The organism is Nocardioides sp. YR527 (genome assembly GCF_900101045.1).
Classification (GTDB): Bacteria; Actinomycetota; Actinomycetes; order Propionibacteriales; family Nocardioidaceae; genus Nocardioides.
Map to the genome: position 1 here is coordinate 227,248 of NZ_FNFN01000008.1, position 57,246 is coordinate 284,493.

Annotated in this window: 50 protein-coding genes and 3 tRNA genes (1 of these 53 only partly in view); 24 read left to right on the forward strand and 29 right to left on the reverse strand. The window is 69.9% G+C overall.

The window, feature by feature from the left end; translation table 11 throughout:
• From kdpB to BLT25_RS30030, 4 genes are all read right to left on the reverse strand, one after another.
• Positions 1–430, reverse strand: the 5' end (the start) of a protein-coding gene (kdpB, locus tag BLT25_RS23615) for a potassium-transporting ATPase subunit KdpB (protein WP_091051282.1). It extends 1,658 nt beyond the left edge of the window; 430 of the gene's 2,088 nt are visible here — the first part of the coding sequence; the start codon lies at positions 428–430; the stop codon falls past the left edge of the window.
• Positions 427–2,109, reverse strand: coding sequence for a potassium-transporting ATPase subunit KdpA (kdpA, locus tag BLT25_RS23620; RefSeq protein WP_091051285.1), 1,683 nt, complete (start codon positions 2,107–2,109; stop codon positions 427–429). Before kdpA ends, kdpB begins: the two co-directional genes overlap by 4 nt.
• Complete coding sequence (locus BLT25_RS30025; protein WP_176884199.1) at positions 2,106–2,264, reverse strand: hypothetical protein; 159 nt, start codon at positions 2,262–2,264, stop codon at positions 2,106–2,108. Before BLT25_RS30025 ends, kdpA begins: the two co-directional genes overlap by 4 nt.
• Before the next feature lie 155 nt (positions 2,265–2,419).
• Positions 2,420–2,584: a hypothetical protein gene (locus tag BLT25_RS30030; protein ID WP_176884201.1), complete on the reverse strand. Its 165-nt coding sequence runs from the start codon at positions 2,582–2,584 to the stop codon at positions 2,420–2,422.
• A 178-nt stretch (positions 2,585–2,762) separates the two neighbouring features.
• Between BLT25_RS30030 and BLT25_RS23625 the strand changes: the two genes are divergently transcribed.
• Together BLT25_RS23625 and BLT25_RS23630 are read left to right on the forward strand one after the other, a co-directional pair.
• Positions 2,763–3,677 (forward strand): DUF389 domain-containing protein, encoded by a 915-nt coding sequence (locus BLT25_RS23625; protein WP_091051287.1) that lies wholly within the window; start codon positions 2,763–2,765, stop codon positions 3,675–3,677.
• A 94-nt stretch (positions 3,678–3,771) separates the two neighbouring features.
• A complete protein-coding gene (locus BLT25_RS23630; RefSeq protein WP_143033836.1) occupies positions 3,772–4,335 on the forward strand; it encodes a hypothetical protein in 564 nt (187 codons plus the stop codon).
• 6 nt (positions 4,336–4,341) lie between these two features.
• On the opposite strand, the gene BLT25_RS23635 is transcribed toward BLT25_RS23630, so the two are convergent.
• A complete protein-coding gene (locus BLT25_RS23635) occupies positions 4,342–5,184 on the reverse strand; it encodes an acyl-CoA thioesterase (protein ID WP_091051292.1) in 843 nt (280 codons plus the stop codon).
• A 136-nt stretch (positions 5,185–5,320) separates the two neighbouring features.
• Between BLT25_RS23635 and BLT25_RS23640 the strand changes: the two genes are divergently transcribed.
• Complete coding sequence (locus tag BLT25_RS23640; RefSeq protein WP_091051295.1) at positions 5,321–6,535, forward strand: acetyl-CoA C-acetyltransferase; 1,215 nt, start codon at positions 5,321–5,323, stop codon at positions 6,533–6,535.
• 44 nt (positions 6,536–6,579) lie between these two features.
• Here the strand turns inward: BLT25_RS23640 and BLT25_RS23645 are convergent, their stop codons facing one another.
• On the reverse strand, positions 6,580–7,059 hold the full coding sequence (locus BLT25_RS23645) for a MarR family winged helix-turn-helix transcriptional regulator (RefSeq protein WP_091051298.1): 480 nt from the start codon (positions 7,057–7,059) through the stop codon (positions 6,580–6,582).
• A gap of 228 nt (positions 7,060–7,287) precedes the next feature.
• On the opposite strand from BLT25_RS23645, the gene BLT25_RS23650 reads away from it, so the two are divergent.
• Positions 7,288–8,583 (forward strand): MFS transporter, encoded by a 1,296-nt coding sequence (locus BLT25_RS23650; RefSeq protein WP_091051300.1) that lies wholly within the window; start codon positions 7,288–7,290, stop codon positions 8,581–8,583.
• A gap of 79 nt (positions 8,584–8,662) precedes the next feature.
• Here BLT25_RS23650 and ettA read toward each other — a convergent pair whose 3' ends face one another.
• The 5 genes from ettA to BLT25_RS23675 form a co-directional block, all read right to left on the reverse strand.
• Entirely contained in the window at positions 8,663–10,345 is a 1,683-nt protein-coding gene (gene ettA, locus BLT25_RS23655) for an energy-dependent translational throttle protein EttA (RefSeq protein ID WP_091051302.1), read from the reverse strand.
• Between the two features lie 59 nt (positions 10,346–10,404).
• Complete coding sequence (gene ssb, locus BLT25_RS23660; protein WP_091051304.1) at positions 10,405–10,920, reverse strand: single-stranded DNA-binding protein; 516 nt, start codon at positions 10,918–10,920, stop codon at positions 10,405–10,407.
• A gap of 148 nt (positions 10,921–11,068) precedes the next feature.
• Positions 11,069–12,721, reverse strand: coding sequence for a YfjP family GTPase (locus BLT25_RS23665; RefSeq protein WP_091051306.1), 1,653 nt, complete (start codon positions 12,719–12,721; stop codon positions 11,069–11,071).
• A gap of 42 nt (positions 12,722–12,763) precedes the next feature.
• Positions 12,764–14,629, reverse strand: a complete 1,866-nt coding sequence (locus BLT25_RS23670; protein WP_091051308.1) for a GTPase domain-containing protein — start codon at positions 14,627–14,629, stop codon at positions 12,764–12,766.
• Positions 14,626–15,792, reverse strand: coding sequence for a PrsW family intramembrane metalloprotease (locus tag BLT25_RS23675; RefSeq protein ID WP_091051310.1), 1,167 nt, complete (start codon positions 15,790–15,792; stop codon positions 14,626–14,628). Before BLT25_RS23675 ends, BLT25_RS23670 begins: the two co-directional genes overlap by 4 nt.
• A 124-nt stretch (positions 15,793–15,916) precedes the next feature.
• Between BLT25_RS23675 and BLT25_RS23680 the strand changes: the two genes are divergently transcribed.
• Positions 15,917–17,341, forward strand: a complete 1,425-nt coding sequence (locus tag BLT25_RS23680; RefSeq protein ID WP_091051313.1) for an aminopeptidase P family protein — start codon at positions 15,917–15,919, stop codon at positions 17,339–17,341.
• Positions 17,342–17,420: 79 nt separating this feature from the next.
• On the forward strand, positions 17,421–18,239 hold the full coding sequence (locus tag BLT25_RS23685; protein WP_218131462.1) for an N-acetylmuramoyl-L-alanine amidase: 819 nt from the start codon (positions 17,421–17,423) through the stop codon (positions 18,237–18,239).
• A gap of 7 nt (positions 18,240–18,246) precedes the next feature.
• On the opposite strand, the gene BLT25_RS23690 is transcribed toward BLT25_RS23685, so the two are convergent.
• Positions 18,247–19,995, reverse strand: coding sequence for a hypothetical protein (locus BLT25_RS23690; protein WP_143033837.1), 1,749 nt, complete (start codon positions 19,993–19,995; stop codon positions 18,247–18,249).
• Between the two features lie 468 nt (positions 19,996–20,463).
• On the opposite strand from BLT25_RS23690, the gene BLT25_RS23695 reads away from it, so the two are divergent.
• Positions 20,464–20,540: transfer RNA gene (locus tag BLT25_RS23695), tRNA-Arg, on the forward strand.
• Positions 20,541–20,562: 22 nt separating this feature from the next.
• Here the strand turns inward: BLT25_RS23695 and BLT25_RS23700 are convergent.
• Complete coding sequence (locus BLT25_RS23700) at positions 20,563–21,186, reverse strand: membrane protein YczE (RefSeq protein ID WP_091051317.1); 624 nt, start codon at positions 21,184–21,186, stop codon at positions 20,563–20,565.
• Positions 21,187–21,264: 78 nt separating this feature from the next.
• Here BLT25_RS23700 and BLT25_RS23705 point away from each other — a divergent pair, with 78 nt between their 5' ends.
• Entirely contained in the window at positions 21,265–22,695 is a 1,431-nt protein-coding gene (locus BLT25_RS23705) for a MocR-like transcription factor YczR (protein ID WP_091051318.1), read from the forward strand.
• Positions 22,696–22,714: 19 nt separating this feature from the next.
• On the opposite strand, the gene BLT25_RS23710 is transcribed toward BLT25_RS23705, so the two are convergent.
• Positions 22,715–23,779 carry a DUF1152 domain-containing protein gene (locus BLT25_RS23710; RefSeq protein WP_176884203.1) on the reverse strand — a complete coding sequence of 355 codons (1,065 nt, stop codon included), beginning with the start codon at positions 23,777–23,779 and terminating at the stop codon, positions 22,715–22,717.
• A 115-nt stretch (positions 23,780–23,894) separates the two neighbouring features.
• Between BLT25_RS23710 and BLT25_RS23715 the strand changes: the two genes are divergently transcribed.
• Positions 23,895–25,520, forward strand: coding sequence for a long-chain fatty acid--CoA ligase (locus tag BLT25_RS23715; RefSeq protein WP_091051323.1), 1,626 nt, complete (start codon positions 23,895–23,897; stop codon positions 25,518–25,520).
• 9 nt (positions 25,521–25,529) lie between these two features.
• Here BLT25_RS23715 and BLT25_RS23720 read toward each other — a convergent pair whose 3' ends face one another.
• The 3 genes from BLT25_RS23720 to BLT25_RS23730 form a co-directional block, all read right to left on the reverse strand.
• Entirely contained in the window at positions 25,530–28,262 is a 2,733-nt protein-coding gene (locus BLT25_RS23720) for an AfsR/SARP family transcriptional regulator (protein WP_176884205.1), read from the reverse strand.
• A 133-nt stretch (positions 28,263–28,395) separates the two neighbouring features.
• Positions 28,396–28,980: a hypothetical protein gene (locus BLT25_RS23725; RefSeq protein ID WP_143033838.1), complete on the reverse strand. Its 585-nt coding sequence runs from the start codon at positions 28,978–28,980 to the stop codon at positions 28,396–28,398.
• A 328-nt stretch (positions 28,981–29,308) separates the two neighbouring features.
• Positions 29,309–29,689 carry an MmcQ/YjbR family DNA-binding protein gene (locus tag BLT25_RS23730; RefSeq protein ID WP_091051331.1) on the reverse strand — a complete coding sequence of 127 codons (381 nt, stop codon included), beginning with the start codon at positions 29,687–29,689 and terminating at the stop codon, positions 29,309–29,311.
• Between the two features lie 77 nt (positions 29,690–29,766).
• Here BLT25_RS23730 and BLT25_RS23735 point away from each other — a divergent pair, with 77 nt between their 5' ends.
• The 4 genes from BLT25_RS23735 (at position 29,767) to BLT25_RS23750 (ending at position 32,392) form a co-directional block, all read left to right on the forward strand.
• Complete coding sequence (locus BLT25_RS23735; RefSeq protein ID WP_091051334.1) at positions 29,767–30,231, forward strand: MarR family winged helix-turn-helix transcriptional regulator; 465 nt, start codon at positions 29,767–29,769, stop codon at positions 30,229–30,231.
• A complete protein-coding gene (locus BLT25_RS23740) occupies positions 30,228–30,650 on the forward strand; it encodes a hypothetical protein (RefSeq protein WP_091051336.1) in 423 nt (140 codons plus the stop codon). Before BLT25_RS23735 ends, BLT25_RS23740 begins: the two co-directional genes overlap by 4 nt.
• Positions 30,651–30,660: 10 nt before the next feature.
• Positions 30,661–32,238: a phytoene desaturase family protein gene (locus BLT25_RS23745; protein ID WP_091051452.1), complete on the forward strand. Its 1,578-nt coding sequence runs from the start codon at positions 30,661–30,663 to the stop codon at positions 32,236–32,238.
• A gap of 81 nt (positions 32,239–32,319) precedes the next feature.
• Positions 32,320–32,392 (forward strand) — tRNA-Lys (locus BLT25_RS23750).
• A 99-nt stretch (positions 32,393–32,491) separates the two neighbouring features.
• Here BLT25_RS23750 and ilvD read toward each other — a convergent pair.
• Entirely contained in the window at positions 32,492–34,174 is a 1,683-nt protein-coding gene (gene ilvD, locus BLT25_RS23755) for a dihydroxy-acid dehydratase (protein ID WP_091051338.1), read from the reverse strand.
• A gap of 210 nt (positions 34,175–34,384) precedes the next feature.
• On the opposite strand from ilvD, the gene BLT25_RS23760 reads away from it, so the two are divergent.
• The gene (locus BLT25_RS23760) at positions 34,385–36,154 is read left to right on the forward strand and encodes an ABC transporter ATP-binding protein (protein ID WP_091051341.1); all 1,770 of its coding nucleotides are present in this window, start codon (positions 34,385–34,387) and stop codon (positions 36,152–36,154) included.
• Positions 36,151–37,899, forward strand: coding sequence for an ABC transporter ATP-binding protein (locus BLT25_RS23765; protein WP_091051344.1), 1,749 nt, complete (start codon positions 36,151–36,153; stop codon positions 37,897–37,899). Before BLT25_RS23760 ends, BLT25_RS23765 begins: the two co-directional genes overlap by 4 nt.
• A gap of 1 nt (position 37,900) precedes the next feature.
• On the opposite strand, the gene BLT25_RS23770 is transcribed toward BLT25_RS23765, so the two are convergent.
• From BLT25_RS23770 to BLT25_RS23795, 6 genes are all read right to left on the reverse strand, one after another.
• Positions 37,901–39,277 (reverse strand): ATP-binding protein, encoded by a 1,377-nt coding sequence (locus tag BLT25_RS23770; RefSeq protein WP_218131463.1) that lies wholly within the window; start codon positions 39,275–39,277, stop codon positions 37,901–37,903.
• A gap of 14 nt (positions 39,278–39,291) precedes the next feature.
• Positions 39,292–40,554: a cation:proton antiporter gene (locus BLT25_RS23775; protein WP_091051345.1), complete on the reverse strand. Its 1,263-nt coding sequence runs from the start codon at positions 40,552–40,554 to the stop codon at positions 39,292–39,294.
• A 30-nt stretch (positions 40,555–40,584) separates the two neighbouring features.
• Positions 40,585–41,154 carry a TetR/AcrR family transcriptional regulator gene (locus tag BLT25_RS23780; RefSeq protein WP_091051348.1) on the reverse strand — a complete coding sequence of 190 codons (570 nt, stop codon included), beginning with the start codon at positions 41,152–41,154 and terminating at the stop codon, positions 40,585–40,587.
• A gap of 72 nt (positions 41,155–41,226) precedes the next feature.
• Positions 41,227–43,176: an Ig-like domain-containing protein gene (locus BLT25_RS23785; RefSeq protein WP_091051349.1), complete on the reverse strand. Its 1,950-nt coding sequence runs from the start codon at positions 43,174–43,176 to the stop codon at positions 41,227–41,229.
• Between the two features lie 148 nt (positions 43,177–43,324).
• Positions 43,325–45,373, reverse strand: a complete 2,049-nt coding sequence (locus BLT25_RS23790) for a hypothetical protein (RefSeq protein ID WP_091051352.1) — start codon at positions 45,371–45,373, stop codon at positions 43,325–43,327.
• Positions 45,374–45,388: 15 nt separating this feature from the next.
• Positions 45,389–46,054 (reverse strand): biliverdin-producing heme oxygenase, encoded by a 666-nt coding sequence (locus BLT25_RS23795; protein WP_091051355.1) that lies wholly within the window; start codon positions 46,052–46,054, stop codon positions 45,389–45,391.
• A gap of 150 nt (positions 46,055–46,204) precedes the next feature.
• Here BLT25_RS23795 and BLT25_RS23800 point away from each other — a divergent pair, with 150 nt between their 5' ends.
• The 8 genes from BLT25_RS23800 (at position 46,205) to BLT25_RS23835 (ending at position 54,850) form a co-directional block, all read left to right on the forward strand.
• Complete coding sequence (locus BLT25_RS23800; RefSeq protein ID WP_256328750.1) at positions 46,205–47,344, forward strand: heme/hemin ABC transporter substrate-binding protein; 1,140 nt, start codon at positions 46,205–46,207, stop codon at positions 47,342–47,344.
• Positions 47,341–48,375, forward strand: a complete 1,035-nt coding sequence (locus BLT25_RS23805; RefSeq protein WP_091051358.1) for a FecCD family ABC transporter permease — start codon at positions 47,341–47,343, stop codon at positions 48,373–48,375. The genes BLT25_RS23800 and BLT25_RS23805 overlap by 4 nt, the downstream gene beginning before the upstream one ends.
• Positions 48,375–49,139, forward strand: a complete 765-nt coding sequence (locus BLT25_RS23810) for a heme ABC transporter ATP-binding protein (RefSeq protein ID WP_091051361.1) — start codon at positions 48,375–48,377, stop codon at positions 49,137–49,139. Before BLT25_RS23805 ends, BLT25_RS23810 begins: the two co-directional genes overlap by 1 nt.
• Before the next feature lie 19 nt (positions 49,140–49,158).
• Complete coding sequence (locus BLT25_RS23815; protein WP_091051364.1) at positions 49,159–50,247, forward strand: hypothetical protein; 1,089 nt, start codon at positions 49,159–49,161, stop codon at positions 50,245–50,247.
• A 368-nt stretch (positions 50,248–50,615) separates the two neighbouring features.
• Positions 50,616–51,872, forward strand: coding sequence for a hypothetical protein (locus BLT25_RS23820; RefSeq protein WP_091051366.1), 1,257 nt, complete (start codon positions 50,616–50,618; stop codon positions 51,870–51,872).
• Positions 51,873–52,049: 177 nt separating this feature from the next.
• On the forward strand, positions 52,050–52,922 hold the full coding sequence (locus BLT25_RS23825; RefSeq protein WP_091051369.1) for a GmrSD restriction endonuclease domain-containing protein: 873 nt from the start codon (positions 52,050–52,052) through the stop codon (positions 52,920–52,922).
• A 103-nt stretch (positions 52,923–53,025) separates the two neighbouring features.
• Positions 53,026–54,267, forward strand: coding sequence for a hypothetical protein (locus BLT25_RS23830; RefSeq protein ID WP_143033839.1), 1,242 nt, complete (start codon positions 53,026–53,028; stop codon positions 54,265–54,267).
• On the forward strand, positions 54,260–54,850 hold the full coding sequence (locus tag BLT25_RS23835; protein ID WP_143033840.1) for a class F sortase: 591 nt from the start codon (positions 54,260–54,262) through the stop codon (positions 54,848–54,850). The genes BLT25_RS23830 and BLT25_RS23835 overlap by 8 nt, the downstream gene beginning before the upstream one ends.
• Positions 54,851–54,930: 80 nt before the next feature.
• On the opposite strand, the gene BLT25_RS23840 is transcribed toward BLT25_RS23835, so the two are convergent.
• Together BLT25_RS23840 and BLT25_RS23845 are read right to left on the reverse strand one after the other, a co-directional pair.
• Positions 54,931–55,233 carry a GroES family chaperonin gene (locus tag BLT25_RS23840; RefSeq protein WP_045549525.1) on the reverse strand — a complete coding sequence of 101 codons (303 nt, stop codon included), beginning with the start codon at positions 55,231–55,233 and terminating at the stop codon, positions 54,931–54,933.
• Positions 55,234–55,287: 54 nt separating this feature from the next.
• A complete protein-coding gene (locus BLT25_RS23845) occupies positions 55,288–55,545 on the reverse strand; it encodes a DUF3618 domain-containing protein (protein WP_091051376.1) in 258 nt (85 codons plus the stop codon).
• A gap of 81 nt (positions 55,546–55,626) precedes the next feature.
• Here BLT25_RS23845 and bcp point away from each other — a divergent pair, with 81 nt between their 5' ends.
• Positions 55,627–56,097, forward strand: coding sequence for a thioredoxin-dependent thiol peroxidase (gene bcp / locus BLT25_RS23850; RefSeq protein ID WP_141806014.1), 471 nt, complete (start codon positions 55,627–55,629; stop codon positions 56,095–56,097).
• Positions 56,098–56,099: 2 nt separating this feature from the next.
• Here the strand turns inward: bcp and BLT25_RS23855 are convergent, their stop codons facing one another.
• The 3 genes from BLT25_RS23855 to BLT25_RS23865 form a co-directional block, all read right to left on the reverse strand.
• Positions 56,100–56,504 (reverse strand): hypothetical protein, encoded by a 405-nt coding sequence (locus tag BLT25_RS23855; protein ID WP_091051381.1) that lies wholly within the window; start codon positions 56,502–56,504, stop codon positions 56,100–56,102.
• Between the two features lie 110 nt (positions 56,505–56,614).
• Positions 56,615–56,696 (reverse strand) — tRNA-Leu (locus BLT25_RS23860).
• A gap of 61 nt (positions 56,697–56,757) precedes the next feature.
• Positions 56,758–57,240 (reverse strand): HNH endonuclease signature motif containing protein, encoded by a 483-nt coding sequence (locus BLT25_RS23865; protein ID WP_091051384.1) that lies wholly within the window; start codon positions 57,238–57,240, stop codon positions 56,758–56,760.
• Between the last annotated feature and the right edge of the window lie 6 nt (positions 57,241–57,246).

The window sequence follows — 57,246 nt, forward strand, 5'->3', positions numbered from 1 at the left end:
CGCCCTTGCGCAGGGCGGTGGAGGCCACCGCCTCCTCGGTGCCGTCGCCTCGCAGCCGACGCGCCGAGGTCTCGGTCTGCAGCGCCCGCAGCGAGGCCGCCTGAGCCTTGCCGCGGCCCTCGGCGACCGACTCGGCGAGGTTGCCGAAGACGACGGTCAGCCAGAGCCAGGCCGTGACCAGCCAGCCCATCACGCTCGGGTCGAGGATCGAGAGCACGGTGGTGGCCACCGCGCCGATCTCGACGACCAGCATGACCGGGGTCTGCACGAGCAGGCGCGGGTCGAGCTTGCGCAGCGCACCCGGCAGGGCAGCCCTGATCTGGGCAGCCGAGAGCGCACCCTTCGCGGGCGGCACGGTGTGCCGGTCGTGGTGGTGCTCCTGGGGTTCCTCGGTGTCGGAGGCAGGAGGAAGGACGTTGAACTGGGTCATGACAGCGACTCCACGATCGGACCGAGAGCAAGGGCAGGGACGTACGTCAGGCCGACCACGACCAGCGTGACGCCGGTGAGCAGCGCGACGAAGAGCGGGCGGTGGGTGGGCAGGGTGCCGGCACCGACCGGCAACGGCCGCGTGGAGGCGAACCTGCCTGCCAGCGCGAGCACGACCACCAGCGGCACGAACCGGCCGAAGAGCATCAGCACGCCGAGCAGCGTGTTCCAGAACGGGGTGCCCGAGGTCAGTCCGCCGAAGGCGGAGCCGTTGTTGTTGGCAGCGCTGGTGACGGCATACAGCATCTCGGAGAAGCCGTGCGCACCGGAGTTGAGAATGCCCTCGGGGCCGGCCGGGAAGGAGACCGCGACGGCGGCACCGACCAGCACCAGGATCGGGGTCACCAGGATGTAGACCGCGACCAGGGAGATCTCGTGCCGGCCGATCTTCTTGCCGAGATACTCCGGTGTACGCCCCACCATCAGGCCGCACAGGAAGACGGTCACGATGGCGAGCATGAGCATGCCGTAGAGGCCCGAGCCGACGCCGCCGGGCGCGACCTCGCCGAGCATCATCATGAAGAGCGTGATGCCGCCGCCGGGGGCGGTGAGGCTGTCGTGCATCGCGTTGACCGCTCCGGTGGATGTGCCGGTGGTCGCGGCCGCGAAGAGCGCCGAGGCGGCCTCGCCGAAGCGGGTCTCCTTGCCCTCCATCGCGCCCCCGGCCAGCTGCGGCGCGGTGCCGGGCCCGGCCAGCTCGGCCCAGGTCAGCAGCGCGGTTCCACCGAGCAGGAGGACTGCCATCGTCGCCAGGATCGCGCCGCCCTGGCGGCGGTCGCGCACGATCAGGCCGAAGGCCCACGCCATCGCGAACGGGATGATCAGGATCAGGAAGATCTCGAGCATGTTGGTGAACGGGGTCGGGTTCTCCCAGGGGTGGGCGGAGTTCACGTTGAAGATGCCGCCACCGTTGGTGCCGAGCTCCTTGATCACCTCTTGGCTGGCGGCCGCGGCCGACGTCACGGTCTGCTCACCGCCGCCCAGGGTGGATATCGTCTGGTGGCTACGCAGGGTCTGCATGGTCCCGCTGGCGATCAGGACCAGTGCGCTGACGACCGAGATCGGCAGCTGCACGCGCACCACGCCGCGTACCAGGTCGGCCCAGAAGTTGCCGACCCGGCCACGGCCCTGTCTGTCGCCCTGTCCGCGGCCACGGGCAAGGCCCCGGGCGAAGGCGGCGGCGACCGCCATCCCGACCGCCGCGGAGACGAAGTTCTGCACCGTCAACCCGGCCATCTGGAGCAGGTTGCCCGCGGCGACCTCGCCGGAGTACCACTGCCAGTTCGTGTTGGCCACGAACGAGACCGCGGTGTTCCAGGCGCCGTCGCTGGGGAACGGGTCGAAGCCGAGACTCAGCGGCAGCCACTGCTGGGTCCGCGCGAGGAGGTAGAGGAACAGGAGCCCGACCAGGGAGAACCCGAGCACGGCGAGCGCGTACGAGCGCCAGTGCTGGTCGGCGTCGGGGTCGACGCGCAGCACCCGGTAGGCCACCTTCTCGGCGCGCAGGTGCTTCTCGGAGGTGTAGATGTGGGCGAGGTAGCGGCCCAGCAGCGGGACCGTGAGAGCCAGCGCGGCGATCAGGACGACGATCTGCAGCACGGCGGCGACGACGGCGTTCATCGGCTCACCGCCTGCGGCTCGGTCTCAGGCTCGTTCTGTGTGGGGGCGACGTCGGTGTCGGCGGGTTCGCCCAGGCGCCGGTCGATGACTCCGACCAACGCGGCGAGCCCGGCGAAGGACACCAGCGTGATGAGGATGTAGACGAGATCTAGCACGGCTCCATTGCATCCCCGCGCGAGGGCGGCCAGCCCCCACCTTGACGGTTCCCTGACGACGTACGCAGCGGGCTTGACGCTTCCTTGACCCGGATGTCACCCGAAAGGCGCGAGCGCCGGACGTACTCGAGTACCTCCGGCGCTCGTGGTGCGCTCTAGTGGGTGAGGACCCTCATCAGCACGCTCATGGTGGTGGCGACGAGAGCCGCGGCGGCGACCAGCACGACCCCGCAGTCCCGAGATGACGACGGGAAGCTGCGTAAGCCCCGTCGCTGTTCGGGAAGGTCGCGATCATCGTGGGAGGGGACTCGTAGAGACACACCTGCGACGCTAGGCGCTGCCGGCTCGGGTCCCGGCCCGCTTGACGCATCGCTGACGCGGGCGTCGCCCGCCTTGACGGATCCCTGACTCCCTGGCGGTACGGACAAGACCTGTTCCCGCGGAGAGCTACCGGCTGTGGCCCGCCCCGCGGTGTCGGCGTAGGCAACAATGTCGCCCATGCTGCAGCTGCGGATCACCTCGCCGGCGCACCTGACGCCCGCGGTCATCGACGTTCTGACTGCCGACCCAGCGGTCAGCGAGCTCTCTTCGCTCCCCGGTGCGTCACTGCGTCCCGAGGGTGACGTGGTGATGGCCGGAGTGGCCCGGGAGGCCGCCAACGACATCATCGACCGGCTCCGGGAGCTGGACGTGCACAAGGTGGGCAGCATCCAGATCGACTCGGCGAAGGCCTGGATGTCGGACAGCGTGGTGTGGGCCGACGTCACCCAGCAGGCGTACGACGACACCGAGGCCAACTGGACCTTCATGAGCCTGATGACCCTCGCGACGCTGCTGGCCGGCATCGCGATCGTCCTCGACTCCCAGATCCTGGTGATCGGGGCGATGGTGATCGGTCCCGAGTTCGGCGCCATCGCGGCACTGGGGGTCGCCCTGGTGCGGCACCGCTACCACCTGCTCGGCCGCTCGCTGGGCACCCTCGCCCTCGGGTTCCTCGTCGGCATCGCCCTCACCACGGTGGCTGCGCTCATCGCCCGCGCGCTCGGCTGGATCACCCTCGAGGACGTGCTCGCCGACCGACCGGGAACGGGCTTCATCTACACCCCGGACAAGTGGTCGTTCATCGTGGCGCTGATCGCGGCGGCGGCCGGCGTGCTCGCGCTCACCTCGGCCCGGGTCGGAGGCCTCTCCGGAGTCTTCATCTCGGTCACCACCATCCCGGCGGCGGCCAACATCGCCCTCGGCCTCGCCTTCGGAGTCGGGCACGAGATCCGGGGAAGCGTACTGCAGCTGCTCCTCAACATCACCGGCATGGCGCTCGCGGGCTGGGCGACGCTCGCGGTCCAGAAGGTGGTGTGGAGCCGGGTCTCCGAGCGCCGTGCGCTGTTGGTGGCCCGACTCAGGAAACGCTGACAAAGGTCCCGCTTCTCGACATCTGCCGCAAGCACTGGGAGGCTACTGGACTCAAGCAGAACATTTGGTTGACCAGAGCGCTCTCGGAGGACGCATGCGGGCAATTCAGCGGGCTATCGTCGGAGTCGGGCTTGCAGTCGTCGCCCTCGTCGCGATGGCACTGCTCATCGGGGGGATACGGTCCATCGGACCGGACCGGCCGAGCCGGCCCGCGACGCAGGCGACCGGTCAGCAGACTCCGCTCGCCGATGACCCGAGCGGTCCGCCCGAGCCCATCGACGCCGCCGAGGACACCTCGGTCGGCACGCTGCCCCCTCCTCCCGACGCCTCGCTCACCACCCAGCTCGCCTCGCGTGATCTGCTCGCGCCGCCCGAGTCGGCGCCGAACGCGCAGCGCCCGGCCGAGGGAACCACGCTGAGCGCCCGGAAGTCGCGCTCCGGGGAGAGGTCCGGGGAGACCTCAGGTCGGGCCCCGACCATGCCCGAGCGGGACCTCACCGCGACCCAGGACGACTGGGACTGGAGTGCGTGGGCCGACATGGACGGCTGGTACGGCGACCACGACGACGACAACGGTGACGACTGCCGGCGGGAGCACCGCTATGAGCAGCGAGATGACCGTCGCACCGACTGCGCCGATGACGACCGGCGCGACTGAGGCTGTCTAGAGCACGCCCTCGACGGCAGCACGCACCTGCGGGCTGGGCTCGACGGCCTTCCCGGACTCGAGGTCGTAGAAGACCAGCGTGACCTGCCCGCGCGCGAGTCGCAGGTCTCCGTCGGCGATCTCGGACTCGATCGTCATCGACTTGGTGCCCAGCCGGGAGACGTAGCTCCACACGTCGTACGGCTCCGAGCGAGCCAGGACCGGCGCGTGGTAGGTGACGTCGGTCTGCGCGACCACGACGGAGGGCCAAGACTTGATGTCGTTGTGGGAGCTGAGCCGCTTCATCAGCGCCAGTCGCGACTCCTGGAAGTACTCGAAGTACTTCACGTTGTTCACGTGCCCGTAGGCGTCGACGTCGGAGAAGCGGACGTAGAGCGGGAAGCGCCCGTCCTCGAGCCGCTTCGGCTCGCCCAGCGCGAGCGGCTTCGGCGACCACTCCTCCGGATAGGCCTCCAGGTACGGCTGGAGGTTGGCCTTCTCCTCCGGCCTGAGCCGGCGCGGCGACTCGGTGGCGAAGACGTACGGCGCCAGGACCGTGCTCGCCCGCACGTAGACCTTGCGGGTGCCGTCGGGCTGGTCGCGGAAGATCTCGTAGGCCATCGTGAAGCTGGCCGCCCGGATGTCGGTCACCCAGGACTCGACGTGGACCGGCGTGAAGTCGAAGAGCAGCGGGGCGACGTACGTGACCTGGTGACTGGCCACCACGACCCCCTCGGCCAGGCCCTGGGTCTGCGGGCTACGGGCGTGCGTGCGCAGCATGTCCACACGCGCCTCTTGGAGGTAGTCGACGTAGACGACGTTGTTGACGTGGCCGAGCATGTCGAGGTCGGCCCAACGCATGGGGCATTCGTAGAGGTGGCGCACGTGGCCGATCCTTCCAGATGATCTTGGGCACTGGGCCTGGCGACCAGACGCTGTCCGGGCGAGTATGGTGTCGACCACAGTTCAACCTACTCATCAGTAACCGGGAGTCTTCATGCCTGAGGCAGTCATCGTCGCCGCCGCCCGCACCCCGATCGGGCGAGCCAACAAGGGATCTCTGAAGGACTTCCGTCCCGACGACCTCGCCGCGCTCATCACCAAGGAAGCCGTCGGTAAGGTCGAAGGTCTCGACCCCAACGACATCGACGACCTGCTGCTCGGCTGTGGTCTGCCGGGTGGCGAGTCGGGCAACAACATGGGCCGCGTGGTCTCCGTGCTGAACGGCTGGGACAAGGTGCCCGGCGCGACCATCACCCGCTACTGCTCCTCCTCGGTGCAGACCTCGCGGATGGCGCTGCACGCGATCAAGGCCGGCGAGGCCGACATCATCGTCTCGGCCGGCGTCGAGACCGTGTCCCGCTTCGTCAAGGGCACCTCGGACCACCTGCCCGACACCGTCAACCACCTCTTCGACGACGCCCAGTCGCGGACCACCGCGACCGCCGCGTCCAACGAGAAGTGGCACGACCCGCGCGCGGACGGCCTGCTGCCGGACGTCTACATCGCGATGGGCCAGACCGCTGAGAACCTCGCCACCTCGCGCGGCATCTCGCGCCAGGAGATGGACGAGTTCGGCGTACGCTCCCAGAACCTCGCCGAGAAGGCCATCGCCGACGGCTTCTGGGCCCGCGAGATCACCCCGGTCACCACCCCCGACGGCACCGTCGTCTCCGCCGACGACGGTCCCCGCGCGGGCGTGACCCTGGAGGCCATCTCCGGCCTCAAGCCGGTCTTCCGCGAGGACGGCACCGTCACCGCCGGCAACTGCTGCGCCCTCAACGACGGCGCCGCCGCCGTCGTGGTCATGTCCGACACCAAGGCCGCCGAGCTCGGCGTCACCCCGCTGGCCCGGATCGTGTCCACCGGTGTCTCCGGCCTGTCCCCCGAGATCATGGGCCTCGGCCCGGTCGAGGCGACCCGGAACGCGCTGAAGTACGCCGGCATGTCGATCGGCGACATCGACCTGGTCGAGATCAACGAGGCCTTCGCGGCCCAGGTGATCCCGTCCTACCAGGACCTCGGCATCGACATCGACCGCCTCAACATCAACGGTGGCGCCATCGCCGTCGGTCACCCCTTCGGCATGACCGGCGCGCGCCTGCAGAACACCATGCTCAACAGCCTCGACTGGCACGACAAGACCACCGGCCTCATCACCATGTGCGTCGGCGGCGGCCAGGGCATGGCGATGATCCTCGAGCGCATCTGACCGAACGCCGAGTCGGCTCGTTCGAACGAGCCGACTCGGCGTTTTCAGCGCATCTCGATACCGGGACGGTCGCTGATGAGGTGGTCGGAGACGGCGTTCATCACCCGTCCCAGGGCCGCGAAGTCTTCCTCGCTGACCAGATCGATGAGGTAGTCGCGTACGCCGGTGACATGGACAGGCGCGGCCTCGCGCAGCAGCTCGAAGCCGCGGTCGCTGAGGGTGGCGACGACACCGCGGCCGTCGTCGACGGAGTTGCGGCGTTCGACGAGCCCGGCGCGCTCCATCCGGGTGATCGTGTGCGTGATCCGGGAGCGGGAGTGGGCCAGGGAGTCGGCGAGCTGAGCCATCCGCATGGCACCGTCGTTCTCGGAGAGGCGTACGAGGATCTCGTACTCCGGGAGCGAGATGTCGAAGCGCGAGCGCAGATCCGCGTCCAGGCGGTCATCGAGCAGGGTCATCCCCATCATCAGCGCACGCCACGAGCGCTGTTGCTCTTCGTCCAGCCACCGAGTCTCATCACCCACGGGGCATTACGTTAGACCTCTCTGCGAGCTGTTCCATGCACTGGCACCCCTTAACGGCGGGGAAGTCGTCACCGAAGGTTCGATGCACACCCGGGACGAGAGCCCCGAAACAGTCGGGACCAACGGAAGAATCACCCGGGACCTTAGCCCGGCAACTCGCTCGAGCCGAGGTCTTGCCGGCCCGAGAAACAATTCGCCACGGCTCTGGGTAAAGGCGAAGATTGTGCGGTGTCGACTCCCCCTGCCCTCGGTCTCCGTGACTTCATAGCCGCACTTCCACGCGAGGGCCGCTGGCTCCTGTCGACGGTTGCGATCCAGCTCCTCGGTCGTGGCATGACGCTGCCGTTCACGATCATCTACCTGCATGAGGTACGCGGCTTCGACCTCGGCCTCGCCGGAACCCTGATGGGCCTGATCGCCATCGTCGGCTTGGTCGTCACCGGCCCGGCGGGCAGCCTGATCGACAGGTACGGAGCCCGCCCGGTCATCCTCGGCGGCCTGGTCTGCGCGATCGCCGGTGACGTCATCCTCGCCTTCGCCACCACCCCGGTGCTCGCCGGTGCGGCGCTGTGCCTTCTGGGCGTCCAGGCCGGGGTGTCGTGGCCGGCCGCCAACGCCCTGGTCGCCACCGTGGTCGAGGGTGAGCTACGGCAGCGCTACTACGGAGTGAACTTCGCGCTGATCAACCTGGGCATCGGCGTCGGCGGCGTCATCGGCGGGCTCTTCATCGACGTGACCCGGCCCGAGACGTTCACCTACGCCTTCCTCGCCAACGCCGCCACCTTCACGATCCCGGCCCTGGTCCTGCTCGGCCCGCTGCGTCATCTCCACGGCCGTGCCGCTCGTCCTTCCGCCGACGAGCCCGACGCGACCGCGTCGTACGCCACGATCCTGCGCCGTCCCGAGGTCATCTGGCTGGTGGTGACAGGGGTGCTGCTCGCGACCCTGGGCTACGGCCAGATCGAGAGCGGGTTCCCGGCCTACTCACGTCAGATCTCCGAGGTCTCGACGCGGGTCGTCGGCTTCGCGTTCGTGGTGAACTGCGCGGTGATCGTGCTCGCCCAGTTCTGGGTGATGAACCGGGTCAGCGGCAAGCGGCGCACCCGGGTGCTCATCGCGACCGCGGTGATCTGGGGCCTGGCCTGGGTGGTGTTCGGGGCGACCGGCCTGGTGCCGGGCTCCGTCGCCGCGATCGTCGGCGTGGTCGCCTTCCAGGGGCTGTTCTTCGCCCTCGGCGAGACGCTGATGCAGTCGGCCTACCCCGCCCTGACCAACGACATGGCCCCCGACCACCTGCGCGGGCGCTACAACGCGATCAACTCGGCCGCGTTCCAGACCGGGGCGATCATCGGCCCGATCCTGGCCGGGTACCTGCTCGAGCACGGCCAGTCGACGGTGTTCATCGCGCTGATGGTGGTCGGCTGTGTCGGCATCGTCGTCGGATCGATGCGCCTGGAGCGCCGGATCACCCCGGCCGTGAACGGCGTACGCCCGGTGGAGGCCCACGAGCCCGCCACTCTGTGACAAACGCGCCGAGTCGGCTCGTTGTAACGAGCCGACTCGGCGCAGGGTGTGGTCAGAACGCGCCGACTCGGCGGGTTGGTCAGTCGCGGGTGAGGCGACGGTGGGTGACGCGGTGGGGGCGGGCGGCCTCCTGGCCGAGTCGCTCGATCTTGTTGGCCTCGTAGGACTCGAAGTTGCCCTCGAACCAGAACCACTCACCCTCCTTCTCCTCGGTGCCCTCCCAGGCGAGGATGTGGGTGGCGATGCGGTCGAGGAACCACCGGTCGTGGGAGGTGACCACGGCGCAGCCGGGGAAGTCGAGCAGCGCGTCCTCGAGCGAGGAGAGCGTCTCGACGTCGAGGTCGTTGGTGGGCTCGTCGAGCAGCAGCATGTTGCCGCCCTGCTTCAAGGTGAGCGCGAGGTTGAGGCGGTTGCGCTCACCACCGGAGAGCACGCCGGCCTTCTTCTGCTGGTCGGGGCCCTTGAAGCCGAAGGAGGCGACGTAGGCCCGCGAGTTCATCTCGAAGTTGGCGACCTTGATGAAGTCCAGACCGTCGGAGACGACCTCCCAGACGTTCTTGTTGGGGTCGATGCCGCCGCGGCTCTGGTCGACGTAGGAGATCTTCACCGTCTGGCCGACGTTGAGCTCACCCGCGTCGGGCTTCTCGGAGCCGGTGATCATCCGGAACAGCGTGGTCTTGCCGACACCGTTGGGGCCGACGATGCCGACGATGCCCGCGCGCGGCAGCGAGAACGAGATGTCGTCCCACAGGGTGCGGCCCTCGAAGCCCTTGACCAGGCCCTTGGCCTCCATCACCACGTCACCCAGGCGCGGGCCCGGCGGGATGTTGATGTCGGCGGTGTCGATCTTGCGGGCCTTGTCGGCCTCGGCGGCGAGCTCCTCGTAGCGGGCCAGACGAGACTTCGACTTGGTCTGGCGGGCCTTGGCGTTGGAGCGGACCCACTCCAGCTCCTTCTCGAGCATCCTGGCGCGCTTGGCGTCCTTCTGCCCCTCGACCTTGAGACGGTCCTTCTTGGTCTCCAGGTAGGTCGAGTAGTTGCCCTCGTAGCCGTGGATCGAGCCGCGGTCGACCTCGGCGATCCACTCGGCGACGTTGTCGAGGAAGTAACGGTCGTGGGTGACCGCCAGGACGGCACCCTTGTAGGACTTGAGGTGACCCTCCAGCCACTGCACCGACTCGGCGTCGAGGTGGTTGGTGGGCTCGTCGAGCAGCAGCAGGTCGGGCTCCTGGAGGAGCAGCTTGCACAGCGCGACCCGGCGGCGCTCACCACCGGAGAGGTTGTCGACGATCGCGTCGCCCGGAGGGCAGCGCAGCGCGTCCATGGCCTGCTCCAGCTTGGAGTCGATGTCCCAGGCGTTGATGTTGTCCAGGAAGGTCTGGAGCTCGCCGGTCTCGGCCATCAGGGCGTCCTGGTCGGCGTCGGGGTCACCCATCTCCATGTAGGCGTCCTCGAGGCGCTTCATCTTCGTCTTGATCTCGCCGACCGCCTCCTCGACGTTCTCGAGGACGGTCTTGCCCTCGGTCAGCGGCGGCTCCTGCTGGAGCATCCCGACGGTCGCGTCCTGGTCGCGGACGATGTCGCCGTTGTTCGGGTGGTCGAGCCCGGCCATCAGCTTGAGCAGCGAGGACTTACCCATGCCGTTCGGGCCGACGACGCCGATCTTGGCACCGTGCAGGAACGAGAGGGTGACGTTGTCGAGGACGACCTTGTCGCCGTGGGCCTTGCGCACATTGCGCAGGGAGAGGATGTAGTCGGCCATGGGCTCCACCCTAATGAGGTCGGGGCACGCCGGTACAACCGGCGCACGCCCGGCTCACCTCAGGCCGCCACGGACGCCTCCGTCTCGCCATCGTCGGACGTCGCCGGCTTCTGCTCCCACGGGTCCGACCCCGGGGCCCGCCAGTCGGAGAGCGGGTCGCGCTCGGGGTCGTCGTCGCGGGGGCCGGGCGCGGGGGCCGCGGCTGCGGCCAGAGTGCGCGGGTTACGCGAAAGGCTGGTCATGCCGCGGTTGAGGTCGTGGCCGACGACGGTCGCCTCGACCTCGAAGGTGTTGACCTCGAGCCCGTCCTTGTTGACGTAGCTGCGAGCCGACAGCCGCCCCTGGACGACCACCGGGTCGCCCTTGCGCAGCGAGCGCCCGACGTTTTCCCCCAGCTGACGCCAGGCACTCACCGTGAACCACTGCGTCAGGCCGTCGCTCCACTCCCCGGTGGACCGGTTGAGCTTCCGCGGTGTGCACGCCATCCGGAAGTTCGCCACCGAGACCTCACCGACGCTCCGCACGACGGGGTCGGCGCCGACGTTGCCGCGCAGGGTGATGATCGAGTCGTTCATCGTTGTCTCCTCAGTGTTCGCCCGCCTGATGCGGGCCTCGGAGACAACCCTGCGCTCGACCACCGACAGTTTCCGGGCGGCGTACGTCCGCCTGTGGACAACCCCGGATCGAACCGTCCCTGTGGACAGTGATCGGCCCGCCGACCGGTCAGCGCAGCGCTTTGGCCACCCCGTGGCGCAAGGCGGTGTAGGCCGCCAGCTCGGTCTCGATCGGGTCGACGACGAGCTCGCGGGAGACGTCGGCGACCGCCGTACGCAGCCGCGCATCGGCCGCGCGCGCCCGTCGTCGAGCGGTGGTGATCACCAGCAGGTGACACACGGCCCACAGCACCAGCCCGAGCCCGACACCCCCGAGGAAGAGGACGTACGGCAGCTCGACCCCGGCCACCGAGGGCGTCGCGTCGCCGAGCTGAGCGGCTCCGGAGAGAAGAAGCGCCACCGACCACACCAGCCCGACGGTGGCGAGGACGATGAGGAGCCACTGGAGCGCCTTGACCAGTCCGGTCCACAGCGGCAGCCGCTCGGCGTTGAGATCGACTCCGCCGACCGAGGCGTCGAGCCTGTCGGCGAGGTCGTCCATCCGCGAGACCGATGCCCGCCGGATCGCGTCGCGCCACGGCGAGGCGAGCCCGGCGCCGGCCTCGTCGGCCAGCTGGCGCACCTCGGTGTCGACCCGCGCCCGCTCGACGGCGGTGGTCTGCGGCAGCGAGGTCCGGGCGCGCCCGGCCAGCTGGGTCGCCTCCTCCCCGAGCGAGAGGTGCAGCCGCTTCAACGGATCGGGCCGAAGCCGGGAGACCCACGAGACCAGCGGCCAGCCGGTGGCCGCGCGGGCCCGGGTGCGTACGGACCGCTCGACCGCGTCCACCACGGTCGGCACCCCGGCGGCCTCGGAGATGGCGTCCTCGAGGGCCTCCACCCGGGGCTTGGCCAGGGAGCGCGGCTTGGCGTCGCCGGACGCCTTGGCGAGCTTCACGGCGGCGGTCTTGATGTCGGCCGAGAGCCGGGACTTGTTGGCCCGCTTCGCCGCGGCCCGCTGGGCGATCTCGGTCTTGAGCTGCGGGATCCCCCAGCCGAGCTTGGCCGAGACCGGGATCACCGGGACGTTGCGCAGCCCGTCCTGGTCGAGCAGGCGGCGTACGTCACCCAGCATCGACTCACGACGGTCCTCGGGAACCCGGTCGATGTGGTTGAGCACCACGACCATGATCTCGGAGTGGGTCCGGAGCGGCTGCAGATAGCGGTCGTGGATGGCCGCGTCGGCGTACTTCTGCGGGTCGAGCACCCACACCAGCATGTCGGCGAGCTCGACCAGCCGGTCGACCTCGAGATGGTGGGAGACCTCGGTGGAGTCGTGGTCGGGCAGGTCGAGCAGCACCACGCCGTCGAGCTCGTGCCCCTCACGGCGGGTGTCCAGCATCGAGTCGCGGGTGGTCTGGTGACGCTCGGGGATGCCCAGCCACTCGAGCAGCTCCTGAGCGCCCTCCGAACCCCACACGCAGGCGGTCGCCCAGGAGGTGGTCGGCCGTCGGACACCGACGGCGGAGAGCTCCAGCCCGGTCAGGGCGTTGAACGTGGACGACTTGCCCGACCCGGTCGCCCCCGCGACCCCGACGACCGTGTGGTCGGCGGAGAGCTTGAGGCGTCCCTGGGCCTTGTTGACCACGGTGCGCGCGTCCTCGACGAGTCCGTCGTCGAGGCGCCCCGTCGCCGCCACGGTCGCAGCGGTCAGTCCGTCCAGCCGATCACCGAGGTCTCCACCTCGGCTGACCAGGTTCTTTGCACCTTCGAGCAGGCCGCTCAATGGTCCCCCTTACCTTCCTGAAAAAGCTCAGTCTGACAAGTCTCAGCCATCGCCGCGCTGGCTGGCGAAACGAGCGTCGCCGACCTTCCGCGCAGCGTGCCGCAGTCGCTCCGGTGCACCATGGTCGATCTGCAGCGCGTCGACCTGACCCGTGTAGCGCGCACGCTCCTCGTCGACGAGACCCACGATGCGTACCTCCAGCGCCTTGCGCGCCCTGGACGCGAGCCCACGCACGGCCTGGTCGCCGAAGACCGCCTCCAGCAGCTTCTGGCCGAGCAGGAGCGTGCCGCCGGCGATGCCCACCTCGGCACCGACGAGCGCTCCGCCGGTCGAGGCGAAGACGACCACCATCAGCGCGACGCCGAGGCCGTTGACCCCGTAGGAGAGGAACTTCGCGGTCGTACGTTTGTCCTGACCCTCGCTACGCACCATGTCGAGCACGTCCTGCTGCCAGTCACGCACCGCACGCTCGGCCTTGGGCCGCAGCGCACGCGAGGCTCGGCCGAGGTCGGCGGGGCCGACTGCGAGCAGCCCGCGGCCGGCGGGACTCATCTGCCAGGCCGCCTCCGCCCTCTCGGCAGCCGCCTCGCACTGCTCGAGGATCAGCATCTCCAGGCCGCCCTGCACGGCCGCGGTCACCCGTTCGGCCTGCTGCGGCTTGCCGCGGACCGCGCCGAGGATCCGGTCGCGCAGCGCTCCGACCCGGGTCTCGAGCGCCTTGAGGATCTCCCCGCTCCCGACGAACTCCTGCCAGCGCGCGAGCACCTCGCCACGCAGCAGCGTCCCGTCGGCGGTCGCCGCCATGATCGACTTGAGCGCCTCGTCGTAGGCCATGTCCGCATCGGTACGCAGCCGCTGCGCGGCCTCTCCCTGACCGTCCGCGGTGTCGGCGATCGGGTGGACCTCCAGGGTCAGCGCCCGCACCGCACCGTCGAGGGTCTGGGTGACGACCTGGTGTCGCGCGGTGGCGTCATCGGCGAGCATGTCGAGCCAGGCACGCACCTCGGCGACATGCTCGGCCGGCAGCAGCCCGTGCTCGGAGACCTCACCCTCGTGGACGATGAAGAGCGGTGAGTCCTTGAGCCCGCGCGAGGCGAGCATCCGGGCCAGGTGGCCGGCGACGGTCTGGACCGCCTCGGTCGGAGTGCGGTCGAGCACCACCGCGACCGCGGTGGAGCGGTTGGCGGCGAGCTGGAGGAACTCCCACGGCACCTGGTCGGCGTAGCGCGCGGCCGAGGTGACGAAGACCCACAGGTCGGCCGCGGCGAGCAGCTCGGCCGCGAGCACCCGGTTGGCCTCTTCGACCGAGTCGACGTCGGGTGCGTCCAGGATCGCCAGGCCGGGGTGGAGCCGGTCGCTGGCGACCAGCTGCAGCGCACCGGGGTCGTTGGTGGGGTGGTTGACCCGCTCCAGCTCGGGAAGCAGGCGGTCCTGGCCGAACCAACGGCCGTCTTCGGGGTTGTGCACCAGCACCGGAGAGCGGGTCGTCGGCCGCAACAGGCCCGGCGTGGTCACCTTGGTGCCGACCAGCGAGTTCACCAGCGTCGACTTGCCGGCGCCCGTGGAGCCGCCGACGACCGCGAGGAGCGGCGCGTCGATGGTCATCATCCGCGGGATGACGTAGTCCTCGAGCTGCTCGACCATGTTCTGCCTGGCCGCCCGCTGCTCGTCGGTGCCGGGCAGGTCCAGCGGCAGGGTCACCTCGGTGAGCGCCTGGTGGAGCTGGATGAGCGAGGTCACCATCCGGTTGCTCTCGCCGCCGGACGCCTCGATCTCGGCCCGAACGGCCTCGAACTCGGTGGTCGGCTTCTCCGCGAGCATCCCCGCCGTCAGCGCCTCGTAGGCCGGCGGCGGGGTCCCCGGCGCCGGCTCAGGTGCGGTGTCGTCGTCTCTGTGTTCTTCACTCATCCGGTCATCACCTTCCCGCTCGGGAACGCGATGTGTGGACGTACCTCACTGATGCGGTCAACGTATGCCCTCCCCCGGGCGGCGAAGTCTGGCGGCGGGTTGCCGCGCAGGAATCGCCAGTGCAAGTATCCGAGCTCGATGGCAGCCTGCTGGTATTCACGCATGGCCGCAACCCCCTGAGCCCCTCCGTGGGTCGAGGCGAACTTCCGCGCCTGTTCCCGGCGACGCAGATCGACCACCCAGCCGACGTCGGTGTAGGGAATCAGCCCGCGTTGGGCGGCGTCGGTCAGCGACCGGGTCAGCACGATCCGCTCGGACTTTCGCCGCCACACCGCGAAGACCACCATCGAGACGAACGCGGGCACCATCACCACGACGTACGCCAGCAGGAAACCGGCCCCGTCATAGAGCAGTGTCGAACCGTTCCAGGTGCCGTGGGCGAGCACGGCGATGCCGAAGCCCAGCAGGGGCGCCACGACCTTCAGCCAGCGCTTGCGCGTCACCACGGCGATGCCGATGCCGATGCCGGTGAAGGCGGTGAAGAGCGGGTGAGCGAAGGGGCTGAACAGGCAGCGCATCACGAAGACGGCGGTGAACTCCCCGATGTGTCCCGAGGAGCTGTCGCCCATGCCGGGCGTGCCGTTGTAGGTGCCGCCCAGGTAGAGGATGTTCTCGGTGAAGGCGAAGCCGATGCCGACCATGCCGGCGTAGACGATCCCGTCGAGCACCCCGTCGAGGAGGTGGCGGCGCCAGACCAGCAGCACGAAGAGGAACAGCCCCTTGGCCGCCTCCTCGGTGACCGGAGCCACGATCGCGAGCTGGGTCGGCTGGCTCCACCCGGCGAGCAGCGCCCCGACGCTCTGCACGATCAGCGCGGCCGCGACCGCGACGAAGGCGCCCCACCCCAGGCCGAGCGCGAGCAGCGACTTCGGCTCGGGCTCGTAGCGGTCCAGCCACAGGAAGGCGTAGACCAGCGGCACCACCGGGATGGCTGCGAAGAGCACTCCCAGGATCGCGCCGGTAGGAGCAAGATGGTCATCGACGACGCTGGTGCTCAGCAGCACGATGCCGAGCACCGGCAACGAGGTCAGCACGACAAGCACGCCCACCACGATGGTGAACGTGCGGTTGCCTCTTGTCGGATCCTTCGGGATCGCCCCCATGCGCGCCAGACTATCGGGCGTGCGGACCGCACGCGCGACCCGACACCGGTCGAGACGTTCTCGCCACCCGCCTGGCCTGGGAACTCGCGAGCGTTGCCGATCCGGCGCGGCGTACGATTCCGGTATGACGGACAACGGCGCCCCCACTCCTGCAGACGACCACACCGAGAGCCACGACCAGACGGTTCCGGAGGCATGGTCCAAGTTCATGAGAGAGGGCTGGGACGACCGCGAGGTCGAGGTTCCCGAGCATCCGATCACCCCGTGGGCGGCCGCCCGCAGGGAGCGCCTCTCGGGCATCTTCCCGGGTGAGCGCCTGGTCGTCCCGGCCGGCACCTACAAGGTCCGCGCCAACGACACCGACTACCGCTTCCGCGCCGACACCGCGCACGTGCACCTGACCGGCAACCAGACCTCCGACGCCGTCGTCGTGATCGAGCCCGACGGCACCTCGGTCCTGTACGCCCGCCCGCGCAGCGGTCGCGACACCGACGAGTTCTTCCGCGACCGTCAGTACGGCGCCCTCTGGGCCGGTGCGCGTCCCTCTGCCCGCGAGCTCTCCGACTCCCTGGGCATCGAGGTACGCCACGTCGACCAGCTCGAGTCCGACCTCTCCGGCAACACTCCGACCCGCGTCCTGCGCGGCGTCTCGGCCGACGTCGACAAGCTGGTCGTCCCGGCCGAGGCCGCCCGCGACGAGGAGTTCGCCAAGGCGCTCTCCGAGCTGCGCCTGATCAAGGACGAGTGGGAGCTCGGCGAGCTCAAGGAGGCCTGCGACATCACCGTGCGCGGCTTCACCGACGCGGTGCGCGAGTGGGACCAGGTCCTCAAGCACGGCGAGCGCTGGATCGAGGGCACCTTCTTCCGCCGCGCCCGCGCTGAGGGCAACGACCTCGGCTACGACTCGATCGTCGGCGGCGGGTCCCACGCCACCACGCTGCACTGGATCGACAACGACGGTCCGATCGTCCCCGGTGAGCTGGTGCTGCTCGACATGGGCGTCGAGGGCCACAACCTCTACACCGCCGACATCACCCGCACCCTCCCCATCTCCGGGAAGTTCACGCCGCTCCAGCGCAACCTCTACGAGCTCGTCTACAAGGCCCAGCAGGCCGGCATCGAGGCGATCCGCCCGGGCGTCACCTTCCGAGCCGGGCACTTCGCCGCCATGGAGATCCTCGCGCACGGCCTGGACGACCTGGGGCTGCTCCCCGTCTCGGTCGACGAGGCACTCTCCGAGGACAACAAAACGTACTCCCGCTGGACCCTCCACGGCGTCTCCCACATGCTCGGCCTCGACGTCCACGACTGCGCCTCCGCGTCGAAGGAGACCTACATCGAGGGACCGCTGCAGGAGGGCATGGTGCTCACCGTCGAGCCGGGCCTCTACTTCCAGAAGGAGGACAAGCTCGTCCCCGAGGAGCTGCGCGGCATCGGCATCCGCATCGAGGACGACATCGTCGTCACCAAGGACGGCTCCGTGAACCTCTCCGCCGGCCTGCCGCGTACGGCCGACGACGTCGAAGCGTGGATGGGTCAGCATCTGTGAGCTGAATGCTGACCGAGATGACTCGGTCAGGTCGCGCTTCCTTCGTGGACTTCCACGAGGGAAGCGGTTGCTGACCGAGGTGCCTCGGTCAGCAACCGCCGTGGCCGGCTGCCTCGCCCTGGCCGCGACCCTGACCGCCTGCAGCCCAGGAAGTACGCCACGGCAGCAGCCCGCCGCCTCGTCAGCCACAGCGTCCGCGTCCCCTTCCCCGTCCACCTCCGCGTCGGGTGGAGCCGACGACATCTTCAAGGGAGCCGTGGTCGGGATCGACCCGGGCCACAACGGCGGCAACGCGAGCGCACCCGAGGTGATCAACGAGCCGGTGTGGAACGGTCGGTCGCAGAGCCCGTGCAACACGACGGGCACCGCGACGAACGACGGCTATCCGGAGACCGACTTCACCTGGGCCGTGGCCCAGAAGCTCGCGGCCGATCTGCGCGAGGCCGGGGCGAAGGTGGTCATGACCCGCGGCAGCAACGAAGGGGTCGGGCCGTGCATCGACGAGCGCGCGAAGACCATCAACGACGCGAAGGCCGACGTCGCGATCGACATCCACGCCGACGGCGCGGCCGCGTCCGAGCGGGGCTACTCGCTGCTGATCCCGGTGCCCTCGGGCACCAACGACGAGGTCGTCGAGCCCTCGCGACGCTACGCCCGGATGCTCCGCACCGAGATGCGGAAGACCGGTATGCCGCTGGCCGACTACCTCGGTGAGGGCGGGTTCGTGGAGCGCGACGACCTGGCCGGCCTCAACCTGACCACGGTGCCGCAGGTGCTGCTCGAGACCGGCAACATGCGCAACACCGAGGACGCGCGACTGCTGAAGTCCGACCGGTTCCAGGCGCGGACGGCCGCCGCCATCAAACGGGCGATGGCGGCGTACCTCCGCTCACGCTGAGCTCAACTCAGAGCTTCGTCCACTCGACGGACTCGAAGCCGTACTCCTCCGCGATCGGCCCCCACGCCTTGGCGGCCGCCTTCTTCGGGTCATGGCTGGCCAGGCTGAGCGTGGTCGCCTTCTCCAGCTTCCCCTTACCGCCGACGCACTCGCCGTCGGCGTTGACCTTGCGCTTCTCGCCCCAGGCGGCGAAGGCCAGGTCGGCGTTCTGCGAGGTCATCCACGCAGACTCGAGGTTCTTGACGAGCTTGCGCGACCCCGGGAGGACGGCGGTGTCGATCTTGGCGACCTTCGCAGCCAGCTTCTCGCGGGACGTCGCCGCGTCCTGGAAGGTCTGGATCGCCTCGTCGATGTTCTCGCACGCCTCGAGGTCGGCCTGAGCGGCACCGATCGCCGCCTTGTCCTTGGCGGAGGTCTTGATGAGGTCGTCGATCTTCTTGGCCTCGGCCGCGGCACCGCCCTCGGTCGTGGTGGCGCCCTGGGTGGTGCCGGTCTCGGCGTTGGCGTCGTCGTTGCTGTTGATCAGCCCGATGACGAAGGCGATGATCGCGACCACGACGGCCAGCGCGAGCACGATCAGGCCCCAGCGCTTCAGGTCGAGACCACCAGGTCCCTTGCCCTGACCGCCCTGACCGCCCTGGCCGCGCTGCGGCTCGTAGCGGGCGTCGTAGCCGTTCCCGTACGGGTCGTAACCCTGCGGCGCCATCGGCGGCGGCGCCGGGGTGGTGGGCCCACCGCCGACCGGCGGCTGCCCCACGAGGGTGGCGTCGGTGTAGCCGTTCTGGCCGTAAGGATCACCGTACGGCTGGCCGAACTCGTCCTGGGAGCGGTCCTGCGGCTGCCCGTAGGGCTGCTCGTACGCCTGGTCGTAGCCCTGGTCGGGCCCCTGGCCGTACGGCTGGTCATAGGGCTGGTCGTAGCCCTGCGACCACTGGGCCTGGTCCGGCTCGAGCTGCGGCGCGAGCGGGGCGTAGGCGGGGTCGCCGTACGCCGGGGCCTGCTCCGGCGCCGGGGCGTCGAACTGCGGCTGCGGCGGTGCGAACTGCTCGAACTCGTCACGCGGACGGGTGCCACCGGAGGCCTCTTCGTCGACGAGGTCGAACCGCGGGCTCATCGCGACGCTGGTCTCGTCCGGACGGATCGGCTCGGGCTGGCGAGGCTCGACCGGCGGCATCGCCTCGTGGGTCGCCTCATAGGCATGCTCGTAGGCCTGCTCGAAGGTCGGCTCAGGGCCGGGACCGCCGAACTGCGGCGCGGGCTCGACGAAGGTCGGGTGCTCCGCACTCTGGTGGTACGCAGCGGCCGGACGCTCGGGCAGCGGAGGCGCAGCCATCGGCTCCGGGGTCTGCGGCAACTGCGGTTCCGGCATCTGCGGCGCAGGGGCAGGCGCGGGGGCGGGCGGCTCGGGGGCGCGCTCCTGCGCCGGCGGCCGGGTCGGGAGATCCGGGAGCGGCGCCGGCGCGGCCGCCGGTGCCTCGGGCTCAGGGTCCGGCTCCGGAATCGGAGCCGGGGTCGGCTCGGGCTCCTCCGCGGCGCGCTTGCGCTTGGGCAGGAAGAGCGACTGCGACTGGGAAGCGAGCTCCGGCTCGAACTTCGGCGTACGCGCCGCCAGCCCGAACAGGCCACCACCGTCGGAACCCGCCGGCGGCGGGGCCATGCCACCGCCGAAGGCAGGCTGCTCGCCGCTGGGCGAGGTCATGCTCAGCTGGGGCGCCATCGAGGCCCCCGGCGTACGCCTGACCTGCTCGAGCGGCAACGGCGCCGCCTCCGTGTCGGCCTCTGGCGCGGGGACAGGAGTCCCCTGCCCACGCCTCGGCAACGACAGACCACCCTGCTCAGGATCGGCACCCCGCTGCGGCAGACGCGGCGGTGCGACCGGCTCCGGTGCACCCTGCGACGGCGGCTGATGAGCGCTTCTGACGGGGGTCCCACAACCTGTGCAGAAGCGCATACCGGTGACGGCTGCACCGCACGAGGTGCACATGGACTCCATAGTCATGTCCGGGGACCTTACCGATGATCGCGTCCAGTCTCGAACCCTCGTGGTCCGCCAATCGGACACCCAGGTCGACAGTGTGGGGACAGTGCACCCAAATACCCCCCACACCTTGGTAACACTCCGGTCAGCGTTTCGGATTCCGATGCACACAGGGGATACGGGCACCGGTAAGATCGTGCGCGGCCTGCGTAAACCCCCTTCAGCGGGGTGCTCCCCACAGGCCACGCCTCCGTAGCTCAGCTGGATAGAGCATCGGCCTTCTAATCCGACGGTCACAGGTTCGAATCCTGTCGGGGGCGCCACAGGAAATCGGTGTGGGTTAAATCATGCACTCGCGCGTGTTTCGGCGGCGACCGCCGCAGCGGCCGACCGTCCGGCGTACACGGTCCGGAAGAACGGCAGGGTGCGGTGCACCATCGGACCGATGAGCAGCGCCTCGGCGACCGTGCCGATGCCGACCAGTCCGCCGAGGAGCCAGCCGACCGCCAGCACGGTGATCTCGACGCCCGCGCGGCAGAGCCAGACCGGGGCGCCGGTGCGCTCGTGCAGGCCGGTCATCAGGCCGTCGCGCGGCCCCGGCCCGAGGCCGGGCGCGATGTAGATCCCGGTGGCCGCGGCCAGCAGAAGCAGGCCACCGGTGAAGAGCGCGACCTGAGCCACCAGGCCCGACGGCTGCGGGAGCAGCCAGAGGCCGATCTCCGCCGAAGTACCGACGAGCAAGACGTTCAGCACGGTGCCGACGCCGGGCCGCTGGCGCAGCGGGATCCAGAGCAGCAGGACGACCAGCCCGATCAGGTTGGTCATCATCCCGAAGGAGATCCCGGTGATCTCGACGAGGCCCGATGTCAGTGTGTTCCAGGGCGCCAGGCCCAGCGCGCCCTGCACGAGCATGGCGAGTGCGATGCCGTAGAGGAAGAGTCCAGTTATCAACCAGGAGAGCGACTTCACAGAGAGATCCTTCACGATCGCAAAGCCAATCACGGGTCCAATCGAAGGTAAAGAAGCCAATCGGCGTAAGGTGGCCTCATGCCTCGCGGAAGAATCGGTGCCACTGCGCTTGCTGGCCTGCTCGGTCAGTGGCACGGAGAGGGCCCGGCGTACGAGAACCTCGCCGAACGGATCCAGCTGCTGCTGATCGACGGACGGCTCTCCGCCGACATCCGTCTGCCCTCCGAGCGCGAGCTCTCCGAGCGGCTGACGCTGAGCCGCACCACGATCACGGCCGCCTACCGGCGCCTGCGGGAGCACGGCTACGCGCTGAGCGTCCAGGGGTCGGGTACGACGACGAAACTGCCGCCCACCGCACCCGACTCGTTCACCGAGGGCGGCGAGATCGACCTGGTCAGGGCCACCCTGCCGGCCACCCGGCGGCTCCCGGAGGCCGCAGTCGAGGCGACCCGGCGGCTGGCCGACCACATGACCGGCCCCGGCTACACGCTGTGGGGCATCGAGGAGCTCCGCGCCGAGATCGCGGCGCGCTACACCGATCGCGGTCTGCCGACCGATCCCGACCAGATCATGGTGACCACCGGCGGCCAGAGCGCGATCGCCCTGCTCGCCCGCACCGTGATCAGCCGCGGCGACCGGGCCTACGCCGAGAGTCCGTCCTACCCCAATGCGTACGACGCGCTGAGCCTCGCCGGAGCCCGGATCATCACGAGCCCGGTGACCACCGACTCCGGCTGGGACATGCCAGCGATGGAGGCGGCCATCGCCCGGACCACCCCCGTGATGGCGTACGTCATGCCCGACTTCCACAACCCGACCTCTCGCTCGATGTCGACCGAGGACCGGCTCCGTCTGCTGCACGCCGCGGCGAAGGTCGACACCCTCCTCGTGGCCGACGACACCACCGCCGAGCTCAACATCGACCGCCCGCACACGTTTCCGCCGCTGGCCGCGATGGCCGGCGAGCACCAGGCCCGCGTCGTCCACATCGGTTCGGCGAGCAAGATGCTGTGGGGCGGGCTGCGGATCGGCTGGATCCGCGCCGACCCGGTGCTGCTGACCCAGATCGCCAGCGGACGCTCCGCCACCGACCTCGGCACCCCGATCTGGGAGCAGCTGGTCACCACGATCCTGTTCCGGCATCTGCCCGAGATCCTCGAGGAGCGCGCCGCACAGCTCGCCGCGGGCCGCGCCGCGCTCTACCACTCGATGCGCGAGCACCTTCCCGACTGGGAGCTGCCGCCGCGGATCGACGGCGGCCTCTCGGCCTGGGTCGGCCTGCCCGCGCCGGTCAGCTCCCAGCTCACCCTCGCCGCCCGGCCCCACGGACTGCTCGTCACCGCCGGGCCGCGCTTCGGGGTCGACGGCGCCTACGAGCGTCACCTGCGGCTGGCGATCACGCCCCGGCCCGAGCTCGTCCGGCGAGGAGTCGAGATCCTCGCCGAGGTCTGGCCCCGCGCCGCCTCCACCCCGGCCCTGGCCCTCACCACCTCCGAGGCCGTGGTCTGACCGGGCTCGACCCCGCGGCTCAACCCCGGGCGAGTGCCTCCAGAGCCCACAGCCCGAGCCCGTCGAAGCGTGCCGACTCGTAGCTGGGTACGTCCCCGCTGGTCGCCTCCAGGAGCCGGCGGGTGGTGATGTGCGAGGCGCCCCGGGCGAGGCTCGCGTGCGCGATGTCGGCAGCGGTCACGGTCCGCGGCGGGATCTCGCGACGCTCCCGCGCCCGGCGCCGCTCGTAGTCGAGCTCGTCGACGGTGATGCCGCGGATGATCGTCTCGGCGCTCCCCAGGGAGCGGGTGTCGATCAGCGCCTCGGCGAGCGGGAAGTCGTGGGTCTCGACGACATCGAGGCGCCACACGGTGGCACTCGCCTCGCTCACCGGGACGGGTGTCTGTCCTCGTCTCATCTCCACGGCGCCTCGAAGTCCGCGCGCGGCTGCCGCGGCCAGCGTCGTGGCCTCGGTGGGATGCCAGCCGAGCGAGTCGCCGACCCTGTTCACGTCCGCGGTCCCCAGCGTCCCGACGCGGGTCCCGCCGAGCCCGCCGAGGATGGCTATCACCTGCTCGGCGGGGAGCTCCCCGTCCACACCCGGGCCGACGACGGCGAGCCGCACAGGCAGGTCGCTGCGCAACGCCGCCGCCAGCGTGAGCGAGTCGGCCAACGGGCTCAGCAGGCCGGGCTCGTCTCCCCGAGCGACCACGTCACCACCGACATCGACGACCGTGAGCGAGTCGGCGCCCAGGGCCCGAGCGAGATGCTGGAGCTGCTGGGCGAGCCCGATCGCACCATCCGCGAGGTCGTGCAGGAAGAGGCGCGCGTCCAGGTCGCCGGCAAGCCGCGGCAGCACGGACCTTCCCGGAGGAAGGGTGTCGGTCGTGGTCGATATCTCCGCGCGGACGCCGTCGACCAGGCGGAGCCCGATGAAGTCGCCCCGCGAGCGCGGGCCGGGCACCGGGTCGATGCGGAGCCGCTCCCAGGCGCAGGTCGACACGAACACGTCACCGTCGTCCAGCTCGGGTTCGAGGACCTGACGCGCCAGGAGCACGCCGAGCGCATCACCCCCACCACCGGCCGCGACGAAGAGAGTGCTCACGCAGTCGATTCTGACCGCTCGGCACCCGGGGCGCCACCTGGTCGGCCGCATCGTCTGTCAAGAAGTTCGCGGGAACTCGTTGTGACCTGCGCCACGTTGGGTCACGATGTGCAGCATGCAAGGACTGATCCAGGACGCACCGCTGACCATCGACACGATCATCCGGCGCGCCGAGCGCGTCTTCCCGACGCGGGAGATCGTCACCAAGACCGCCACAGGTCTGGATCGCCACACGTTCAAGGACCTGGCCGTGGAGGTGCGCAAGCAGGCCGGCGTCCTCGACCGGCTCGGCATCTCCGAGGACGGTCGGGTGGCGAGCTTCGCGTGGAACACCCTGCGCCACCTCGCGCTCTACTACTCCGTCCCCTGCACCGGCCGGGTGCTGCACACCGGCAACATCCGCTACTTCCCCGAGCAGCTCGTCTACACCTTCAACCATGCCGAGGACGAGGCCGTCTTCGTGGACCGGTCGCTGCTCGGCCTGCTGGCTCCGCTTCTCCCCCAGCTCACCACGCTCAAGCACGTCGTCGTGATGGACGACGGGGCGCCGACCCCGCTCCCCGACGACCCGCGGGTCGTCTCCTACGAGGAGCTGATGGCCGACGCCGAGGAGGCGGTGATCGAGGGCCGGGTCACCGACGAGCGCACCGCTGCCGGGATCTGCTACACCTCCGGCACCACCGGCAACCCGAAGGGCGTCGTCTACACCCATCGCTCGCAGTACCTGCACGCGCTGGCCTCTCTGTCCGGCACCCTCTTCGGGACCAACGACCGTGACCGGGTGCTTCCGGTCGTGCCGTTCTTCCACGCCAACGGCTGGGGCTTCGCCCACTCCTCCCTGCTGGCCGGCGCCAACCTGATCCTGCCCGGCCCCGACCTCTCGCCCGCCGGCATCATCAAGCTCCTCGAGGCCGAGAAGGTGACGATCGCGGCCGGCGTACCCACGATCTGGATGGGCATGGTCCCGCTCCTGAAGGACGCCGACCTCTCCTCGCTGCGCGTCGTCATCTGCGGCGGCTCGGCGGTCCCGAAGTCGCTCTCGGAGGCCTGGCGCGAGGCGATCGGCCTGCCGATCACCCAGGCCTGGGGCATGACCGAGATGTCGCCGCTCGGCAGCGTCTTCAACGAGCGCGCCGAGATCACCGGGCTCTCCGAGGAGGAGAAGGCCGACTTCCGTACGTCACCGGGCATCCCTGCCGTCGGCGTCGAGCTCCGCATCGTGGAGCCCGGGACCACCGACGAGCTCCCCTGGGACGGCGAGACGACCGGCGAGCTCGAGTGCCGCGGACCGTGGATCGCGTCGGGCTACTACAAGGTCGACGCGCCGAACTCCTTCTCCCCCGACGGCTGGCTGCGCACCGGTGACATCGCGGCGATCGAACCGCTGGGCTACGTACGCATCGTCGACCGCACCAAGGACCTGGTGAAGTCCGGTGGCGAGTGGATCTCGACCGTCGCGATCGAGAACCTCATCATGGGTCACCCGGCGATCGCCGAGGCCGCCGTCGTCGCGGTGCCGCACCCCAAGTGGGGCGAGCGGCCGCTGGCCTTCGCGGTGGTCAAGGACGGCGAGTCGGTGACCAAGGAGGAGCTGCTCGGCTACCTGGCCGACAACCTGGGCAAGTGGCAGGTGCCCGACGACGTGGTCTTCATCGACGAGGTGCCCAAGACCTCGGTCGGGAAGTTCTCCAAGAAGACCCTGCGCGAGGAGTACGCCGACTACAAGCTGCCCACCGCGTAGCCGGAGCGGTCAGCCCAGCTGCGCGAGGATCGAGGCGGACTCGGCCCTCGCGCAGCGGGCGTCCTCGTCCTTGCCGAGGGCGGCGCGGGCTTCGGCGAGATGGCCGAGCGCGTCGGCGAGGCCGGGCAGGTCACCGGCGGCGCGGAGCTTGGTCACGGCCTCCTCGAAGTGGCCGGCAGCCTCGTCGACGGAGCCGAGCTGCTGGTGGATCCAGCCGATGGTGGCGATGACGTTGCCCTCGCTGCGGTAGCCGGGTGCCACCCGGCGCAGCTCGGCGAGCGCCTCCTCGCAGTGACGCAGCCCAGCCTCGTACGCCCCGTCGAGGGCCTCGTAGAGACCGAGTCGCCCCGTCGTCCAGGCCGCCCGGATCGGGTCGCCCGCGCGAGCGAAGACCTCCGCCGCCCGAGCCGCGTACGCAGCGGCCCCGGCATGATCGCCGGAGGCCGTGGCCACGGTGGCCAGCCGGTGCAGAGTCTTTCCCTCCGCCACCAGGTCGGCGGACTCCGTCGCCAGGTCGAGGGCCCGGCCGAGGTGGTCGAGGGCGTCCTCGACCCGCCCCAGCCGCCCGCAGGCCGCCCCGGCGGCGCGGTGCATGACGCCGAGCCCGGCGGGGTCGCCGCCCCGGGAGATGCTGCGGCGCACACCCGGGAGCGCGGTCTCGGCCAGCGCGGCGAGCTCGATCCAGCGGCCCTGGAGATCGAGCAGACGCTCGAGGGCACCGACGAGCAGCACGATCCGGTCGGGTGCGAGTCCACGGGCGACGGCGACGTCGATCACCCTGGAGATGACCGGCAGCTGGGTGCCGATCCAGGCCAGCGCCTCGACGCTGTCGCCGATGACCTCGGGGGTGACCCCGTCGCGCATCGGCTCCAGCACATCGAGGTGGCGCTGGTGGGGGTCGTAGGCGCTGTGCACCACCCGGGCGCTGAAGACGTAGTGGTCGATCATCCGCAGCTCGGCCGCCTCGCGGGCCTCCGCGGGCTCGCTGGTGGCGAGGTCGGCGGCGTACTCCCGGAGCAGGTCGTGCAGCGTGAACCGGCCGGGCGCGCACTCGGTCAGCAGGTTGGCCTCGGTGAGCTCGTCGAGCAGGCGCCGGGCCCGCACCCGGGAGATCCCGGCCAGGCTGGCCGCGGCCAGGACGGTGAACGTCGGCCCGGGGTGCAGGCCGATCAGCCGGAACAACCGGTCCGCGGCATCGGACAGGTGCTCGACCGACCAGGAGAAGGTCGCCCGGAGGTCACCCCGCCCGCCGCCGAACCCGTCCAGGCGGGACTCGCCGAGCTCCTCGGCCAGGTCGGCGAGGGAATGGGCCGGCCGGATCGCCGCCCGGGCGGCCACGACCGAGAGCGTCAGCGGCAACGAGGCGCACAGCTCGATGATCCGCTCCACGGCCTCCGGCTCGGCCAGGAGGCGGTCCTCGCCGAGCCGCCCGGCCAGCAGCTCATAGGCCTCCGCGTCGTCGAGCAGGCCCAGCTCCATCGGTCTCGCACCGGCCTCCGCGACCAGGCCGGAGAGCCTGTTTCGGCTGGTCACCAGGGTCACACAGCCCGGGCTGCCGGGAATCAGGCTGCGGACCTGCTCGCTGTCGCGGGCGTTGTCGAGCACGAGCAGGACCCGCTTACCGGCGAGCTTGCTGCGCAGCAGCCCCGCGCGGCCGTCGATGTCCTGGGGCTGACGGGAGCGCTCCACCCCGAACGCCTCGAGCACCACCCCGAGCGCGTCCAACGGGTCGAGCGCGTCGCACGGGTCGAAGCCGCGCAGGTTCACGAACACCTGGCCGTCCGGGAAGCTGGGCGCGGTCCGGTGCGCCCAGTAGAGCGCCAGCGTCGTCTTGCCGATCCCTGCCGTGCCCGCGATCGCCGAGATCACGACGGCCCGTCCGTCCTCCTCGTCGTTCGCCACCAGCTCGTCCAGCGCCGTCAGCTGGTCCTCGCGGCCGGCGAAGGCGGCGACGACCGGCGGCAGCTGGCGCGGCACGATCCCCTCGTACGTCCGCGCCGGCGCGGGCTCGGGATCGTCTCCCTCGATGATCCGCAGCTGCAGGTCGCGTACGTCCTTGGAGGGCTCGACCCCGAGCTCGTCGCGGAGGACACGGAAGAGGCGCTGGTAGGCGTCCAGGGCCTCGGCCGTGCGGCCGGAATGCCACAGCGCCGTCATCAGCAGCAGCCACAGGCCCTCCCGGAGCGGGTTGGCCCGGACGACCGGTCCCAGATCAGCCACGACCGCGGCCTGCCGGCCGAGCGCCAGGTCAGCGGCGGCCCGAGACTCGACGGCGACCAGCCGCAGCTCGTCGAGCCGGGCGGCCTCGGTCGCGATCATCGGCGACTCACCGACCGCGCCGTACGCACCCCCGGTCCACAGCCCGAGGGCAGCGTCGAAGAGCATGCTGGCCCGCTCGTGCTCCCCGGTCTCGGCCGAGGCGCGGCCCTGGGCGATCAGGTCCTCGAAGCGGGCCTGGTCGATGTCCGCCCCGACCAGCGCATAGCCGTTCGCCCGGCTCTGCAGGTGACGGCGATCCTCGCCGAGCGCCCGGCGCAGGTCACGGACGCGCTGGTGAAGCAGGTTCACCCCCGTTGCCGGGGGTGAACCTCTCCACAGCTCGTCGACCAGGAGGTCGGAGGAGACGGGCGCTCCGCGCCCGGCTGCGAGCAGGGCGAGCAGAGTCCGCCGCGTACGCGACAGCTTCTGCACCGTGCCGTCGTCACAGATCAGCTCGACGGCACCTAGGACCCGGACCCGCACCACACCTCCTGTTGACCACGCAGCATTACGTCCGAGAAGACACATCGTCTCATCACCACAGAGATGGTGACGCGTAATGCCGCCAGAAGGTTGCTTGGAGGTTGGTACTGAATCCAGATTTAGGGCTTCTGCACTACGGAACCCGCCACAGGCCGCTCTCGCCGCCCTTGTCGATCTGGAACCCGACCTGCTTGATGTTCACCCCGACCGGGACGACGAACGGCACCAGGGCCGTCCGCTGGTCACGCGGCTGCAGCCCGAACGGGTTCGGGAACACCTCGCCGCCGTCGACCGTCACCGTGCTGGGGAGGCTCTTGTACTTCTTGCCCGAGGCATCGATGACCGTCGTGCCGGTCGCAGGGGTGTCGTTGAAGACCCTCGACCCGGCGTTGACGACCTGGATCTCGACGGCCATCACCCGCGACCCCGGCGGGGTCTCGGTGCCGTCCGTGAAAGACGTCTCGAAGACGTCGTGCACGATCACCCGCAACAGGATTCCTGGTGCTTCGCCCTTGATGGTTCCCTCAGTCGTCAACCCGAGCTGCTGGTTCTGCGCGATCCGCTCGGTGCTGTCGACGGTGATCACCTTCTTCTCCATCGCCGGGTTCTCGCGGTGGTTGTTGCTGTAGAACCCGTTGTCGATGGAACTGTCCGAACCGCAACCGACCCCGGCCGCCGCAACGGCTCCCCCGAGGACCAGCATGGCCATGCGACGCACACGCACTCCTTATGAAATTTGTTGCCATGGAAGGGAAACTGTTCCCCTTGATTTGCCAAGGTAACATGCCCGAGTCTGGCCGGTCGGCCTAGGGTCTAAAGTCCCAATCAGGCAACAACTCTTCGGGCCCGTTTCCGCCGGACGAGGTAGTGGACGTCGAACAGAATCACCGATGCCGCGAGAAATCTGGGCGTGACCAGCGGAACCATGTCGATCAGGCGTACGCCACCGCCGTCATGCCCGTCGCCAGTGAGTGCAGGATCACGACGGAGCAGAGCAGGGACGAAGCGACGTACTCCTCGACCCGCTCGACATGCACGAGCGGACCCTACTCCGTCGTCACCGACGGACGTTCGACGAGACCGGCCAGCTTGGCCGGAGCCTGGATGCAGTAGGAGTCGGTCAGGAGCTCCGCGACCTCGTCCCAGTCGGTGTCGTCGTCGAGGATCATCCCGACCACGTTGCCACCCCAGCCGGCCTTGAAGTAGGGGTGGCCGAGATGCTCGAAGGCCACCACCTCGTCGGGCTCACCCCTGAACACGATCCGGAAGAGCTGGTCCTCGCCGCCGAAGACGTGCGCGACGGTCTCTTGGCCGACCCGCCAGCGCACGCCGACCCAGGCGTCGTCCTCGAGACACTTCGGGAACGCGCCGAGGATCTCCCTCAGCCTCGTCACCATCGCCTCGGGAACCTCTGGACGCTCAGCCATGCCTCAGATCCTGCCAGGGACCGCCGACACTTCTAATTGCTATACATGTTTATGATCAACATGTATGGTTTCTGGGCATGAAGAAGCAGACGATCGGACATGTCGTATGGCGCCTCGCCATGCGTCTGCGGGTGTCGATGGACAGAGCCCTCGCGCCGCTGGGCCTCACCCACGCGCAGTACTCGCTCATCGCCTCCCTCTACGGCCTCCGCGCCTCGGAGGCCCCCACCCAGAAGCAGCTGGCCGACCTCACCGGCCTCGAGCCGATGTACGTCTCCAAGCTCGCCCGTCAGCTCGAGACGAAGGGCTGGATCGAACGCGTCCGCGACGCGAAGGACACCCGAGCCGTACGTCTCGCCATCACGCCCGAGGGCACCGAGGTGACCCGCGAGGCGATCGCGGTGACCGGGCGCCTGCTCGACCAGCTCACCGCACCGCTCGGCGGCCGCGGCAGCCGCCGTGCCGCCGAGGCGCAGGCAGCGCTCGAGGCGATGCTCGCCGCCCCCATCGACACCGACCCCACACCTGGAGACCGATCATGACCACCGCAACTCCCCCGCTCACCGGCGCCAACCTGGGCCTCGCCTACTTCGCTATCCGCAAGAACCTCCTCGACCTGCTCGACGACCACGACCTGACCTTCGAGCAGTCGCTCCTGCTCAACTACCTGCACCGGGGCGATGCCACGCGCGCCGAGCTCGTCGCCTCGACCGCCGACAACATCAAGGTCTCCGCGGCCGAGGTCGAGTCCCACCTCGACGCGGCGATCGCCCGCGGCCTGATCGCGGCCGGTCTCACGCTGACCGCGGAGGGCGCCCGCGTCCAGGAGGAGATCGTCGAGCGTACGCAGCCGCTGACCAGGTCATTCTTCGCCGATCTCCCGCCCGAGGACGTCGCCGCGACCGCCCGCGTCCTGGCCACCCTCACCGAACGAGCGAACGCCGCCTTGGCCGCCTCCTAGGATGCAGGGCATGGCGCAGGAGCGATACGACGTGGTGGTAGCCGGCGGCGGACACAACGGCCTCACCGCCGCCGCCTATCTGGGCCGGGCGGGCCTCTCGGTCCTGGTGCTCGAGCGACTCGACCACGTCGGCGGCGCGGCGATCTCGGCGCAGGCCTTCGAGGGCTTCCCGACCCGGCTCTCGCGCTACTCCTACCTGGTCTCGCTGCTCCCCGAGCAGATCCGCACCGATCTCGGGCTCGACATCGAGCTCGCGTCGCGGCAGACCGCGTCGTACTCGCCCTTCCTCGACGGCTCCCGCGCCACCGGCCTCCTGGTGGAGACCCCCGAGGGCGAGGCCACCGCGGCCAGCTTCCGTGCGGTGACCGGATCGGACGAGGAGTACGCCGCGTGGCAGTCCTTCTACTCCGAGGTCGGCGAGCTCGCGCAGGTCGTCGCGCCGACCCTCACCTCCCCGCTGCCCACGGGTGCGGCGATCCGCTCGGAGGTGGGTGCGCCGATCTGGCGTGACATCGTCGAGCGGCCGCTCGGGGAGGCGATCGAGCGTCGCTTCGCCGACGACCTGGTCCGCGGCGTGGTCGCCACCGACGCACTGATCGGCACCTTCGCCGGCCTGGGCGAGGCGAGCCTGATCCAGAACCGCTGCTTCCTCTACCACCTGATCGGCAACGGGACCGGCGAGTGGCGGGTCCCGGTCGGCGGCATGGGCGTGGTCACCGGGGCGATCACCAAGGCCGCGTACGCCGCCGGTGCGGAGGTCGTCACGAGCGCGACCGTCACCTCGATCAGCGGCGGGGCCGTCGGCGAGGGTGCCGAGGTCACCTGGACCGACGCCTCCGGCTCCCACACGGTGGCCGCCGACTACGTACTCTCCGGCCTGGCCCCCTACGTCCTCGACGGCCTCCTCGGCCGCACGCCTTCGCCCTCGACCAAGCCGGTGGGCGCCCAGCTCAAGATCAACATGCTCCTCTCCCGGCTACCCCGCCTGCGCTCCGGCGAGGACCCGAACGTCGCCTTCGCCGGCACCCTCCACCTCGGCGAGTCCTACTCCGAGCTCGAGAAGGCGTACGCCGAGGCAGCCGCCGGCTCCGTCCCCACCGAGATGCCGGGCGAGGTCTACTGCCACTCGCTGACCGACCCGTCGATCCTCGGCGACGTCCCACCCGGCACCCAGACCCTCACCTACTTCGGCCTGCACGCCCCCGCGACCCTCTTCGAGGACCCCGCCACGCGTTCGGAGCGCAAGGAGCTGGCGGTCCAGCGCGCCATCGCCTCCCTGGACCGCCACCTGCTCGACCCGATCTCCTCGGTGGTGGCTCGGTCTGCCGATGGGACGCCGTGCATCGAGGCCAAGATCCCCCAGGAGATCGAGGCCGACCTGGCCATGCCCGGCGGCCACATCTTCCACGGCGACCTCGCCTGGCCCTGGGCCCCCGACTCCTCTTACCTGTCCACCCCCGCCGCCCGCTGGGGCGTCGCCACCGACCTCGGCACCGTGCTCGTGTGCGGCTCGGGCGCCGTACGCGGCGGCGCCGTCTCCGGCCTCGGCGGCCACAACGCCGCCCAAGCCGTCCTCGAGCTCCGCTGACCCTCCTCGATTTGGGCCGCATCCGCGCCCGCTGCTAATGTTCCTCTCGTCGCCGAGCGCGCCTGACGGGCTCCAAGACATGCGCCATTAGCTCAATTGGTAGAGCAGCTGACTCTTAATCAGCGGGTTGTAGGTTCAAGTCCTACATGGCGTACATCGAGACCGGCCCTCACCTGGACTTCCAGGTGGGGGCCGGTTCTTTGTTATATAGCCCGGGGACACAATTGGGCACGCAAAGCCCGACTAGCGCAGCTCAGCAGGTGACCGCCCCGACTGCGGCCGACTGCACGGTCTTGGCGTACTTGCCGAGGACGCCGCGGGTGTACTTGGGCGGCAGCGGCGACCAACCGACCTTGCGCTGCTCGAGCTCGTCGGCATCGACACCGAGCTCGAGGATGCGGTTGGCGACGTCGAGCGTGATCGGGTCGCCGTCCCGAACAAAGGCGATCGGGCCACCGTCGACGGCCTCGGGGGCGATGTGGCCGACGCAGAGGCCGGTGGTTCCACCGGAGAACCGGCCGTCCGTCACCAGGATGACGTCCTTCCCGAGGCCGGCGCCCTTGATCGCGCCGGTGATGGCGAGCATCTCGCGCATACCCGGACCGCCCTTGGGGCCCTCGTAGCGGATCACGACGACGTCGCCAGAGACGATCCGGCCCTCCTCGAGCGCGTCCATAGCTGCCCGCTCGCCGTCGAATACCCGGGCCGTGCCGCTGTAGACCGAGTCGTCGAAGCCGGCGCTCTTGACGACCGCGCCCTCGGGGGCCAGCGAGCCCTTGAGGATGGTCAGCCCGCCGCTCTTGTGGATCGGGGCGTCGAGCGAACGGATGACCGTGCCGTCGACGGCCGGCGGCGCGAGCTCGTCGAGGTTCTCGGCCATCGTCTTGCCCGTCACGGTCAGGGTGTCGCCGTGCATCAGGCCGGCGTCGAGCAGCGCGCGCATCACCATCGGGATGCCGCCGATCTTGTCGACGTCGTTCATGACGTACTTGCCGAACGGCTTCATGTCGGCCAGGTGGGGCACCTTGTCGCCGATCCGGTTGAAGTCGTCGAGGGTCAGCTCGACCTCGGCCTCGTTGGCGATCGCCAGCAGGTGGAGCACGGCGTTGGTGGAGCCACCGAGGGCCATCACGACCGCAATGGCGTTCTCGAAGGCCTCGCGCGTCATGATCTGGCGCGCAGTGATGCCCTTGCGCAACAGGTTGACCACGGCCTCGCCCGAGCGGTGCGCGAACCCGTCGCGCCGACGGTCCACCGCCGGCGGCGCGGCGCTGCCCGGCAGTGACATGCCCAGCGCCTCGCCCACCGACGCCATGGTGTTGGCGGTGTACATACCGCCGCAGGCGCCCTCGCCCGGACAGATCGCCCGCTCGATGCGGTCGACCTCCTCACGGGTGATCTTTCCGGCCAGGCAGGCACCGACGGCCTCGAAGGCGTCGATGATCGTCACGTCGCGGCCGTCGACCTGGCCCGGCATGATCGAGCCGGCGTACAGGAAGACGCTCGCCAGGTCGAGCCGGGCTGCAGCCATCAGCATGCCGGGAAGGCTCTTGTCGCAGCCGGCGAGCAGCACGGAGCCGTCGAGCCGCTCGGCGTTCATGACGACCTCGACCGAATCGGCGATCACCTCGCGGCTGACCAGCGAGAAGTGCATCCCCTCGTGTCCCATCGAGATGCCGTCGGAGACGGAGATGGTGCCGAACTCGAGAGGGTAGCCCCCACCCGCGTGGACGCCGTTCTTCACGGCCTTGGCGAGCCGGTCCAGCGACAGGTTGCAGGGGGTGATCTCGTTCCAGCTGGACGCGACGCCGATCTGCGGCTTGGCGAAGTCCTCGTCCCCCATGCCCACCGCGCGGAGCATCCCGCGGGCGGCTGCCCTCTCCAGGCCGTCGGTGACATCGCGTGAGCGAGGCTTGATGTCGGGTGATTCGGTCATACAAGCAGCGTAATCGCGGATGAGCACCCTCGGCCCGATCTCGCATCCCTCCGGATCCCGGGCGTGGCGTCCTCCGCACCTCAGACCGCCATGTCAGAATGAGAATGATTCCTGATTCAAGGCGCGGGTGAGTAGTGCGCCGGGGCGGCCGTCGGCCTGCCTGATCAGGCTTCTCGGACCTCGATCTTCCCTGGACAAGGACATGCCCTGATGGCATCGCCACTGCGTGACATCCTCCGGCCCGTACGCGGCCGCCTCCTCGCCTGCATCGCGCTGACCGTGGTCTCCACGGTCGCCGGGCTGGTGCCGATGACCGGCATCGTCGAGCTGGCTCGGATCCTGTTACCGGCGACCAGTGGCGCGAGCATCGACGCAGGACGGGCTTGGCTGGTGGTGCAGGTGAGCCTCGGCGCACTCGGCGTAAGGCTGGCCACCATCTTGGCCGCGTCCTGGCTCTCCCACGCCGCCGACCTCGACCTCTCGGTGCTGCTGCGGCGAAGCCTGGTCGCCCGGCTGGGGAGGGTGCCGCTGGCGTGGTTCACCGAGCGCTCCTCGGGGCAGGTGAAGAAGGCGGTCCAGGACGACGTGGCCGCGCTGCACCACCTGGTCGCGCACTCGGCGATGGAGCTGACCGCGGCCATCACGCTCCCGCTGACCGTGGCGGCGTACCTGCTCTCGGTCGACGTCACCATGGCGCTGGTCACCTGCGTCCCGCTCGTCCTCGGCATCATCGGTCTGCGGATCTCGATGCGCGGCGCGGCCGAGCTCTACCAGACCTACGACCGTGGGCTGGCCGAGATCGGTTCGGCCGCGGTCGAGCTGGTCAACGGGATCACGGTGGTCAAGACGTTCGGCCGGGAGGGCCGTACGCATCGTCGGTTCACCGAGGTCGCGCAGCGTTTCGGCGGGTTCAACCGCGACTGGATGCGACACTCGGCGCTCGGGATGCTGCTGATGGAGCTCGCGCTGACCCCGGTGCTCACGCTCACGCTCGTCGCGGTCGTCGGCGCGCTGCTCGCGAGCAGAGGAAACCTCGCCACGATCGACCTGGTCCCGTTCCTGGTGCTGGGGCTGACCATGACCGCACCGGTGACCGTCGCCGGGTACGCCGGCCGCGAGCTGCGCGAGGCGACCGGTGCCGCTCAGCGGATCCAGGAGCTGCTGGCCACCCCGGAGCTCCCGGTCCCGGCGACCGCCGCGAACCCGGAGGGCGGCCGGGTGGAGCTGCGTGGCGTCGGCTTCGCCTACTCCCCCGGCGGCCGGCTCGTGCTCGACGGAATCTCGCTGACCCTGGAACCCGGCACCGTGACCGCTCTGGTCGGCCCCTCGGGGTCGGGCAAGTCGACCCTGGCGCGGCTGCTGCCCCGCTTCGCGGACCCCACGCTCGGGTCCATCAACCTCGGCGGCTGCGACCTGCGCAGCCTGACCAGCGAGCAGCTCTACGAGCGGGTCTCGTTCGTCTTCCAGGAAACCTCCCTGCTTCGCACCAGCCTCCGCGACAACATCAGGTTGGCCCGCCCGGACGCCTCCGACCAGGACGTACGTCACGCCGCGGCCGCCGCGCAGATCCTGGACCGCCTCGACGCCCTGCCGCGCGGGCTGGACTCGGTGGTCGGCGAGGACGCGCTGCTCTCCGGAGGTGAGCGGCAGCGGGTCGCGATCGCCCGGGCGATCCTGGCCGACACCCCGGTCCTGGTCCTCGACGAGGCCACCGCGGCGGCCGACCCGGAGTCGGAGGCACAGGTGCAGCAGGCGCTCTCGACGCTGGTCGCCGGACGTACCCTCCTCGTCATCGCCCACCGCCTCTCCACGATCACCGGCGCCGACCGGATCGTCGTCCTCGACTCCGGCCTGGTCGCCGAGTCCGGCACCCACACCGACCTGCTCGCCGCCGACGGCCTCTACGCCCGGCTGTGGCGGGCCGACCAGCGCGCCCACTCAGAACCCGCCCACACCCAGACCGCCGAGGTGGCCCGATGATCTCCGTCGTACGCATGCTCAGCACCCTCCTCGACCACGACGGCCGCCGGCGGCTGCTTCGGGTGGTTGCCACCTTCGTCGCCACCGGCGTCCTCCAGGGCCTCGCCTTCGCGGCACTGGTGCCGCTGCTGGTCGCTCTCTTCACCCAGGACTGGAACGGGGTGACCGCCTGGGCAGGAGCGCTCCTCGGGCTGCTCGTCGCCCACCACGTCCTGCTCACCCTCGCCGACCTGGCCGGATACGACCTGGCCTGCGACCTGCTCGACCGAACGCTGGCCCGGCTCGGCGAGCACGTCGCCAGGCTGCCGCTCGGCTGGTACGACGCCGATCGCACCGGGATGGTCGGCCGGATGGCGTCCAAGGGCGCAGCCGACATCTCCTCGATCCCCGGCCACCTGCTGCGGCCGATGACCGCCGCCGTGGTCAGCCCGGTCACCGTGGTCGCCGCGCTGCTGGTCCTGGAGTGGCGGCTCGGGGTGGCGCTGCTGGCCGGGGTCGTCCTGGTCTTCGCCGCGACCCGCCTGCTGAGCGTGATCATCGGGCGCTCCGAGGCCGGCTACGACACCGCGATGGCCAACGGCTCGGCACGGGTCGTGGAGTTCGCGCTCAACCAGCAGGCGCTGCGGGTCTTCGGCCGCACCGTCCACGGCAACGAGCTGGTCGAGGATGCCTTCGCCGCCCAGCGGGCGGCGAGCAGGCGGATGCTGGTCACCGGCTTCGGTGGTCGCGGTCTCCAGCTGCTCGCCGTCCAGGCGCTGCTCACCGTCGTGGTCGCGCTCTCGGTCCACCTCGTCCTCGGCGGCAGCCTCGACACCGCGACCGCGGTCGGGCTGCTCGTGCTCAGCGTCCGGTTCGTGGAGTCGATGGTCGACCTCGGCGAGCTGTCCAGCGCGCTGCGGATCGCCCAGGGTTCGCTGCGCCGGGTCCTGGACCTGCTCGAGATCGCCCCGCTCCCCGAGCCTGCCGTCCCCGCGACCGCGCGTGACGGTGCGGTCGAGATGACCGACGTCTCCTTCTCGTACGACGGCTCCACGCCCGTGCTCGACGGGGTCTCCTTCACCGCCCCGGCCCGCTCGCTCACCGCGATCGTCGGGCCCTCCGGATCGGGCAAGTCGACCCTGCTCCGGCTGGCCGCCCGGTTCCACGACGTCACCTCCGGGTCCGTGCGGGTCGGTGGGGTCGACCTACGCGACCTGGGGACCGAGGCGCTGATGGCCGACGTCTCGATCGTCTTCCAGGACGTCTACCTCTTCGAGGGCACGCTGCGGGACAACGTCCTGCTCGCCGCCCCCGACGCCGACCCGGCTCGCCTGGCGGAGGCGGCTCGGCTGGCCCGGGTCGACGACATCGTCGCCCGCCTCCCGCACGGCTGGGAGACCCGGGTCGGAGAGGCCGGCTCCACGCTGTCGGGCGGCGAGCGCCAACGGGTCGCGATCTGCCGTGCGCTCCTCAAGGACGCCTCCGTGGTCCTCCTCGACGAGGCCACCGCGGCGCTGGACGCCGAGAACGAGGCGGCGGTCCAGGAGGCGCTGACCGCGCTGGCCGCCGACCGCACCGTCATCGTCATCGCCCATCGGCTCCAGACGGTGACCGCGGCCGACCAGATCCTCGTCCTGGACGGCGGCCGGATCGCCGAGCGCGGCAGCCATGCCGACCTGCTCGCGGCAGAAGGTCGCTACCGCGACTTCTGGCAGCAGCGTACGTCCGCGGCGGGCTGGCAGCTGGTCGGCGAGCCCGCCGGCTGAGTCACGGGGCGGCGACGGGAACGGCCACGTCCGTGCCGCCCTCCTTCGTGAATCGTGCACCCATCCGGAAGAACGACGGCGTTGCCACGAAGCGCCCGGCGAAGAGCGCCTCGCCCTGCTGGAAGAACGGCGAGGTACGCAGCATGGCCGAGGGCGCATAGCCGAACAGGTGAGCAACGGCGGCGACGTCGCCGGGCGAGTTCATGCGCATGAGCACGAGGTTGTCGCACTGCGACACGACCTGCTGGTGAATCTTGTCGGGTCGCTGGGTGGAGAGCACCAGCCACAGCCCGTACTTCCGACCCTCGGCCGCGATCTGCACGAGGCGGTCCACCAGCGCCTGTTGCAACGCGCCTGAAGCGTCCGCCGGACACAGGTTGTGGGCCTCGTCGATCACGATCAAGGTGGGAACCCGGCTGGTGCGCTCCGCCCACAAGCGTTCGACGAGGTCGAGACTGACCGCCATCGGTTCGTGCGGATCCTCGAAGCCACTCAGGTCGAGCACCGTCGCTCGGCTGCCCGAGGACACGATCTCGGCAGCGGACGGCAGCTCGCCCGCCCAGACCTCCCAGTGGTCGAGGCCCAGGTTCTCGATCCGCAGACCGAGCGCGCGCTCGTCCGGAGAACCCACCAAGAGCTCGCGGACCACGTGGTCCAAGCCGGACGAGGCCGTCTCGTCCATGCGGTGGATCAAGAGGTTGTACTCCTCGCGATCCCGCATCGGATCGAGCTCGAGCAACGCCGCCTGAGCTTGGCGCGACATCGTGGAGAAGCGGAGTCTGAGCGGCTCGTGACCGGTCGTGTCGGCGCCGAGGACCCGTACGGCCGTATCGGAGAGACGATCGGCGACTGCCGCCGGCGCGTCGGCGCGCGCTTCGCCGAGGCTGACGAAGTCGGCGTTGGGGTCGAGCACGACGACGCGGAGCTCGGTGTTCAAGATCAGCCGCTCCAGGATCGCCCCGAGTGCGTAGGTCTTGCCGGAGCCGCTCTGGCCGCACAGGAAGGTATGACGGTTGAAGGCCCCAGCCCTCAGCAGAGCGGGGACCTCGTGTCCGGCGGACCGCCACGTGCCGACCTCCAGCGTGGCGCCGGAGACCTGCTGCAGTCGTTCGAGGTGCCGTTCGCCGGGCTCGGAGAGCCGGGCGTTGCGAAAGGGCTGACGGCGCTCCGGCCGCGGTACGCCGGTCTCGTCGAGCGGGCCGAGCAGGACGCCGGACCCACCGTCATCCAGCGCGGCCGGATCGTTGCAGTCCAGAACCTGACCGAGCACCATGCCACTGTCCTCGGTGTTCAGCACCACGATGTCGCCCGGAACGACGGCAAAGGTCTCCTTCCCGACGTACACGAAGGTGCGGCCGTCTGACGAATGAGCGAGCAAGCCCTCAGAAGGGTTCACTTCTTTCCCCGCAATCCCTGACGGCTGGCCGGTGGACGACCACCCTTGGCGCTTTTCATCTCGGATCGTATCCCGCTCCCTTCCTCCGGACTTCTGATGAGGAGCATGGCGAGCAGTGGGCAGATCAGTACCGTCGCGGCACCGGCGCCGACGAGAAGAGAGGCATTGTCGGGCGACATCTCGTTCGCGGCGACCGTGATCGAGGTGACCGCCACGATGATCGGGAGGCCTGTCGACGCGAACAGCCCCACGGCCAGGCTGTCTCTCAAGTCCATGCCCGTGCCGTCTTCGGACCTCGAGAACCTGCTGAGCAGGAAGACCGGCAGACCTCGAACCAGGAGGATCAAGACGATCACGGAGACGAACGCCAGCGGGCGGCTGACGATCGCGGCGGCATCGACGGCCATTCCGGAGGTGACGAAGAAGACGGGAACCAGCAACCCGTAGGCGATTCCCTCGACTCGTGCCTCGAGATGCTCGTTGCCGTCGGGCACCGCAAGACGCAGGATGAAACCGGCCGCGAATGCCGCCAGGACGACGTCGAGCTCGAGTATTGCCGCCACGGCCGTCAGCGTGACCAACAGGAACATCGTCAGCCGAACCGGGGTCTGTCCCGTTGTCTCGGCACCAGAACGAATCAGCTCCAGTAATCGCGATGTCTCCCGTCGCAGTCGCCGGGGCGGAAAGCCGAGCAAGAGCGTGATCGCCCCGAAGGCCGCGAGGACGAGGAGCGATTCCACAGGACCTCGCGTACCCAGAAGGAGGGCGATCGCGAGAATCGGTCCGAGTTCGCCGTACGCACCGTGCCTGAGGACGCTGGCACCGACCCTCGTCTTGAGGAGACCGTTGTCCTTCAGAATCGGCAGCAGGGTCCCCAGAGCGGTCGAGGTGAGCGCGATCGCGACTGCCACCTGGCTGTCGAGAACGTTCGTGACACCCAACAGACCGACCAGCCCGAATGCCAACGCGAGGCTGACAAGCCAGGTTCCGAGCGCCCTACGTCCGTCCCGCCCGGCCAGCTCGGCCGGCTCGATCTCGAATCCAGCGAGCAGGAAGAGCATCGCGAGGCCCAGTTCGTGCAGCATCTCGATCGCCTCATCGGTCTCGGCGAACTCGAGGCCGTAGGGTCCGATGAGCATCCCCAGGCCGATGAGCAGCACGACCTCGGGCACCAGTTTGCGCGGCACCAAACCGGCGATCAACGGTGCGACCGCGGCGACTGCGGTAATCCAGAAAAGGGACATCACCGGCGAGGGCATGTCATTCCTCCTGAAGGGCGGCGCGGGCCTTCAGACTATGTGTCCCGCGACGGCGCGGAGGACGAACTCCTCGATCCGCTCGGCGGGGAGGTTGCGGGTACCGAGGACCGAATGCACGAGGGCGAGGGTGGCGTCGATGTCGGAGACGGCGAAGATGCCCTGCTCGGCGCCCTGCTCGAGGATCTCGGCCAGGACCTGCTCGACGGCGACGATGTGCTCGCGGATCTCCTGACGGGCCTCCTCCGGGAGGCCGCCGTAGACCTGGGGACCGAAGCCCATGTGGAACTTCTCGCCGAGGGTGAGGTGGTTGCGTACGTAGATCCGCAGCCGCTCGGCCGGGTTCTCGCTCGCGGCGAGCTGGGCTTGCAGAGAGGCGACGTACTCCGAGGTCTCGTGGGTCGCGAAGGCGACCATGACCGCGTCCCGGTCCTTGAAGTGGTGGTAGATCGCGGTGCGGCCGATGTCGGCGCGCTGGGCCAGCTTCGACATGCTGATCGCGTCGTAGCTGCCCTCGGCCATCAGCTCGGCGAACGCCGCGAAGATCCGCTCGCGCACCAGCCTGCGGTGCTCGGGAACGTTCTCGGCGGCGATACGGGGCACGAGAACGAACCCTAGTGCAGCCGCGCCGGTGAGCCCCCACACCCTGAGGCGAGGGCTCACCGGCGCCGCGACCTACTTCGCGGTGACGGTCCGCGTCCCGGTCACTGCCTTGTAGTTGGCGTTGCCGGTGTAGCTGATCTTGATCGTCCACTTGCCCTTGCCGAGGCGCTTGGACTGCGCACCGGTCAGGGACACCTTGGCGACGCCGCTGTTGATGGTGGCCCAGCGTACGACCGACTTCTTGCCGCGGACGAAGGTCACCTTGACCTTGCCGGTCGGCTTCGCCACGCCGGCCTTGCCGACCACGACGGTCTTGAACCCGACACCCTTACCGGCCTTGACCTTGGTCGTCCACGAGGTCTTGTAGCCGACCGAGGCCTTCGCGACCGTCACCACCGGCTTCGCCGAGGACGCCGCGACCGTGGCGGAGCCCGCGTAGGTAGCGGTGAAGGTGTGCTTGCCCGGCGTCAGCGACTTGGGCAGCGTGAAGGTGGTCCTGCCACCGGACAGCGAGCGGGTTCCGTACGACTTCGAGCCCTCCTTGAGGGTGACCGACCCGCCGACCGAGACGTTGGAGCGAACCGCGACCGTCACCGCACCGGAGGTGCCGTAGCTGCCGTTTCGCACCGATGTCGACACGCTGGAGGAGGCCTTCACCGCGGTGAAGGTGATCGGCGTGAAGGTCTCGTACGCCGCCTGTACCGCACCGCTGCCGGCGTAGGTGTAGATCCCGTAGTCGGTCAGCGCCGGGTCGGTCGCCTTGGCGTCGATCGCCGCCTTGTCGATGGTCAGCTCGGCGGTGAAGGTGCCGTCGGGGCGCAGCTCGATCCCGCCGGCCTCCGGCCCGCCGATGGTCGCGACGTCCTCGGCCAGCACCGCCCAGTTCACCGCGGTGTTCACCCGGCTGGCCGAGGGCGCACCCTCCGACGGCTTCCAGAGGTCGGCGACCTTGCCGAAGGCGACGTACGCACCGCCGGGCTTCCCGGCCAGCGGCGGCCGGGTTCCGGTCGCCTGCGCCGGGTCGAAGCCGGTGCCCTCCACGGTCACGGTCGTCTGGCCGGACTCCGGCACGGAGGTGCGGGAGACGGTGACGGAGGCCTGCTCCGCGACCGGCGTCTCCGGCACCACGACCTCGAGCGGGATGGTCGGCTTGCGCACGTCGGCAGCGCCGCCGCTGGAGTACCAGTAGGACGCCGAGCCGACGCGGACCTGGTAGTCGACGAAGGACTGCGGGAACGCACCCCAGGTGGCGCCGGTGCGGGACTGGGCGGTGCCGCCGGCGGGTGCCTCGTACTCGACGCCGAGGTAGTCGGGGGTGACGACCAGGCCGGTCTCGGTCACGTCCACGCCGCTCAGCGTGGCCAGGGTGACCTCGGCGGGGGCGAGCTCGGTCCAGGAGCCCATGTCGTTCATGTCCGAGCCGTAGCCGCTCAGCGTCGCGGTGACGGTGCCGACGCCGTTGTCGACGGCCAGCTCCGGGTCGGAGACGTAGAAGAACGACATCCCGCTGTAGTAGACGACGGTGAAGTCGCCGTCCCAGGAGATCGAGGCGTCGTCGGCGGCGGCGTCCACCGTGCCGGTGCCGCTGTCGATCACGACCTGGTGGTCGCTGAACTTGGTGAACGAGATCGCCGTGCCGTCCGGCGCGGTACTGAGCCCGGCCCAGGTGGTCGCGGCGTAGCTGCCGTCGGCCTGCTCCTTCTCGATCGTCACCTCACCGTCGGTGGCCTTCCAGCCGGCCGCGGCACCGTTGGCCCAGGTCGCGCCCTGGTCGGCGGCGCTGAGGGTCTGGCCACCGGCGCCGGGGTTGCCGAGCTTTCCGGCGGCGAAGTGGTTGTAGGTGCCGGGCGCGAAGGCCCGGGAGTTCGACTCGTTGGTGAACCCCCAGCGGAACTGGACGTCGTCGACCGAGACCGGCGCGGCCTGCGCGGGGGCTGCGGCGAGGGCGGCGAGCCCGGGCGTGATCAGCCCGGCAGCCAGGGCGAACGCGAGCCCACGACGGGCTCTGGCCTTCAAGGACATGGAGATATGCCTCTCGTACGAAGAAAAGTGGGGATGCCGGACGACCGGCCGGCACGGCCGAGAGCGAGCCGAGGCTCCAACTCCAAGCAAGGTTAGCCTTGCCTAAGTTAGGTTTACCTTAGAAGATCCCAGACTTCTTGACAACCTGTCAGCCGCGACGCGGCCGGACGGTGCGCAGGACGATGACCGCTGCCCCGAGAAGGGCCGCCGTGCCGAGCCACCAAGGCCAGGACGTACGCCACGCCAGCACGCCCGAGGCCAGCTCGGTGCCCAGCCCCATCAGGGTGCCCACCGGTCCGGCCAGCGCCGGGAAGGCGGCCGTCGCGGCCGCCAGCGCGGGCAGGACCGCCGGGTTCACGCCAGGGCTCACGGCAGGACCGGCAGAGGGGGCCGGCGAGGCACCCGTCGGCGCCGTGACAACAGGGTTGGAGACGGTCCCTCCGCTGCCGTCGTCGCCATCACCGACCGCCGGCTTCGTGGTGGTCACCGGCTTGGCCGCGTCATAGGAGACCGAGACCGGCAGGGCGACCTTGTGGGCGTCGGAGGCACCGCCGGAGGAGTACCAGTAGGAGCCCGAGCCGGCGGTGGTCTGGTAGTCGACGAAGGACTGCGGGAACGCGCCCCAGCTCGACCCGCTGCGCACCTGCGCGGTCGCCGACGACGGCACGCTCACCTTCACCCCGCGGTAGGCAGGAGTCGCCGTGAACCCGCGCGCCCCGGACAGGTCGATCTTGCCGAGCCTGGCGAGGTCGACCTTCCGCGGCGCCACCGCGGACCACTGGGTGGTGTCGGTCTGCGAGGAGGCGTAGCCGGACAGCGTCGCGGTCAGGGTCGCGGTGCCCTTCGCGACGGTCAGCGCCGGGTCGGTGACGTAGAAGAACGTCATCCCCGAGTAGTAGAGGACCGTGAACGAGCCCTTCCAGCGCACCGACCCGGAGCCGGTCGAGGGATCGATCCGCCCGGTGCCACCGGTCAGCACCACCTGATGGTTGCTGAACCGGCCGCCCGAGGTGGCCAGCCGCGTGCCTTCGGAGTCCGTGCTCAGCCCCGCCCAGGTCGCGGCCCGGTAGGCCGAGGCGTCGGCGGAGTACTTCTCGATGCGTACGTTGCCGGAGCTCTGCTTCCAGCCCGACTGCTTCAGGGTCGTGCCGCCCTTGCCCGGGTCGGCGATCTTCCCGGCGGAGAAGAAGTTGAAGGTCCCCGGCGCGAAGGCGGCGTTGTTGGACTCGTTGTTGATCCCCCAGCGCAGGGCGGCGTTCTTCACGACCAGCTCGCCCTCGGGGTCGGTGTCGACCGGGGTCGAAGGGGTCGGCTCCGGGGTCGGCTCCGGGGTGGGTGTCGGCTCCGGGGTCGGCTCGGTCACGACCGGGTCGGAGCCGGTGAAGTCGACGGCGAACGGCAGCGGCGGCTTCTTGGCGTCGGCGGCACCGCCCGAGGAGTACCAGTAGGAGGAGAGCCCGGAGGCGAAGTGGAAGTCGAGGAACTCCTGCGGCCAGGCGCCCCAGCCTGCGCCGGTGGTCACCTGCGGCGTCTGATCCTCGGGCACGGCGACGCGGCGCCCGGCGTAGTCCGGAGCAATCGTGATCCGTCCCTCCGGGTCGATCGAAGCACCGGCGAAGGTCGCGACGGTGACGTCGGCGACCGGGTCCATCGGCTCGCGGTTGTTCGGGTCGGTCATCGAGGAGGCGTAGCCGGACATGTCGGCCCGGAGCTCCCCGGTCCCGTCGGCGGCGACGGTCAGGACCGGGTCGGAGAAGGTGAACGGCACCAGGCCGCCGTAGAAGTTGACGCTCCAGTCGCCCTCCCACGCAACGGTTCCGGACCCATCGGCGGCCAGCTCGGCCCGGCCCTCGTCGAACCGGACCAGCTGCTGCACGGACCCGCCGACCTGCCGGGTCCGGGTGGCGTACGTCGCCTGGGACCGGGTCCCGTCGGCGGTCACGTGCACGATCGAGACGTCGTCGGCGACTCCCTGGTAGGTCGCCTGGTCACCGGCGGAGGCGCCCGCGGAGAAGTAGTTCGACCCACCGAACGGGGGCGCCGCCTGCATCTCCACGTTGCCGGCCCACTCCAGGGCGACACCCTCCAGGACCGTCCCGCCGGCGGGAGGGTCAGCCGCGAGGGCGGGGATCTGGGGCACGCCCAGGAGAGCGACCAGTCCGGCCACCAGACCGGCGGAGAGTCGGCGGTTGTTCATGTGGGGGAGTTCCTGTCATCTGCGATAGGTGTCGAGGTTGGCGCCGAGCTCCTCGAAGAGCGCCTGGTTGAGACCGAAGGCGACCTGGACCTCCTCGACGATGCGGATCTTCTCCGCGGGGCCGAGGTCGAGGGCGTCGAGACGGGCGCGGTAGCCGTCCTTGTAGGGCTTGGGCTTGGGGATCTCGGCGAACTCGTAGAACGCCACCCCCTCGCCGTCGAGCTCGAAGAACCGGTCGAGCAGCCGGCCGATCGCCTGGCCACCGGAGAGGTCGCCGAGGTAGCGGGTGTAGTGGTGAGCGGCGTAGAGACCGCCCCAGGCACGGGTGGCCTCGATCCGGGCGACGTACGCATCCGCGGCCGCGGACTCGACGGCACCACCGTCGGGCGCCCAGACCGCCAGGTCGGCGTCGATCGCGGCCAGGCGCTCCAGGGCGGCGTCATGGACGGCCGCGGCGACAGGGTCGGTGGCGGCGAGATCACGGCCCACCGACTCGAGCGCGACGTAGACCTTGCGCAGGCGCAGCAGGTAGTCGGCGTACCCCTGCTCGTTGACCCGGCCGGCCAGCAGCTCCTCCATGAAGGAGGAGTTCTCGGCGGCGGTGTGCTGGATCCGGGAGCCCTCACGCATCAGCGCGGAGAGCGGGGCGGCGGAGGTCTCGTCGACGAGGAGGGCGGACATGTGTGCTCCAGTCAGGTCGGGCGGCAAAGCGATCGGCGTTCCGGCAAGGATATTGACACATTGTCAGAAAGTCAGCAAGACTTTGCTTAGGCTAGCCTAAATAAGGTTACCCTTACCAGGTTTGGTAACGCCTCGAGAGGACCTCCCCCCGTGCTTCACTCCCCTCGCGCCCTGGTGCGCGCGGTCGGCCTGGTCGCCACCATCGCGCTGCTGACCACCGCCTGCTCCGGACTGCCGGGCAGCGGCTCCCACACGGATGCGGACGCGACATCCGCGATCCCACTGGCCGAGGCCGAGGTGCTCGACGACCCGCGCGCCTGGAACGGCGCGACCCACGCCTCGCTCACCGAGCAGGCCGTCGATCCGATCAGCGACACCACCCCCGAACCACGGCTCCCCGTCACCGTGACCGACTCCCAGGGCACGACGGTGACCGTCGAGGACACCTCGCGCATCCTGGCGCTGGACATCTACGGCACCATCTCGACCACGGTCTTCAACCTCGGCCTCGGCTCCTCGGTGGTCGGTCGCGACATCTCGACGCAGTTCACCGAGGCGTCCGACCTGCCGCTGGTCACCGGCACCGGCCACGAGCTGGTCGCCGAGAAGATCCTCGAGCTGGACCCGACCCTGATCCTCACCGACACCTCCCTCGGGCCCTGGGACGTGGTGCTGCAGATGCGCGACGCCGGGATCCCGGTCGTGGTCGTGGACTCCGAGCGCTCGCTCGACAACGTCGGCCCGCTCACCATGGAGATCGCCACCGCGCTCGGCGTCCCCGAGCAGGGCGAGCGGCTCGCCGAGCGCACCGAGACCGAGATCGACGAGGTCGAGGCCGAGATCGCAAAGGTCGCGCCGGCCTCGGAGCAGACCCGGCTGCGTACGGTCTTTCTCTACGTACGAGGCCAGGCCGGCGTCTACTACATGTTCGGCGAGGAGTCGGGAGCGGACTCGCTGATCACCGCTCTGGGCGGCTACGACGTGGCGGCCGAGATCAAGTGGAACGGGATGAAGCCGGTCACCGACGAGGGCATCATCTCAGCCCAGCCCGAGCTGGTGCTGATGATGACCAAGGGGCTGGAGTCCGCCGGCGGCGTCGACGGGCTGCTGGAGCGGCTGCCCGCGCTGGCCCAGACCCCCGCCGGCCAGAACCGGCGGTTCGTGGACATGACCGACTCGGCGATCCTGGGCTATGGACCGCGTACGGCCGAGGTGCTCAACTCGCTCGCGGTGGCCATCTACGCGCCGGAGTCCGCCGAGCCGTCCTTCGGCGAGGACGGGGCCGAGTGAGCCTGCGCGCCGGCGCGCTGATCGGCGGGCTCACCGTCGCGCTCGTGGCCACCGTGGTCGTCGCCGCCGGGCGCGGACAGCTCGCGATCCCGCCGGCCGAGGTGGTGGGCTCCTTCCTGCACGGCATCGGACTGCCGTTCGGACCGCTGCCGGAGCACCCGCAGGGCGATGTCACCCTGTGGCAGGTGCGCTTCCCGCGGGTCGTGCTCGCGGTGCTGGTCGGGGCCGCGCTCTCGGCCGCCGGAGCGCTGATGCAGGGCGTCTTCGGCAACCCGCTGGCCGAGCCCGGCGTCGTCGGGGTCTCCAGCGGAGCGGCTTTCGCGGCTGCGATCGCGATCGTCTACCAGCTCACCTTCTTCGGCGCCTGGACCATCCCGGTCCTCGCCTTCCTCGGCGGCCTGGTGACCACGGTGTCGGTCTACCTGCTCTCCCGCGCCGACGGCCGCACCGAGGTCGTCACCCTGGTCCTGACCGGGATCGCGGTCAACGCCCTCGCCGGCGCCGGGCTCGCACTGATGCTCTTCCTGGGCGACACCCAGGCCCGCGAGGAGATCGTCTTCTGGCAGCTCGGCTCGCTCAACGGCACCCGCTGGATCTACGTCGCCGTCGTCGCGCCGTTCGTCGGTCTCGGAGTGCTCGGTGCGCTGATCGTGGCCCGGAGCCTGGACCTGCTGGCGCTCGGAGACCGGGCCGCCCGGCACGTCGGTGTCAACGTCGAACGGCTGCGGATGTTCTCGATCGTGCTCGTCGCCATGCTGACCGCGGCGGCGGTCTCCTTCGCCGGGATCATCGCCTTCGTCGGGCTGGTCGTGCCGCACCTGGTCAGGATGGTCGTCGGGCCCGGCCACCGGGTGCTGGTGCCGGCCTCCGCGCTCGGCGGCGCGCTGCTGCTCTCGCTGGCCGACCTCTTCGCCCGCACGGCCGTCCCCTACGCCGAGCTGCCGATCGGCATGCTCACCTCGCTGGTCGGCGGACCGTTCTTCTTCTGGCTGCTGCGCCGCAGCCGCCGCTCGGCAGGAGGCTGGGCCTGATGCTGTCGCTCTCCGAGGTGTCCGTCGGCCTCGCCGGCCACCCGATCCTGCACCGCGTCTCGACCTCGGTCTCCCCCGGTGAGGTGGTCGCGCTCGTCGGCCCGAACGGCGCAGGAAAGACCACTCTGCTCTCGGTGATGGCCGGCGACCTGGCCCCCTCTGCCGGGACCGTCACGCTCGACGGCACCCCGTTGAGCGCCTGGAAGCAGCTCCCCCTGGCCCGCCGCCGCGCCGTGCTCCCCCAGGAGCACCGGCTCGCCTTCGGGTTCCGGGCCGCCGAGGTCGTACGCATGGGCCGGGCGCCCTGGGCGCGCACCGCCTCCGAGGCGGCGGATGACGAGGTCGTCGCCTCGGCGATGGCTCGCACCGACATCGAGCCGCTCGCCTCGCGGACGTTCCCGACATTGTCGGGCGGTGAGAAGGGACGTACGTCGTTCGCGCGGGTGCTCGCCCAGACCACGCCGCTGGTTCTGCTCGACGAGCCCACCGCGGCCCTCGACCTGCGGCACCAGGACCAGGTGCTGGCCGAGGCCCGCCGGCTCGCCAGCGGCGGCTCGGCAGTGGTCGCGGTGCTGCACGACCTGTCCGTGGCAGCGGCGTACGCGGATCGCATCGTCGTCCTCGCCGCCGGCGAGATCGTCGCCGACGGGCCGCCCCGTGAGGTCTTGGACGCAGACCTGATCGGGACGGTCTACGAGCATCCGGTCGACGTCATCGAGCACGACGGCCGGTTGCTGGTCGTCCCCAGCCGTATCCATCCGTAACTCCCGATCAGGACCTCCCATGACCTCCCGCCTCCTCGCCGCCTCCGCGGCAGCCACCTGCCTCGCGCTCCTCTCCCTGCCGGTCTCCCCCGCCTCGGCCGCGGCCCGCGTCACCATCGCCGGCCCCTCGGGGCAGGCGGTGGCCGACAGCGCCCGGGCGACCACGGTCACCGTCTCGGGCAACGGCTTCCAGTCGATCAAGAACGGTCACGGCGGCGTCTACGTCTTCTTCGGGACCGTCAAGGGCACCTGGCAGCCCTCCCGAGGCGGCCAGACCGGCCGCGACTACTTCTACGTGCCCGACAGCGAGGCGAAGAACAACGCCGGCTACCAGCGGTACGTCGCCTTCCCCGGCTCCGACACCGGATCGGCCGCCAACGGCGGGCGGATGAGCGCCGACGGCAGCTGGTCGACCTCGCTGGTCATCCCCGGCGCGAGCTTCCAGGCCGTCGACCGTGCCGGCCGGGCGACCACCATCGACTGCCTGAAGGTCACCTGCGGAGTGATCACCGTCGGGGCCCACGGGGTCACCAACGCCAACAACGAGACCTTCACCCCGGTGTCCTTCCGGAGCAGCGGCGCGACCCCGGCCACTCCGCAGGCCTCCGCGACCGCACCGACCTCACCCGCAGCCTCGGCGTCCCCGGCCCCCTCCGTCGCACCGGCCGCACCGGCCGCGCCGGCCGCGACCGGGAAGCCGAAGGCCGAGGTCGACCGCACCACCGCGGTCATCGGACGAGTCCTCTCCTTCACCGGGTCCGGGTTCACCCCCGGCGAGCAGGTCACCGCGACCTTCGACGACGGCGTCGCCGCGGTCGGACCGCTGCAGGCGGGCACCGGCGGCGAGGTCGCCGGCGTGCTGCAGCTGCCCGCAGACACCGTCGCCGGCACCCACACCCTCCGCCTCAGCGGCGCCGCCTCCGGTGCACAGCCGGAGGTCTCCTTCGGGGTGGCGAGTCCCGTCGCCGCCACGACCTCGCAGCCGTGGCTGGAGCAGAACCTCCCTGCGTACGCCTTCGCGGGCGCTGGTCTGCTTGTGCTGATCGGCGCCGTGACCTTCTCGATCGTGGTCTCGCGGAGGCGGCGGGCGGCGGCCTCGACGATTTGAGGCCCAATCTTTGCGATCCCGACCCAGTGGAACAAACCGGGCACAGACTTCATACGCCCGATCCATATCGGGGACCGACGCCGGGACGTTCGTCATTTCCACCCCGAAATCGGCCCCCGTCACGACCTGTTACCGCCGAAGTTACGGGCGAAATTGTGTGACCTCGGGCATCGCTCCAGCGCTAGGCGACGACGAATCGACGTGGCTAGACTCCCCGCTTCGTCACGGCGAGTCACAGCAACCGGGGGGCTGCAGAGGCTGACTTCCACTCGTCGTGCCCTGTCATCGACAGTTATCAACACCATTGGAGAAGTCACTTGCGCTCCCCACTCTCGGTCCGCGGAGCCGCCCTTGTTGCGGCGACCGCGATGATCGGTCTTTCCGTGACCGCGGCCCCGGCGACTGCGGCGGAGAAGCCCCAGGCCAAGGCCTCGTCGGTCGCACTGACCGTCAACGTCTCTGACAAGGTCAAGGTCGACACCGGTCGCTACACCGCCACCTACAACGGCAAGAAGACCGTCAACTCGGGCACCAACAAGCCCGCTCTGCCGCTCCTCGCCGGCGACCAGCAGCTGCTCTCTGTCGGCGTCTTCGCCCAGGACGCGGCCGCCGCCCTCCAGAACGGCACCGTCTACTCCGGCGCCTGCTCGGCCCTGGCCGGCAAGGGTGCGACCCTGGTCGCCATCGGCGACGGCTCCAGCTGCGTGAAGCCGGGCGAGGCCGTCACCGTGAACCTCGCCGAGCTCAACCTGCAGAAGCTGGGCGCCACCACCGACTACCTGCTCAACGATCAGAGCAAGTCGGTCCACGTGAAGCTCGGCCCGGTCAACGACCTGGTCCAGACCATCGTCTCCGGCGTGCTCTCCAAGGTCGGCGGTCTCTCGGTCGGTGTCGACCTCGACGCCGCGGAGAGCACCTGTATGGCGCAGGGCTCGGACTTCAAGGGCAAGACCCAGCTCAAGAACGCCGCCGTCACGGTCAACGTCCCCGGCAAGGGCGACATCAAGGTCGCCGACCTGCCGACCAACCCCAAGAAGAACACGACGGTCGTCCCCGACCTCTCCCCGGTGACCGACGCCGTCCTCGGCCGCGTCGACACGCTGCTCCAGTCGGGCCTGAAGAGCAAGATCGCGCCGGGCGTCCTGGACGTCTCGATCCGCATCGACCTGATCGAGCACATCAAGGAGCAGCTCGCTGTCCTGCTCAAGGGCATCGAGACCGACCTGGTCAAGCTCACGATGAACAAGCAGGACAAGACCGCCAAGTCGCTCGAGGTGTCCGCCCTGGACATCAAGGTCCTCGACGCCGTGAAGAAGATCGGCGCCCCGACCGCGGCCAACGTCGCCATCGGCACCAGCACCTGCGGCACCAACGGCCTCACCTCCTCCGAGGAGAAGGCCGCGGCCAGCGGTGACAAGAAGAACGTCGACGTCGTCGTCTCCGGCGACAAGTCCGACCCGGACACGAGCGTCCAGGTCAAGCCCGACAACGCCCCGGCCAACGCCGAGCTCAACCTGCTCTCGTCCCCGGCCGCCAAGGGCGGGTTCGCCGCCGGCGCGCTCGTGCTGCTCGTCGCCGCTGCTGCCGCCACCCGGTGGTTCCTGCTGCGCCGCGCGCACGCCTGATCCGCTGTAGCACCCGCAACACCCGTACCCCGGGCCAAGGCTTCGCGCCTTGGCCCGGGGTCCGTTTTGTCCCTGGTCCTGGGCGGCGCGCCTGCGTGCCACCCGCCGCGGGATCCGGGAAAGTTGAGCCGCCCCCGATGCTCCCCAGAGCTCTTCCCCAACTCTCTGGAGTCCCCCATGCTGCGCCCCTTGGCGACCCTGTTCGCCGCTGCCCTCCTCTGCTCCGGCTGCGCCGAGATCTCCGAGCCCGACACCGCCGTCCAAGCCGGATACGGCGCCGACAGCGGTGAGGAGGTCAGCCTTCCGCTGACCGAGGCCATCGCCAAGCTCCCCGTCGCCAAGGAGGTCACCTCCGGCTACGACCGGGAGAAGTTCAACCACTGGGTCGACGCTGACGGCGACTGCCAGGACGCCCGCACCGAGGTGCTCCTCGAGGAATCGAGCAAGAAGGCGCGCGGCAGGTGCGACGTGACCAGCGGCGCGTGGCTCTCCACGTACGACGGGGTCACCCTCAAGCGCCCCGGCGGCCTCGACATCGACCACATGGTCGCGCTCAAGGAGAGCTGGGAGTCCGGCGCCAACGCGTGGACCGACGAGCAGCGGGAGGCGTACGCCAACGACCTCGGCGACCCGCGCGCGCTCATCGCCGTGACCGCCGCGACCAACCGCAGCAAGGGCGACCAGGACCCGGCCGACTGGATGCCCGACGCCACGAGCTACCACTGCACGTACGTCGCCGACTGGGTCGCGGTGAAGATCCGCTGGAGCCTCTTCGCCGACCGCGCGGAGAAGGCCGCGCTCGAGGACATCGCGGCAGGCTGCGACAACCCCGAGATCACCGTGCGGCTGGCCGGGCCGGCCCAGGGCGACTCGGATCAGGGCGACTCGGATCAAGGCGATGCTCCCGAGGGCGGCTCGGGTGAGGACCCCCGCTTCGACACCTGCGCGAAGGCGACCGCGAAGGGTTACGGGCCCTACCGGAAGGGCCGCGACGCCGAGTACGAGTGGTATCGCGACGGCGACAAGGACGGCACGGTCTGCGACAGCTGATCCGACACCCGGATTCCGCAGGTCAGAAGCGATACCCCAGCCCGTAACGTACGAGGCTCCTCCTCCGTTGAGTGTGACGAACGTCAAAGGGAGGGAAGTTCACGTGCGCACAACACTCATCGCGCGGGGAGCCGCGGTGGCGGCCGCGGCCGCCATGGTTGCCTTGTCAGCCGCACCTGCGAGCGCCGCCACGGTGTCGCAGGCGTCCGCCACCGCGCTGAGCCTCGAGCTCGCCGGCACCGGGGCGACCGACTCGGGCACCTATGCCGTCACCAACGACGGCACCACCGAGTCCGCCGAAGGCACCAACGAGCCGCTCATCACCGCGCTCGGAGGCCAGGATGCGATCCAGGTCGGGACGCTGGCCCAGGACGCGGTCGCCAAGCGCAACGCCACCTCGGCCGCGTGCTCCGGCATCGCCGGCGACGGCGCGACCCTGGTCGCGGCCGGGTCCGGGGACTGCCTCAGCGGCGGCGACAACATCTCGCTCGACGCTGCCAGCCTCGACTTCAGCAACCTGGAGGTGATCCGGTCCGACCTCTTCCAGGGAGCCGACAGCCAGCTCCAGGAGCTCGGCAAGCCGGTGCAGGACCAGATCACCAGCGCGCTCGCACAGCTTCTGGCTCCTCTGGTAGACGGGTTGGACGGCGCCGGCATCTACGTCGACCTCGGCGCCGTGCAGAGCAGCTGCACCGCCGACGACGACACCGCCTCCGGCGACAGCACGATCGCCGAGTCCTCGGCCTACGTGGTCATGCCCGGCGGTGATCGGGTCACCCTCGTCGACCTGCCGGTCGAGCCCGCCGTGAACCAGAAGGTCGTCACCGACCTGTCCGGAGTGGTCGACGCGATCATGGCCGGTCTCCGCACCCAGCTCACCCAGGGCCTCGACGGTGCGCTCGCCGACCTCACCCAGGTCACCGACGCGATCCAGAAGCAGGTGCTCGCCACGCTCCTGACCTCGCTCGAGGAGCAGCTCGCCCCGCTCGAGGACAACGTCCTCGACATCACCCTCAACGCCCAGGACACCTCCCCGGGCGCGATCACGGTGACCGCGCTCGACGCGAAGGTCCTCCCGGCGGCCGAGGCGTTCGTCGGCGGCAGCCTGGCGCACCTCACCATCGGCACCAGCAGCTGTGGCCCGAACAGCCCGGTCACGAAGACGGTCGTCAACAACCCGCCCAAGGCGGACAACCCGCCGGCCTCGGTCCCGACCGTCGTGACCGCCGGCATGGAGAGCTACGACGACGGCAGCGCCGGACGCATCGCGCTCGTCACCCTGCTGCTCCTCGCAGCCGCGGGCGCCGGTGTGGCGACGTACGTCCGCATGCTGCGGCGTGGCTGACACCTCTGTTGACTCGCCGCCGCGGCTCGCCGCGGCGGCGAGCAGCCTCTGGACAGCACTGGTCGTGCTCGCCGTCGCGATGGTGCTGGCCGGGCTGTTGTGGCCCAGTGGCAGTGCCGCGGTGGAAGTGCCACCCGGTGCCCCGCAGCGCCTCGAGCTGCCCGGGCTGAACACGAAGGCGAAGGTCGTCCCGATCCGACTCAAGGGCGAGGTCCTCGACCCGCCGCGCAACCCACGCGAGATCGGCTGGTGGGTCGGGAGCGCCAAGCCGGGCTCGGCACAGGGTCAGACCGTGGTCACCGGCCACACCGTGCACACCGGTGGCGGCAGCCTCAACAAGCTCGACCACATCGAGAAGGGGCAGGAGGTCGACATCGTCACCAAGGACGGGACCTTCCAGCACCAGGTCGACTCCGTCGAGGTGCTCAGCCGCAAGGAGCTGGCTGAGCAGGCCCAGCGCATCTTCGGGCAGGATCACGGCGACGGCCGGCTGGTGATCATCACCTGCACCGACTGGAACGGCTCGGGCTACGACAGCAACATCGTCGTGCTGGCTCATCGATTCAACGAGCTACCTTCGTGACGCCGAGTCGGCGCATCTGACCCCGTGTCTGGCGAAGCGAAGCGAGCCAGAGGGGTCGGATGCGCCGACTCGGCAGTAAATCAGAGATACAACCCAGTAGATTCGTCCGCGATCCGCTCAGCCGCAACGGCATGCACGTCACGCTCACGCATGAGGATGTAGACCTCTCCGGCGACCTCGACCTCCGGCTTGTCGTCGGCGTCGAAGAGGACCCGGTCACCGATCTCGACGGCGCGCGCGTGCGGACCGACCGCGACGACCCGTGACCAGGTGAGCCGCCGGGCCGCGCCCATGGCGGCCGTCGCCGGGATGACGATGCCACCCGAGGAACGACGCTCACCGGCGTCGGACCCGACCTCGACCAGCACCCGGTCGTGGAGCATCTTGATGGGGGTCTTGTCGGTCACGTCCGTCGTTGCCTTGCCGGTGGGGAGTGGTCAGTTGGCCTTGGAGATCTTACGCAGCGTGGCCATGAGCACGACGGTGCCCACCACCCCGCCGACGGTCTTGGCGATGTTGCCCATCCTCGGCTCGCCGGAGACCGGGTCGACGTAGACCGCCTTGAAGGCCGCCACCTGGCGCTGGACGATCGTCTTGGGGCTGCCCCGGTAGATCAGCTCGTCGATGGTGCCGGCGAGCCGCTCACGGATCTCTTCGATCTCGGACTCGAGCGAGGAAGTCTGGTCCTTGGACATGCGCAGACCTTAGCAACCGGCGTACGTCCACTGCGTGCTCCACCGCTGCGGTTCGCTCGATCTCTTGGGTAGGTTGGCATCATGACGCGTCTCGAGCCGGGCGATGTTGCCCCCGACTTCACTCTTCCCGACGACACCGGTGCGGAGGTCTCGCTCAGCAGCCTCCGCGGCCGCAAGGTGATCGTCTACTTCTACCCCGCTGCGATGACCCCCGGCTGCACCAAGCAGGCTTGCGACTTCACCGACTCGATCGACTCGCTGAAGGCCGCCGGCTACGAGGTCGTCGGCGTATCCAAGGACAAGCCCGCCAAGCTCGCGAAGTTCCGCGAGCGTGACGGGCTCACCATCACCCTGGCCTCCGACGAGGACCTCTCGGTGCACAAGGCGTACGACGCCTACGGCGAGAAGAAGCTCTACGGCAAGGTCGTCGAGGGCGTCATCCGCTCGACGTTCGTGGTCGACGAGGAGGGCAAGATCGAGGTCGCGCAGTACAACGTCAAGGCGACCGGACACGTCGCCAAGCTCCGCCGCGACCTCGGCCTCGCCTCGTAGGTCTACTGCTGGTCGTCGGGCTTCTTGAAGTCCGGCGGGGGAGGTACGTCCCCCGGGATCTCCTTGGGCTCGACGACCACGGGGCCGGTGTCGGTGCCCCACTTGGCACCGGTCTCCTTCAGCCACTCGCCCGCGTGGACGGCGACATCGGTCGCGGCCGCGCCGACCTGGAGCAGACCCGACAGGGCCTGGTTGCGCGGCGAGTCGGCGTCAGGCGCGGACGCCATCTCGGCCCGCTTGGCCTCGATCTGCGCCTTGAACTCGCCGGCCTTCTCGATGGTCTTCTCGCCGCCGGTGACAAGGTGAGGTGCGGACTTCACCTTGGCGTCCTCAACAGCAGGCTTGGCGCCTTCGACGCCCTTCTGGACGCCATCGCGCCAGTTGGACGCGTTGTCCTTGAACGACATGACTTCATCCCTTCATGGATGGGGTGTTGTGCTTCCATCCTTGAGGGTCGGGGGCCTGATGTCCATCAGGATCGCCCCTGGTACGCCCCGGGTCGGACCCGGACTCTGTGTGCCGAAGGCGGGACTTGAACCCGCACGCCCTGGAGCACAGCATCCTAAGTGCTGCGTGTCTGCCAATTCCACCACTTCGGCAAGCGGCGATCAGTCTAGGGGCTGACGCCCAAACCTGACAGCCGACGGCGCAGTACGCGCCCTACCCGCTGACCAGGGCGTACTTCCCACGACTCGCGCCGCTGAAGTTCGGTGTCTGGCTGTGGCAGTTGGGGCAGAGGAATCGGAGGTTGTCGGCAATGTTGTTGTGGAAGTCACCGTCGACGTGGTCGATGTGCAGTCGCAGGGGCTTTCCTCGCCACTCCTCGCCGCAGCCACATTCGGCGCACACGTACAGCCGTCCGATCTCGAGGAGCGCTCGCCTCAGCATGAATGGTTTCGCCCGCCCGCTTCCCGGTGATCTGACGACGAGTATCTCGGCCGGTGAGTGTCGGGTGTGTGCACCCGTGCCGACGTACCGAACGAAGTGACTGGTGTCGATGCCCATCTTCTTGAGCATCCGGCTGATGTGGGCATGGGTGCCACCCGCCTGGTTGAGACCGAGATGCCGCAACACACCGGCGACGGATGTCGAGTGGTCGACCGCCTCCCGCAACATCTCCTGTGTGTACTTCCGCCAGGCCATGGAATG

What these genes read in the sequence shown, in the direction of transcription:
- kdpA (WP_091051285.1), bottom strand. Translation starts at nt 2,109, where the DNA reads ATGAACGCCGTCGTCGCCGCCGTGCTGCAGATCGTCGTCCTGATCGCC.
- BLT25_RS23625 (WP_091051287.1), top strand. Translation starts at nt 2,763, where the DNA reads ATGCTGCAGCTGCGGATCACCTCGCCGGCGCACCTGACGCCCGCGGTC.
- BLT25_RS23630 (WP_143033836.1), top strand. Translation starts at nt 3,772, where the DNA reads ATGCGGGCAATTCAGCGGGCTATCGTCGGAGTCGGGCTTGCAGTCGTC.
- BLT25_RS23635 (WP_091051292.1), bottom strand. Translation starts at nt 5,184, where the DNA reads ATGCGTTGGGCCGACCTCGACATGCTCGGCCACGTCAACAACGTCGTC.
- BLT25_RS23640 (WP_091051295.1), top strand. Translation starts at nt 5,321, where the DNA reads ATGCCTGAGGCAGTCATCGTCGCCGCCGCCCGCACCCCGATCGGGCGA.
- ettA (WP_091051302.1), bottom strand. Translation starts at nt 10,345, where the DNA reads ATGGCCGACTACATCCTCTCCCTGCGCAATGTGCGCAAGGCCCACGGC.
- ssb (WP_091051304.1), bottom strand. Translation starts at nt 10,920, where the DNA reads ATGAACGACTCGATCATCACCCTGCGCGGCAACGTCGGCGCCGACCCC.
- BLT25_RS23670 (WP_091051308.1), bottom strand. Translation starts at nt 14,629, where the DNA reads ATGAGTGAAGAACACAGAGACGACGACACCGCACCTGAGCCGGCGCCG.
- BLT25_RS23675 (WP_091051310.1), bottom strand. Translation starts at nt 15,792, where the DNA reads ATGGGGGCGATCCCGAAGGATCCGACAAGAGGCAACCGCACGTTCACC.
- BLT25_RS23680 (WP_091051313.1), top strand. Translation starts at nt 15,917, where the DNA reads ATGACGGACAACGGCGCCCCCACTCCTGCAGACGACCACACCGAGAGC.
- BLT25_RS23705 (WP_091051318.1), top strand. Translation starts at nt 21,265, where the DNA reads ATGCCTCGCGGAAGAATCGGTGCCACTGCGCTTGCTGGCCTGCTCGGT.
- BLT25_RS23715 (WP_091051323.1), top strand. Translation starts at nt 23,895, where the DNA reads ATGCAAGGACTGATCCAGGACGCACCGCTGACCATCGACACGATCATC.
- BLT25_RS23730 (WP_091051331.1), bottom strand. Translation starts at nt 29,689, where the DNA reads ATGGCTGAGCGTCCAGAGGTTCCCGAGGCGATGGTGACGAGGCTGAGG.
- BLT25_RS23735 (WP_091051334.1), top strand. Translation starts at nt 29,767, where the DNA reads ATGAAGAAGCAGACGATCGGACATGTCGTATGGCGCCTCGCCATGCGT.
- BLT25_RS23740 (WP_091051336.1), top strand. Translation starts at nt 30,228, where the DNA reads ATGACCACCGCAACTCCCCCGCTCACCGGCGCCAACCTGGGCCTCGCC.
- BLT25_RS23745 (WP_091051452.1), top strand. Translation starts at nt 30,661, where the DNA reads ATGGCGCAGGAGCGATACGACGTGGTGGTAGCCGGCGGCGGACACAAC.
- ilvD (WP_091051338.1), bottom strand. Translation starts at nt 34,174, where the DNA reads ATGACCGAATCACCCGACATCAAGCCTCGCTCACGCGATGTCACCGAC.
- BLT25_RS23760 (WP_091051341.1), top strand. Translation starts at nt 34,385, where the DNA reads ATGGCATCGCCACTGCGTGACATCCTCCGGCCCGTACGCGGCCGCCTC.
- BLT25_RS23765 (WP_091051344.1), top strand. Translation starts at nt 36,151, where the DNA reads ATGATCTCCGTCGTACGCATGCTCAGCACCCTCCTCGACCACGACGGC.
- BLT25_RS23775 (WP_091051345.1), bottom strand. Translation starts at nt 40,554, where the DNA reads ATGCCCTCGCCGGTGATGTCCCTTTTCTGGATTACCGCAGTCGCCGCG.
- BLT25_RS23785 (WP_091051349.1), bottom strand. Translation starts at nt 43,176, where the DNA reads ATGTCCTTGAAGGCCAGAGCCCGTCGTGGGCTCGCGTTCGCCCTGGCT.
- BLT25_RS23790 (WP_091051352.1), bottom strand. Translation starts at nt 45,373, where the DNA reads ATGAACAACCGCCGACTCTCCGCCGGTCTGGTGGCCGGACTGGTCGCT.
- BLT25_RS23795 (WP_091051355.1), bottom strand. Translation starts at nt 46,054, where the DNA reads ATGTCCGCCCTCCTCGTCGACGAGACCTCCGCCGCCCCGCTCTCCGCG.
- BLT25_RS23810 (WP_091051361.1), top strand. Translation starts at nt 48,375, where the DNA reads ATGCTGTCGCTCTCCGAGGTGTCCGTCGGCCTCGCCGGCCACCCGATC.
- BLT25_RS23815 (WP_091051364.1), top strand. Translation starts at nt 49,159, where the DNA reads ATGACCTCCCGCCTCCTCGCCGCCTCCGCGGCAGCCACCTGCCTCGCG.
- BLT25_RS23820 (WP_091051366.1), top strand. Translation starts at nt 50,616, where the DNA reads ATGATCGGTCTTTCCGTGACCGCGGCCCCGGCGACTGCGGCGGAGAAG.
- BLT25_RS23825 (WP_091051369.1), top strand. Translation starts at nt 52,050, where the DNA reads ATGCTGCGCCCCTTGGCGACCCTGTTCGCCGCTGCCCTCCTCTGCTCC.
- BLT25_RS23840 (WP_045549525.1), bottom strand. Translation starts at nt 55,233, where the DNA reads ATGCTCCACGACCGGGTGCTGGTCGAGGTCGGGTCCGACGCCGGTGAG.
- BLT25_RS23845 (WP_091051376.1), bottom strand. Translation starts at nt 55,545, where the DNA reads ATGTCCAAGGACCAGACTTCCTCGCTCGAGTCCGAGATCGAAGAGATC.
- bcp (WP_141806014.1), top strand. Translation starts at nt 55,627, where the DNA reads ATGACGCGTCTCGAGCCGGGCGATGTTGCCCCCGACTTCACTCTTCCC.
- BLT25_RS23855 (WP_091051381.1), bottom strand. Translation starts at nt 56,504, where the DNA reads ATGTCGTTCAAGGACAACGCGTCCAACTGGCGCGATGGCGTCCAGAAG.
- BLT25_RS23865 (WP_091051384.1), bottom strand. Translation starts at nt 57,240, where the DNA reads ATGGCCTGGCGGAAGTACACACAGGAGATGTTGCGGGAGGCGGTCGAC.